Here is a 42,232-nt window from a genome sequence, read left to right on the forward strand (position 1 = left end):
CAGGTTCTTCGTTGTGAAATCATTGTCGTGAATATAGTTAATTTCTTCGATGAGTGCCTTCGGGTTGATAACCATTCCGTTACCAATGACACACGCTTTATCCGTATAGAAAATCCCTGATGGAATCATCGTCAGTTTATATTTTTTGTTATCAATCAGAATCGTATGACCCGCATTGTTACCACCTTGATAACGAGCCACCACATCAGCGCTCTCCGCCAAATAATCCGTGATTTTACCTTTACCTTCGTCTCCCCATTGCGTTCCCACTACAACTACCGTTGACATAGTTAACATTCCTCCGTGGGTGCCTTGCGCACCTTTGTATTGGTCTGTCCGTCCTCTATCCCGGCAGGCATGTTACGCAATAAACCGACTGAGAAGCGTGCTAACGGACAGTAAAAATCTCCTTCCGTTACATTCAAGGGAAGGTTTGCGCTGCTTTAACGCAGCAGTATTAGTGTACCAGTACCCTTTTTCAAAGTCAAATCAAATGGCGAACAATTAGATATAGTACAACCGTAATGTTCGGAATTGACCTAATATTTCGACAAAAAAAACCGGAGACTTCAGTCCAAGCTTGCTTGACTGCTATCACCGGTTCAAGGATACCATTTCAATGCGAATCTATATCTGGTATTTATAACACATGTTTGAGTCCAGTTACGCTAATGGTTGATGTTCGGGACAGACGGATTTGCTTCCTGATGGAAGCAGTCAGCGCCTGTCCGTTACATCGCGAAGGCGTCATTGTGCGCCCTCTCGTAATTGACGAATTTATTAAAGTTTTTCAGGAAGACCAGTTCCACCGTACCTACCGGACCATTACGCTGTTTGGCGATAATAATCTCGATAATATTTTTCTTCTCGGTCTCCTGGTTGTAGTAGTCATCCCGGTACAGGAACGCTACGATGTCGGCATCTTGCTCGATCGAACCCGATTCCCGCAAGTCACTCATCATCGGACGTTTATCCTGACGTTGCTCTACACCCCGACTCAGCTGGGACAAGGCAATAACCGGAACTTCAAGTTCCCGGCCAATTTGTTTCAGTGTACGGGAAATCTCGGATACCTCTTGTTGACGGTTCTCCCCTGCTTTACCACGTCCACTAATCAATTGAAGATAGTCGATCAGGATCATGCCAAGGCCCTTCTCTTTCTTAAGGCGTCGGCATTTGGCACGAATATCTGCTACAGTAATGCCTGGCGTATCATCAATAAAGATGTTGGCTTCCGACAAAGCTGCAATACCCATCGTCAGCTTCTGCCAGTCTTCATCACCTTTGAAGTCACCCATACGCATAACACTCGCATCCAGGTTGGCTTCCGCACAGATCATACGTTGCACCAGCTGGGCAGCTGACATCTCCAGACTGAAGATGGCTACCGTCTCCTGTGCCCGAATGGCCACATTCTGAGCGATATTCAGGGCGAAGGCCGTCTTACCTACGGAAGGACGGGCTGCTACAATGATCAAGTCACTGCGCTGGAATCCGGCAGTCATTTTGTCCAGATCGATAAATCCGGACGGGATTCCTGTCGTTGTTCCCTTATTCTGATGTAGGGTTTCCACTCGATCGAACACTTCCATCAGTACGTCCTGAATGGCTATAAAACCACTACTGGAGCGACGGTTGGAAATCTCCAGAATGCGACGCTCAGCTTCTCCGAGCATAGCTGCAACATCTTCGCCGCCTGTATATCCTTCACTCACGATCTGTGTTGCCGTACGAATCAGGCGACGCAGCATCGATTTCTCTTCGATAATCTGAGCGTAATAGTCTACGTTCGCGGCTGTGGGTACACCATGGGCCAGCTTAGCCAGATAACTAACGCCGCCGATATCCTCCAGCTCGCCTTTATCCTTCAGAAGCGAAGTCAGTGTCACGAGGTCAATCGGTTGATTTCCCTCACCAAGCTGAATCATCGCTTCGAAAATTAATTGATGGGGCTTATCATAGAAATCCTCGGTTTGCACCCGTTCCATTGCTGTAATCAGGGCTTCACCCTGCAACAGGATTGCACCCAGCACGGCCTGTTCGGCTTCCAGGTTCTGCGGGGGAATCCGGTCGAATAACATTTCGCCGCCCATCTTACTCTTCCGTTACCTGTACCTTCAAGGTTGCCTTCACTTCAGGGTGAACCTTGATAGTTACTTGTGTTACGCCGAGTGTACGAATAGGCTCGTCCAGCTCAATTTTGCGTTTGTCTACTTTCAGACCCTTTTTAGACAAAGCTTCTGCGATTTGTTTGCTGGTAATTGCACCGAACAGACGACCACCTTCGCCGGACTTGGCTTTCAGTTCAGTCACTTCTGCTTCCAGCTTCTTCGCGAGTGCTTCCGCTTCTGCTTTTTCTTCCTGTTTGATTCTTTCTTCAGCAGCCTTCTGGTTATCCAGTGTCTTCATGTTGCCATCCGTTGCTGGACGTGCGATTCCCCGTGGCAGTAGGAAGTTCTGTGCATAGCCCTCAGATACTTCTTTCACTTGCCCCTTCTTGCCTTGACCCTTCATATCTTTTATAAAAATGACTTTCATTCGAACAGCCCCTCTTCCTTTTCGATTTCAGCCAGTACGTTCGTCAGCCGTTTTTCCGCCTCTCCAAGCGTTCCTTCAAGCTGCACGGCAGCATTCGTCAAATGTCCGCCACCGCCCAGTCGTTCCATGACAACCTGAACATTCATGCGCCCCAGCGATCTCGCACTGATGCCAATCAGTCCATCTGGACGCTCGCTTATAACAAATGAAGCGACCACGTCAGTCATGTTCAGCAATGTGTCCGCCACCTGGGCGATCATCATCTGTGAAATCTTGCTGCCAGGGTCCGTGACCGCCAGCGCAATGTTTCCATATACCATTTTAGCATGCTTTATGATTTCTGCCTTAGCAATATATTCTGACAGATCCTCTTTCATCAACCGCTGGACCATAATGGTATCCGCACCGCTACGACGCAGGAAGCCTGCCGCTTCGAACGTTCTGGACCCGGTGTGCAATGCAAAGTGCTTTGTATCCATCGTAATCCCTGCAAGTAGAGCCGTAGCTTCGAGCGGAGTGAATTGCACCTTGTCATGGATGTATTGCAAGAGCTCCGTTACCAGTTCCGCAGCTGAGGACGCGTAAGGCTCCAGATAGATCAACACAGCATCATTAATGAACTCCTCACCCCGACGATGATGATCCACAACTACAACACGGGTTGCAGACTGCACCAGTTTCGGCTCCATTGTCATGGAGGCCTTATGTGTATCCACCACAACCAGCAGTGTGTGCTCTGTCATCATCTGAGTTGCTTGTTCCGGTGATACAAATGCCTTGGACAACTTCTCGTCCTTGTTCACTTGCTCCATCATGCGTTCAATCGATGGATTAATTCCATCCAGCACAATTCGTGCTTCCACATTGTACAGACTCGCCGCTTTCCATACCCCGATGGATGCACCGATTGCGTCCATATCCGGGATTTTGTGCCCCATAATGAGCACCCGATCGCTCTCCTGCATCAGATCACGCAGCGCGTGCGCAATAACGCGCGCTCTTACCCGTGTCCGTTTTTCCACTGCGTTGGACTTGCCGCCATAGAAAGACAGCCGTTGCCCCGATTTCACAGCGGCCTGGTCGCCACCGCGTCCAAGTGCCATGTCCAGACTGGACTGCGCCAGTTCTCCCATCTCGCTGATGCTATCCGAACCAAACGCCAGTCCTACACTGAGTGTCATTGGCACTTTGAGGTCAGCAGTCATCTCCCGAACTTCATCCAAAATGACAAATCGGCTCTGCTCCAGTTCCTGCAAAGACTTATGATTCAGCATCAACAGATAACGGTCAGAAGACAGCCTGCGCAGGTACACTTCGTACTGCTTGGCCCATGACGTAATCTCGCTAGTCACACGGGCAATCAGCGCTGTACGCTGCTGGTCGTCCATGCCCTGGGCAGCCTCGTCCAGATTATCCAGAACGAGAATACCCAATGCAAGGCGTTCATTTTCATATTTATCACGAAGAATGGCTAGCTCCGTAATCTCGTATACATATACATACCGCTCCTGCGGGTTATGAATAACTCCATAATGCCGATCATCCAACTGGAATTCATCATGAAACTCCTTGGATGAATGTTCCTTGGTCCCATCCTTCTTCTCTTTAGGTTGAGGAAGTTTGGGAAATAAATTAGGTAGCGGATTGCCTACTAATGTCTTCTCCTGAAACATCTCCGCGACAAAGCGGTTATGCCACTCTACCGTACGATCTTCGCTGTACAGCACAATTCCGAATGGAAGCATGCTGACCGCTTCCCCCTCCATCCGTTTGATCCGAATGGACAGGCCATTAATGTAGTCGTTAAGCTCACGGCGGAACGCGAGTTCCGCCTTAATCATGACGATTCCCAGCGCCGAGGCCAGTATCAGACTAATCAAACCAAGCGTCCAGTTATAGATGGTAACGAACATAACGAGCAACAGCAGCAGTATGAACGCCCATACGGTATAGTAGCCGTGCCAGCGTTTCTTCAGAAATTTAGGCATGACTCATCACCCTATCGTTTTGATTTCGATATTGCCTCACGAAGCGGGAACGCCAGATCGATAATTCCGATAATCCGAAGCGGACCAATGAAGAAGACCGCAACCGCAAGGAAATACGGTATAACCGGATTCCATTTCTTTGTATGTGAGAGAAAGAAGAAGAAACCGATCGCTTGAATCATGAAGCCCAGATTAATTAAAGGCGATAGATTCATGGCAATCATGGTCCAGTATGTTCCATCACTCTGTCTGGAGATGACCTCAATCAACAGTGCGAGGAAATAATACCAGATCAGTGCACGCGGCATACGCCACTCTCTCGCTGGTGGAAGCTTCGATACAGCTACACCCATAACATTCAGGATCGGACGAGCAATGACGTGTGTGATAAAGGCCATTACCATCGATGTCACAACCAGTGCAAAAGGAATCATAAGCTGCGTTTGTTTGGCCACATCCGCTGTCATCTCAGGCGTCCATGCGAACCCGTTGATCATCTGGTTGGATGTATTCGTTAACGGTTCGATGGTCAGTCTGACCACATCTTCAATATAGCTGGACAGGTCGAATTGGAAAATGACACTGCCGACCAAGAGCAACAACAAGTATTCTGCCAGCATCGCGCCACTCCCCGCCATAAGCGTGAACAGGGCTGACTTCCGTTTTTTATACGCGTGACCCATAACGATCGCAGGCAGGGTAAAGATGAGCAATAGTAACAGATAAATAGGATGGAATATGACCAAAATAACGGCCACGGGCACGAGATGCCATATAAATGACTTTAAAGATAATGAAGCATACAAAATAACTCCCGGAATCATCATAAAAAATATGGCAAGTACCGATAAAGGAGTTAACAGCGAAAGTAGCAGGAGCAGATAGACTGCGCTCCAAACAGCTGATTTAAAGCTAAATTTCAACAAATTCACCTCTTACGCATATGATCTTCTAGCGCGGAAATATCCTGGTACCAGTCTTCAAGCTGGTGACCTTCCTGTTTATGCTTTTTCAACTTCTCCACAAGCAGTGCATCCAGATCCTTGAAAGGAATACCGAGCCTGCGGCCCAATATGTAACTACTCATGATTAAACTGGCAAGACTATCCCCGATTCGAGTTGTACTGCCTTCCCATAACGCCTTGAATAATCGGGATACCTGATCAAGTACTTCGGTTTTAAGCCATTCAATCACTTTAGCGCGTTTGGCTACATCCAGTTCTTTAGGCATATTGGCGAAAGTCACTCTCCCCCGAAAAAGCTTTATTCTCGATTATAACATAAAAAGAGGGCCCGCAAAATTACCCCAAAAAGCGGAGAAGTTCTCCAAAACTGATCTCAGGTACTTATGCGGAGTCCTCCGTACATCCAATCCACATATATATTTGTATAAAACTTCGAATACACCCTTGGTAAAGGACTTCTTAAGTTTAACATGATACCGGACGGCTGTGATTATCCCTGCTGTCACAATAATGTTTAAATTCGTTAGGGCTTACTTGGCTTTAATCGATTCTTTGGCCACAATACCCTCGCAGTACTCAATAATCTGACTCCGTCTGACAATACCAATGAAACGCTCCATATCATCGACCACAGGAACAAAGTTCTGAACTTTGGCCAAGTTAATCAGGTCTTCCATATTGGCGTCAATGGATACGGGCTTAATATCCAGGCGAAGCGGAACGTCTTTGAGCAAGAATTTTGAAGCGTTTTCAAATGAAATCTTTCCCTCGGCATTCTTCATATACCACAGTAAGTCGCCTTCGGTAACCGTACCAATATATTTGCCTTCCTTATTCAAAATGGGCACCGCCGTAAACCGATGATATTCCATCCGTTCCAACGTTTGCCGCAGCGTAGAATCCGACGTCACGCACGTAACCTCTTGTTTGGGCAGCAAAAAAAATGCAATGTTCATACCCTTACGTATCCTCCTTGTGAATTTCTTCGTTCAACTTATCTCGCTCAACTTATATTATACGGATCAGAACGGATGATGTTCCAAAACAACCTCTACAAAGAAAAAAACAGCAGCCCGCAAATAAACGTACTGCTGATTATGGTCTACAACAAACCATTGGTATGGAGTTGGTTATTCAATCATTTGCCGGTCAGGGATCATTACTTCACCGGCTGGGGTCGATTGATCCATCCAGTTGTTAATCAGCTCTTTGGCATATTGGACATCTTTCTCGTCAGCCTGACCATAATAGATACCGTCTTTTTTCATCCCCTCACCCAGAATGGTGAAGCTTGAAATCTGCGGTTTCTCCTGAGTAAGCACCTGTTTGGCCAGATCAATAATGAAAGAAGCTCGCATATCCGTCTGGAAGCTGTCTCCCATGATCTGAATCAGTTCCGGGATTTTGGCAATTTGGTTCAAATTCAACATTTCATTCGCCATTGCGTTCAGGAAAATCTGCTGCCGTTTGGTACGATTAAAATCGCTATCTTCACGGTATCTTACATAATACAGTGCTTCCTGCCCGTCATAAATCGGCTTGCCACCTTCAATCGTGAATTGCACATGATTCGGATCTTTGTTTACAATGTCCTCATCAATCGGCAGTTTCACACCACCAAGCGCATCAACCACTTTTTTGATCCCGTCGAAGTTGATCGTTGCATAGTATCCTACATCGGCATCAAGAAATTTCTCCACCGTATTGATGGACATATTCTCTCCACCGAAAGCATAGGCATGCGCCAGCTTATCATAATCATCTTCGCCGTCTTTGTTCGCATCCCGTCCCACAATCTGCACATACGTGTCACGTGGAATGGATACCAGAAGCACACGGGATTCCTTGGGACGAACTACAGCATAGATGACGGTATCGGAACGTCCACGCGTCTTCTCATAGGCGCGTTTGTCCGAACCCAGTAGTAATACAGAGAAAGGTTCCTTGCGATATACCGTTGGATCAGGCGTATTGTTGCCTTCCTGCGGTACATAAGAGCGGGATAACTGATCTTCTACCGAACCGGCGAGAAACAGATCAAATGCCGCTACAGCCAGCTGTTGACGGAACAAATAACCCCCAATCAACAAAACAACAAGCGAAACGAGCGTTATATATAGGCCTTTTCTTCTTTTCTTCTTCTTATCTTTAGTTCTGCTTTTCATCCATTAATTCCTTCTTCACTATCAAAATGATAATCCATAATACCAATTAAACGCCTGGGATGACTTGTGACTCGGTGTTCTCTGAAGTTTTCTCTCTCTGGAATTAAGACACCGCTTACGCTCGTTCTATTGTAATCATTGCGGGAAGATGAAAAGTTACAATCCGGTTAAAGTGAAAAGAACAGTGACTCCTTTTTTAGTTACAAAAGGTACACTGTTCTCTTGATTTCCACACGCATCAAATCATTTCGTGGATACACTTTCCACATCAAGGATCTTCTCTTTTTGACGCAGACGTCCCGTTATAAGCGCAGCCACCAGCGTAAGCACACTGAATACGACCGCAGACCAGAAAAGTCCATTGTAACCCTGACCTGTCGTTTGATGCACTGCCTGGAGCAACACATCACGGATACCTTCATCAGGAATTTGGGACAGGCCCTCTGTCAGACTGGATACATCACTTCCGGATGATCCGCCCGACGCATATTGCTCCAGCATCTCGGGCGGCACCTGAATCCCTTTATCAGCGAACCCTGTCTGAATGTTGGATCCCAGATTAGTAAAAGAACGTGCCAGGAATCCGGCAAAAATGGTAGGCGCAATAGCCATAGCCATCTGGCGGAATAACGAACTGGTCGCTACCGCGATGCCTTTGTTGTTCTCTCCCGCCTGTTCCGTGACAAGTACGTTTACTGGCGCACCGAGCATCATGCCGAAGCCGATACCTACGAGCGTACTTGCAATAACAAATTGCCAGATATGCTCCACCCATAGTGGGAACAGCAGGAATCCAATCGCAGATAACAGGCCTGCAACGGATAATGTCCAGATCGGTCCTTTGCGGTCAACGAGGTAGCCGCCACCACCAGCCCCGATACCGGATGCCAGCGCGAGCGGAGTAAACCAGTACCCGGAAGCTGTATTGGATACGCCGAGATATTGCTCAACAAAACCTGGAATAAAGATCACCGAAGCAAGAATAGCTCCGGAGAAAAAGGCAATTAGAAGCGTCCAGCGAAAGGACGCGATGCCCAGAAGTTGCGTCGATACAACAGGTTCACGTTCAGATCCTTCCAGTCTTTTTTCCATAAAGTAAAAGAGCACCAGAATGATCACACCTGCCAAGAAGAAGCCATAGAACATCGGTGATCCCAGGCTTTGAAGCATGTTCACACCGTCCAGATTGCTGAAGCTAAACATTAAACTGAGTACACCTAACGTCAAGACAGCGATACCGCTCCAGTCCACTGCTGCACGATTCAATTCCTGCTCTTCATGAATAAATCGAATACCTGCAATGAATAGCAGAATGGCGATAGGCACGTTGATCAGGAATAACCAATGCCAGTTGCCCGTAATGTCCAGTATAAAAGCACCGACATTGGGCCCCAAAATGGCGGCAACACCATTCATGCCTCCGAGCAGACCCAAGGCTGTACCTTGACGCTCCGCCGGGAACTTGCTTAGTACGTATGAGCTGGCTATGATAAATATCCCCCCGCCGCCCAAAGCTTGAATGACACGAGCAATCAGGAAGAAGGTAAACGATGTGCTTAGCGCGACCAGCAGCGACCCGATCCCGAACAACGCCACTTCGATCAAAAACAGTTTCTTGCGACCATAACGGTCTGATAGCTTGCCTGCAATAGGAACACTCACCGCAAGCCCAAGCGTGTAGAGCGTAATTGTCCACGCCCCCCATGTTGGCGACACACCAAACGATGCATTTAAGGTGGTCAGTGAAGAGGTGATGATCCCGTTATCCAGCGCTGCCATGAATACCCCTATGGCAAACAGGATCAACGGCCATTTCATTTGTTTTTGCATCACATGTTACCTCCCGATTAGATCTTAAATTCAGTATCGTACAGTAGGTTTGGTACATATATATTAAGCCGAATCGAACAATAATGACTCATTGGTCATTTTAAAACAAAAGAAATCCATATGTCAATTTAATAATATGGTTGTCTGGTTCAATTTCCCTCTGATCCGATAAAATAAAGCTGCCCGCAGGTTCGGGAAAACCTGCGGGACAGTCCTTATGTCTAACGTACTATGGCTGCATCAGATGACGATTCAGGAATTTCTCAATCGCACGGTACAGATCAAGCTGATTCTCGACGTTCGCGAAGCCATGACCTTCATTGGTCTTTAACATATACGGTACATCGACTCCGCGTTTGCGTAATGCTTCGACGATCTGATCGGACTCGGCTTGTTTGACACGTGGATCATTAGCGCCCTGAACCACGAATAATGGGGCCTTCATCTGATCGATGTGGAATAGTGGTGAAATCGCCGTTAACAATTCTTTATCTTTCTCGGGATCCCCTACACGTTCATAGAACAGGCTGCGCTCCGACTCCCAGTAAGGTGGCAGTGAGTCCAAAAGGGTGAAGATATTGGAAGGACCCACATAGCTAATTCCTGCAGCGTAGACATCCGGTGTGAATGCCAGTCCCGCTAGAGCAGCATATCCGCCGTAGGATCCACCATAGATCGCTACGCGCTTCGGATCAACCGTTCCCTCTTCAACCAGCCAGTTCACGCCGTCTGTGAGGTCATTCTGCATGGCTTTGCCCCACTCTTTATTACCTGCATCCAGGAATTCTTTGCCGTATCCCGTGGAACCGCGGAAATTCACCTGTAGTACGGCATAGCCACGGCTTGCAAGGAATTGAATCTCAGGATTGAAGCCCCATGAATCACGAGCCCAGGGACCACCATGTGGAACAACAACCAGTGGCAAGTTGGAAGCTTCCGCTCCTTGAGGCAGTGTCAGGTAACCATGAAGAGTCAGACCATCACGTGACTTATACGTAATAGGCTTCATATCCGACATTTTGCTCTCATCAATCCAAGGTGCGGCATCAGCCAGTTTATCGAGTTTGCCTGCTTTGGAATCATAGAAATAATACGTGCCCATCGTTTTGTCGTTATAGGCTACAAACAGTACCTGGCCTTCCTCGCTTATGCTACTGATACTAACTTCCTTACCTGGCACTTTCGCTTTGATATCCTGCATTAACGTTCTGAACTCTTGATCGAAGAATTCATAATTCACTTTATCTGTCTCATATACTGCAGCGAGAATGGTCCCCTTATCTTTGGAAGGGATAAAGCTGCTTACATCCACATCTTTATTTTCATAGATTGTTTTGGTTACCTTCTTGCTGCTTGGACTGTACTCTACAATCGCCGTTTTGTCCCGCTCCAAGTTGGAGACCGCATAGATATTTTTGTTGTCATACGTGAACATCACTGGAGCAAAGGTTTCCCCGAGTTTCGTCGTCAGTAGTGGCTCGAACTTCTGATCCTCTGACTCCCGATACAGTAACGAAGACACATTACCATCACTGGACACAGCCACACGAATTTTTCCCTCATGGTCAGTTAGCCAGCCCGTAATATTGCCTGGGTTCTCTGCCGCAAGTACAGCTTCTCCCGTCTTAATGTTAATACGGTACACATCAAAGATTCGCGGATCACGCTTATTCATGCCTACCAGAATTTCATCCGGAATATTCTCAAGTGGATCTACCAAGATGGCTCTTGTGTTAGGATACAGCGTCAGATCCTTGCTGTTCTTACCATCGATATCCGTGACATATATATGGTAATTTTCATCCCCCGCCTTATCTTGTACATAGAGCAACTTGTCATTGGTTGCCCACGCAAATCCTGCGATATTGCGTTCTGTTTCGTTCGTAATGCGTACAGGTTTATCCTGACCGGTTGCGGTAACTACGATATTCATGCGGTTATTCCACGGCTCCAGGTGTGCGAGGTGTTTACCGTCCGGTGACATCTGGAACCCTGCCTGAGCAGGCTGTTTGAAAAAGTCCTCCAGCGGTGTAAGGCCCTCTGACTTCACATCCAGCCCGAGTGCGAGATACAGCGCATCTGCGAATTCACCATGAGTCACCGATTGTTTGGCATTAAATGCGCTACCTTCGATAATAAAATGCTGTTTAACCCGTGCAGCGTCATTTGCATGCACAGCTGGAATCTGATCGGCATCACTGTATACTACCTGGATTCCATTATCCTTCAGTTCGAATGCACGTGTGAACAACGATGCCATCTGTGCACGTGTAAGTGGAGCATCCGGAGCATAGCCCTTGGCTTTCCCTTGAATGAGTCCACCTTGCTTCAGGGCGTAGATCGCAGGCGCAGCTTCGTTCTCGGGCAAGACATCTGCAAAACCTGTAAGTGACGTAGGCGTATCCAATTGAAGTACACGTTGCAGAATGATCGCTGCCTCCGCACGAGTGATCGGAGTCGTTAACTCAGTGATTTCATCTATGTATCCTAGTTGCTGTAGTGTCTCTGTCGCCTTGGAAGCAATGGCTTCCGATACAGCAGCTGTAGGTTTTACGTCTTCTGCCGCCTGTACGGCTGGTTGAATCAGAGCAATAGACATAGCCATGGTAAGCGTGAGAGCGTATACCTTTTTGCTAATTGCGTTCAAAGAATTTCCCCCTTTAAAGTGAATTACAGAATAATATGGAATTATACGTAAGTCATTTTACCATGATTAACCATAAGTTAACAGCGAGAAGAATCTCCTTGATGACGTCCATGTTCACCCTGTTATTTTGAACCGGAAAACCCATAATTGAGCAGCTTACGAGTCTCGATAAAACGTCCCTCACGAGTGTCTGTTCCAAATACAACTGAAATCAGTCTTTTGCCATCACGTTCAGCTGTCCCAACAAAATGATATCCTGAATCTTCATCATACCCGGTCTTCAATCCGTCATTCCCATCGTAAGCATACGGCCCACCAATGGAGGACAACATCCAGTTCGTGTTGCTCATGTACATTCCTTTTTGATGCATTGATACTTGCATTTGGCTAGAAACTTTTAGGATCTCGGGATGGTTACTCAGCAGATATCGTGCAAGCTTGCATGCATCGATAGCCGTCATTAAGGTCTGCCCTTGTATTTCCATCGGACGGTTAGGACCAAGCAACTTTTCACTGAGGCCCGTTGAATTCGTGAATTGTGTATCTTCAGACAGTCCGATCTGAGTTGCTTTCTGATTCATCTGCTGAACAAAATTCTGCTCTGTACCACTAATATGTTCGGCAAGAGCAACCGCTGCATCGTTTGCTGAATAGACAGCTACGACCTGGAACAACTCCTGAACGGTGAATTGCTCTCCTTGTTTCAAGGTCAATTGACTGCCACCCACGGAACTGGCATATAGACTCACATTAACAAGATCGTCCCACCTTATATCTCCATTAATCACGGCTTCCATCACAAGTAGTTCTGTCATCAACTTACTGACGCCTGCCGGAGCAATCTCTTGGGAGCCGTTAAAATCCATTAAGACCTGTTCGGAGTTCATATCCATTAAGACAGCAGATTCAGCTTTAATTCCCGGTTTGCCTACCAGCATGTCCGGTTTCACACCCAAATATATAATGAGCAGCAGAGCCAGCAGCATACCTGCACGTTTCCACCATTTTTTTTTCATAAGATGATCACCTCTTACCTATATAGACGAAGTGAAGAGGCATTTTGTCTGCACTTTTTAGAAAAAAAGTTAAATTTTTTTTATTTTTTGGTTACAAAAAAAACATGAACCCCATACACCCATGCTAGAGTGTACAGAATTCATGTTTTTAAAGACACTTTTGTTCATTCTCGCAAGAGAATTCTTTACTATAATCTAGCAACCGACATCTTAAAGGACCCCAATCCTTAATCGGTGTTAAGCTGTTTCAGGTAACCTTTTCTTCCAATTTGGACACTTAGAGATAGATGCCAACTTAGAAGGATTACTCAGCTACAAGTGCTTTGTCTGCATTAACTTGCAGGTCGCTCAGGTAAACGCCTGTTCCATCACCAATCGCATAGTTCATTACACGTTTGTTAACCGGTGCTACAACTGCACGATACAGTGTAGGGAATACGGGAACTTCATCTACCATGTACTGCTGCCATTGATTGTAGATTTCTTTACGCTTGTCTACATCAAAGGCCTCAGCAGAGATACCTTGTGCCAGCAATTTGTCATTCTCTTCGCTGGAGAATCTGGAGAAGTTGTAGAGTGCATCGCGGCCATACAAGCCAGACGGATCTACGTCAATACCAACGCCCCATGCGGCTTGATATACATCAATGTTCGGATCATCTTTACCTGTGTTACCTACACGGTCATAGAAGCTGTTGAACTCAACCATTTCAAGGTTTACTTTCAAACCGATAGCTGCCCAAGATTGAACGTAGTATCGAGCCAATGGTTCAGCAGTGTCGCCACCAGTCATAGACACAAAGTTAATTTCGAGTGGTGTTCCATCCGGATTGGTACGGAATTCACCATCCAGTTTGTACCCAGCTTCATCAAGCAAAGCTTTCGCTGCTTCTGGATCATACGTTACACCCGGATTACTGGAATCATGGAATTCTGGGTGAGATGGTGGAATCAGAGTTGTTGCATTCCAGCGCAGACCGTTGTAGAAACGTTTACCTACTTGGTCATTATCTACAGCCATCCACATTGCTTTACGCAAGTTTTTGTCGCCCATTTTTGCTTCGGCATTACTTTTAACTTTTCCGTTCTCTTCATCCCACGTACCCAGTTTGAAGCCGATGTACGTATAAGCACGATCGATTGCGCCCAGGAATTCTACGTTGGACAGGTTTGCATTGTCTTTATATTGATCTGTCGGGAATGCATCCACGAGGTCTACCCCGCCAGATTTCAGTTCTTGAACAACCGTTGTCGGGTTGATAACTTTCAGAGTCACTTTGTCCAGTTTTGGAGCTCCACGCCAGTAGTCTTCGTTTTTAACATAAGTTACAGACTCACCCGGAGTGATGACATCCACTTTAAATGGACCAAAACCAATTGGTTTTTCACGTACTTCTTTGGAAGAAGACATTTTGGCTACATCCATATCTCCGAAGATATGTTTAGCCAGTGGATACGTCCATACGCCACCTGTCAGCAGGGACGGTGTGGATTCTTTATACGTAATGCTGATTTGTTTGTCGCTCAGCACTTTAATACCAGAGATTGTTTTTGCTGTTCCAGCATGATATTCGTCCATACCAACTACACTAGTGAAGTTGGAATCATAACGTGGACCATCATACGCTTTGTTACCGATTACTTCATAAGCGAATTGCAGATCTTCAGCCGTTACCGGTTTACCATCATGCCAATTTACATTGTCACGAATGGTCAGTGTGAACGTTTTGCCATCTTCAGATGTCTCATACGTTGCTGCACCATCGTTGGTATATACATAGTCTTTATCCCAAGTCAGCAAGCCTTCATCAAACCATTGAAGAACCTGTACATCCGGGTTACCGGAATAAAAATTGTAGTTCAGTGTCCCTTCAAAAGCAGTATCCGATACAAGTCCGAATGTAATCGAACCACCTTCGATCGCAGTACCTTCATTCGTTTTGACATTGTTGAAGTCATCGATGGAGTAAACGCCCTCTTCATTAGCAGGTTTTTCCTCTGTTTTTCCCTCTTCTGTGTTTGTAGCTGGAGCTGGAGTAGCTGCTTCTTTCTCCGAGCATGCTGCAAGCACCAATACAAAGACCAGCATCATTGTGAAAAATAGTCCCCGTGAAAATAATCCCTTTTTCATGAACCTTTCCTCCCTTTTTTAACCTCTTCTTTGTCTTGCATCAGTCGCACGCTTTAGGGCTTGACCGACATTATTTATACTCAACATCAATACCAAGATCAGCACCGATGCGGGTAGCCATATCCACCATCTGGATTCCAGGGTTTGCGGATTACGTGCGTAGCTTACGAGTGTTCCAAGACTAGGTGTACTTTCGGGAAAACCAAATCCCAGGAAAGACAGCCCGGATTCGAGGCCAATGTTGGCAGCGAGATTCAATGTCATCGTTACGATGATGATGGAGCTCAGATTCGGAAGAACCTGTGAGAGCATAATCTTCAAATGAGAAGAGCCCAATGTTTTTGAAGCTTTTACATAGTCCAGTTCCCGTTCCTGTAATGCTTTGGAGCGAATCAATCTGGCAATACCCATCCAGAGAAATGCCGTCATGATTAGAGAGAACGAGATGATATTGTATTTCGGTACTGCTGTAACAAACGCGATAACAATCATCAACATCGGAAGGATCATGAAGAAATCAACAACACGCATGAACAGGTTGTCAATCATTCCACCGAAATAACCGGATAAAAGGCCAATTAAGATACCTATGAAGCCAGTCATTAACGTAACGATAATCCCAATGCTCAGCGAGTTACGTGTACCGATGACAAGTTGGCCGAATACATCTCGGCCTCCATAGTCCGTTCCAAGCCAATATTGTGCAGAAGGCGGTTCATATAAGGCAAACAGATCCACGCGTACGATATCATCCTGGTTCAGAATGAGCGACGTACCATATACCAGCAACATGACCAAGCCCAAGAAAATGAGCGAGATTAGTGCCACCTTATCTCTGACAAGCTCCCGCCATACAATACTCAAGCTGGAGGGGCTTTTATCAACTTTTTGTGAAGTTACAACTACCTCGTTGGCCTTGCTCATCTTGTTTTCACCCCGAAATCTTCAAGTTCTTACTTGATCCGTATACGTGGATCTACAATTCCTAGAATTATGTCAGACAGCAATGCCCCGAGAATAGAAGCTACGCCATACAACAATACGAGTGCAGTCACAACGCTGAAATCACGCAATGAGATGGAACTCAGGAACAACTGCCCCATACCTGGATAACTGAATATGCTTTCGATAAATACCGTACCTCCGATAAGTCCTGTAATCTCATATCCGAAGAATGCGGCGATAGGTAGTAGCGAGTTCCTCAAGATATGTCTGTTATAGATCCGGGATTCCGAGGCACCCTTGGCTCTCGCTGTAATAACGAATTCCTTATGCTTGATATCGATGATTTCACTACGCAAATATTGAACGGTAGATACCGTTGTAATCAATGCCATGGATAGTGCCGGTAATAACAGATGATAGAACTTACTCATTACGTAACTGAAGGTGCCCGGTGTAAGTCCAGGCGCAACACTTCCGCCTGTCGGGAACCAACCGAAGTGGAAACCGAAGATCCATACCATCACCAATGCGAAGATGAACAATGGTGCAGCAAAGCCCAGGTAAGTGTAGCCGGTGATCAACCGATCAGACCATGTATCGTTGTAACGACCACTGATGATACCCAGTGGAATCGCGATCAGGTATGTCAGTACAAGTGTCGCCAGTGCAAGCCAGAATGTGTTTGCTACACGTTGACCAATCAGATCAGTAACTGGCATTTTGAAACGGAAGGATTGTCCAAAATCACCTTGTATGGCATTTTTGATCCAGTCCCAATACTGCACGTACCAAGGATTATTCAATCCCAGTCTCTCTCGCTGGGCTTCTAATGCTTTTGGATCAACGCTTGGATCAAGGAGTCCGGTTAGCGCATCTCCCGGCATGGCCTTGGCCATCAGAAAGACCAAAAGACTTAGTAAAAAGATCTGAGGAATCATTATGATAATTCTGCGTACTATCGTTTTCCACATATGGCCTTCAACCTTTCTGAGGTAGAGCTACTCGGTGAGTAGCGGAAATGGATTTGAGCGAGTATGCAAGCCCTTCCTCATCAAAGAAATTTCGGTATGATTGTTCATACTCGGATTTGACCTGTTGACGGAAGGCTACCATTTCCTCTCGTTTGGTTGGGTCCATATCCGGAATGGCTGCAATAAGACGTTTGGTATAGATGTGTTGCGGATTTTCAAAAATATCATTCGTTGTGCCCTGTTCCACATATCGACCTTTATACATAATTCCAATCTCATCACACATATGGCGGATAATGCCCAGATCATGACTGATGAACAGATATGTCAGATTAAGTTCTTTTTGAATTTCCTGCATGAAGTTAAGGACCTGAGCCTGTACCGATACATCCAGTGCAGATACAGGTTCATCAGCGATAATCAGTTTCGGTTTCAATGCAATAGCACGTGCAATGCCGATCCGCTGACGCTGTCCCCCTGAGAATTCATGCGGATACTTGTAGATTGACTCTGGACTAAGGCCAACCTTTTCAAGTAATTCTCTTACTTGTCTTTTCTCCTCGGTAGCCGTCAAACGCTCGTAGTTTCGAAATGGCTCAGCGATGATATCAATAACACGCTTCTTGGGATTCAGTGATGAATATGGATCTTGAAAGATCATTTGTACATCCCGCTGAAGCTGCCTGTTCTTCCGTCGCTCTGTAGCGAGATTTTTACCGTTAAACAGGATCTTTCCATCAGTGACATGATTTAGCCCAATAATGGCTCTGCCTGTTGTCGTCTTGCCCGAACCGGATTCGCCAACCAAACCATAGGTCTGTCCTTGTTCAATGGAAAAGCTAACATCATCAACAGCCTTTACACTGCCAATTTCCCGTTTGAGCAATCCACCGCGAATCGGAAAGTGTATCTTGAGTCCTTCTACTTCGAGTAATGCCATTATGTTATTCCTCCTCAGCTTGGTCAGGAAAATGAAAGTGCTGGTAACAGGTACAACGTACATAGTGACCTGGTGCAATTTCATGCATCTGTGGGTTCTCTTCATGAGCCGAATCACTAATCCATGGAATTCGGGCCTTGAATCGGCACCCTTTGCGAGGAAGATTTTTGAGTGAAGGCACGATGCCTTGGATAACATGCAATTTAGATCTTTCTTCAGATAGGGTAGGGATAGAGTTCAACAGTGAACGTGTATACGGATGCTTCGCATCATTCATCAACGTGAAGATATCTGCGATTTCAACAATTTCACCTGCATACATAACTGCCACGCGATCTGCCATCTCAGCCACAACACCCAGATCATGTGTAATCAGAATAATGCCTGCGTTAATCTCATTCTTCAGATCACGGATCAGTTCCAGAATCTGTAGTTGAATCGTAACGTCAAGCGCCGTCGTGGGTTCATCGGCTATAAGTAGTTCCGGTTTGTTGGCAATCGCGATGGCGATGACAATTCTCTGTCTCATACCACCAGATAATTCGTGGGGATACTGCTTGTATATTTGTTCGGGACGTGGAATCCCTACCTGATTCAATAAGTGAATAACCTTTTCTCTCTTCTCTCTGGAAGAAAGCTTGGACTGATGAAGTGTGAGGATCTCTTCAATCTGTTCACCAATAATCATTAGAGGATTTAGTGCGGACAATGGGTCCTGAAAAATCATGGCCATTTCTTTACCGCGTAGCTTATTCAACTTGTTTGGGGAGATGTTGGCAATGTCCTGTCCTTTATAGAGAATCTGGCCTTCAATTTTTGCTTTGTTATGCAAACCCATAAGAGAGAATGCAAAAGCGCTTTTACCTGACCCGGATTCGCCTACAATCGCCAACACTTCATTTTTCTTCACCGTTAGGTTAACGTGATCCACTGCTGCGTAATAGTCATCTTCAATTCTGAATGATGTTGTTAGATTTCTGACTTCCAATAACTCTGTATTCAAATCAATCACCCTAACCCCATAATTTCCGTAGATTGTGTTCGTGTGTAGAAGAATGCATCTTCTGTATATTACCAAGTTCTTGAAGATAACGAACAATAGCTTATACAAAATACCAAATCTTTAGGAGAATCACGTTTAAGAGACGTCTATTTAGACCAATGGTCAATTAATGTTGATAATTCCTAGCGGAATTATAATGAAAAATAATTAATGTAATCATACGTGTAATTTTAGCTAACGTCAATGCTTATTTTGAGATTTTTGGTAAAATGTTTTTTATCCTACAGATTTGGATATTAGTAATGTTATAAAGGCATTTGGCAAGGGGTTTAAGAGATCTTATCCTACTTTTAGCTGGGAGGTATATATGATCAATTGATCGTTTCAACACACACCTTACATAATAGTTACATTAGATGTATACGTATATATTGAAATTGAGTGTAGGAATCTCTAAATTAATGTGAGGTAAATGTTACATCTTTGAGTGTTAACTATTCTCGAACGATAGCTTAACTCTATTCAATTGGAGTCCTTACTGTTATAATTGATATAATTAGTACGACTAAAGTAAAAAATCTAGTTATTATAGTATAGTTTCATTTATTTGCTAATGTAAAGACCAAATTGTAATCTTTTATCATTTATTTTACAAAAGAAAGAAAAAAGCCCTGCAAAATGCAGAGCTTTTCTAATATTTATTCATATAAGTGTATATATAATACCTTTTTACTGAGTATCTGGAGGTCTTTTACCACGTTTTAACTCATTGATACTGAGACCAAAATCCATCTGTAAGTGAGGATAATCTGGGAAGTTAGCCCAGTCACCGCCCCACGTGAAACCTAACTCTTTCGCGAGTTCCACAACTTCCATCCAGTCTGCCTTGCCATTCCCGTTATCATCCCGTTCCATATCCCATACCACATCACCTTCAGGCGTTCTTAGTGCAAAATCAATCGCTAAACCATAGTTATGATATGACTCACCGCCACGTGCATTAGTAACGATATTGCCTGCACTTGAGCGTCCTTGGTTAAACAATGCATCTTGCTCATCGGAACTTCGGTAACCGTGGGTTATAACGATCTCTATTCCACGTCTGGCTGCCTTGCGTACCAATAATTCCTCATTCTCTGCCACTACAGGGTGAAGACCCGTAATTGGCACAGCATCTTGGATCGGTGTCACTGGCCACATGTTATCGATATCACCTTTTTGTTGTAACCATACATATATAATGGAAAGTATAAGAGTAGCTATAATCCAGGTTTTCAAACTTTTATTTTTTTTCTGTTTGCTTTTACGTTTTGAAGTATTCATATCCACTCCTGGTGTTTATTCTGAATGACAGCCATTCCTCTGCCTGGATCTTTTCAGTAGATTAGACTCTATTATAATTCATTTGAGCCTTAAATGCTTCCATCACCATCAGTATTGAATTCTTTCATTGGTTAGAGTGGACATGTTATTTCTATTTATACATACAAAAAAGCAGCCGGCTATAAGCCGACTGCTTCGTATGCAAGCTGAGTAAAAACTACTCAGTTGTGTATGGCAATAATGCGATTTGACGGGAGCGTTTGATTGCAATCGTCAGCATGCGTTGATATTTAGCGCTAGTACCTGTTACACGGCGTGGCAAAATTTTTCCACGTTCGCTGATAAATTTACGAAGCAAGTCCGTATCTTTATAATCGATGTGAGTAATTTTGTTAGCTGTGAAGAAGCACACTTTACGACGTTTATTACGGCCGCCACGACGTGCCGGTCTTTTATCGTTGTCTCCGCCTTCTCTTTGCTTGAAGCCCATGCTTTTCAGTCCTTTCCTATCATGTAACCCATATCTCCTAAGAGTATCAGTTCATGTTAAAATGGCAAATCATCATCCGATATATCAATCGGTTTTCCGTCATCGGAAAAAGGATCCTGATTGTTGCTACGCGAATTATTGTTATTGTTCGCGCGTCCGCCGCCTCCATAAGAAGGCTCTTCACGCATTGGTTGCCCACCGCCGCCACCGCTATTATCACGGTTAGCTGACTCCAAGAAACGGACATTATCGGCAATGACTTCGGTCACGTATACACGTTTTCCTTCGTTATTCTCGTAGTTCCGTACTTGAATGCGTCCTTCGACTGCAGCCAGGCGTCCTTTGCGCAAGTAGTTCGCACAGGTCTCGGCAAGCTGTCTCCAGGTTACGACCGGAATGAAATCGGCTTCCTTTTCTCCCCCTTGGCTTGTAAACGGTCTGTCCACTGCCAAAGTAAATTGCGTAACTGCTACTCCTGCTGGAGTGTAACGCAACTCAGGATCCCGGGTTAACCGGCCGATCAGAATGACACGGTTCAACAATGTAATCCCCTCCTTCAGAGCGTATTGGTGCGTTAATCACGAGTTGTCTTAAGCAGACTTAACGTCGTTAGTAATGAGATAACGAATTACTTCGTCAGAAATCTTCATGAGACGCTCAAGTTCAGTTACAACTGCTGGTTCAGCAGTGAAGTGTACCAGAACATAAAAACCATCACGGAATTTCTTGATCTCATACGCAAGACGGCGTTTACCCATAACGTCGTGAGCTGTAACTTCACCACCGCCGTTGGAGATGATGCCTTGGAATTTATCGACTGTAGCTTGAACAACTTCTTGCTCAATGTCAGGACGAATAATGTACATCACTTCATATTTGCGCATAATTTTCACCTCCTTATGGACTCTGGCCCTCAATCTATGTTGAGAGCAAGGAACGAGCACAAACTCGAACTATATTAATATAACAAATACTGAGCCAAGTTGCAAGCAAACGTTTCCTGTACATATTGGCACATGATCACGACAGCTATAGAGCACACTACAGAAGCAACGACGAAATACACTTTACGGAGGAGGTTATATCATGGGTGAAAGAACTGAATTTGAACCAGGAGACAAAGCCCCAAACGATGGGGAGTATACCGAGGTTGGCGAAAAAAGTTTTCACACTGAGATTAACAATCCAAAACGAGTAACGCTACAAAAGGGCGAAGCTTTTCCCGAGACAAGCAATCATAATCGCAAGTGGAAGAAGCTGACCAAAGCCCGCGTCCACTAATCAAAGTTTTTTTCAGCTCCATGTATATAAACCGGAATAAAGAACATAATACAATCAGGCGGTGCACGAGAGAGGTGTGGTTCCGTTGGACAACGAAGCCGATCATTCGCTGTTGGAGATTCATCACGTAATTTAAGAAGCAAGTGGTTGTGTGTTGTAAGGCCCTTCGTCTGAAGCACGCGTATTGCTACGTGCAGTATACCAAGTTTCTGATTGTTACGACCGATTGTTTCCTAACAAACAAATGCACCGCCGGACAGAGAGCCCTTCGGGGCTCTTTGTTTTTATCCAAGGTTAAACAAAAAAAGACCTTCCTGATGGAAGGTCTTCTTAACGATCTTTTATTAAACTCAACATGAATTGAGTAAATTGTAATTGAAGTGGCGGAAAGGGTGGGATTCGAACCCACGCACGCTGTGACACGCCTAACTGATTTCGAGTCAGCCCCCTTGGGCCTCTTGGGTACCTTTCCGCAGCAATATTGATTATAGCATGATCATTTACAGAACGCAACACCCATGCGGGGCCTGCATGTAAACGTTATTACGAGCACTACATCCTGAAATATGGTGACGTTAGGATTCTGTAGAATCTTCGGCTGAGCGCAATACCTTTTTCATGTTTTTTTCAAATTTCGCTCTTGGAATCAACACACTGTGTTTACATCCAACACACTTGATCCGAATGTCCATTCCCATTCGAATGATCTCCATTTCATTACTGCCACAGGGATGTTGCTTCTTCATCTGCACGATATCCCCAAGTTGGAAACTTTTACGCTCCACCAGTGCCATCCCCCTCATCTTTCTCCAGAGCTACTGCCTGTTCCAATGCTGCCTGATTGCTCATCTCATGATACTCCAGTGTTTTTTTCACATCGCCCTGAATCTGACGTTCCACCGAAGCACGAGAGTTAGGCATACATTCAGCCACAATTCTTACCACATACTCTGATGTAGACATCGACTGAATACCGAGCACATCCGGCACCTTCACAATATTCAGATCACGTTCCTCGATCCCAACTAAGGATTGTTTCACCAGGTGTACAGACTCATCCAGACTCATATCTGCCTTCATCGGAATATCCACTACAGCTAGCGAATTGGACATGGAGTAGTTCGTTACACTTGCAATCGCCCCGTTCGGGATAATATGCACCTCACCTTGCCAGCTGACCAGTTTGGTTGTTCTGAGTCCGATCACCTCAACCGTTCCCTTGTAGGTCCCCGTCTGAATAACATCCCCCACCGCGAATTGATCCTCTAATATAATGAAGAAACCCGTAATAACATCCTTAACCAGACCCTGTGCACCAAAACCAATGGCAAGTCCGAGCACACCGGCACTCGCCAGCAGCGGTCCAACTTGGATATTGATCTCTGATAACAGTAGCAGAATCATAATAAAATTACATGTTATGGAGGTCGCATTTTTCAACAGTTCCCCTACAGTTACGAATCTGCGCGGATTTACGCGAATCTTACCTTCCTGCTTACGTTCCATGGAACGATCTATAATTCGAAACACAACCTTAATGACAATACGGGTGATGATAAAAATAATGATAATACGGATTGAGCTGAACATAATATTAAGCCACATATCAGGATCTGCGATTTTGTTCCAGACTTTATCCGTCCAACGAAGAGCTTCATCAACAGCCGCTGCCGTACCGCCCCCACCAGCCCCTTGAGCTAACTGAAATGGCAACATCCTTCATCTCTCCTCTACATCGGTATGTTATCATAGCTGTCTTCTGTTTTGAAATAGAGGCCTCGGATCTCTACGAACTCGTTACGAATGATCTTCTGCACTCGCTCCAGATCCTCTTTTGGAAACTGGATACATAGAGCACAACCTGCTGTAATTTCTTTTGGCGTAGGGAACAAATCGATCTCTATCTCGGCAAACTCCAGCAGCATTTCAGCACGCAGTGCCTGCTGGGTTGAATCAAACGCTATCAGCATCCAATCGTTAATCCATTCGTCCATGTCCGGCTCCTTTCACCATACGTCCAACCCTTGAGAAAAAGCTTGTCCTCGTGAAGTATAAAACGCTCTACCTTTCCATATACTGTTACTACTATTCCAAGGGAAAGGATAGATCCTATGAATCCTACTTCGCGTTCCTTTTCATCACAAGACATGACCAGTTTGAAAATCCCCCATACCGATCCAGGCATTCACTCAGCCATTACCCATCGTTTAATGTTCCATCTCTATAAAGCCCATTCTCTGCAAAATGTAGTGATCGTCTGCATCGGCACAGATCGCTCAACAGGCGACTGTCTTGGTCCTCTGGTCGGATCTGCACTTTCCAAGTGGGACAGCCCTTTATTTCATCTGTATGGTACCTTGGATGAACCAGTCCATGCGATGAACCTGCAGGACACACTCCACAACATACAGAAAACACACCATAACCCTTATGTGATTGGGATTGATGCCTGTCTTGGTCAGTCATCCAGTGTAGGATGCATTCAAGTCGTGAATGGCCCACTCAAACCCGGTGCAGGGGTAAATAAAGAATTACCGCCGGTCGGCGATATCCATCTGACAGGTATCGTTAACGTCGGCGGCTTTATGGAATACTTTGTCTTACAGAACACACGGCTTAGTCTCGTCATGCGCATGTCTGAGATTATATCCAGCAGTCTGTATTCGGCCATTCGGGAATGGCACACACGTTCTACTCTGCTTGCTGTGCCAGAGTAATAGCTTCCTTTTCCTCTGGGGACAGAGTGTATGTGGACTCTCCCCCTTTAAGAGGTTTTGCATATACATAAGAACCGTCACGGTTATATATCCCCGTAAGGATCATCCCATCTTGGCTATCGTTAATCATGGCCATCGAGAAGCTCAGATCACTGCCACGCTCTCCATAAGCATTGTATCTTTTCACGCCAACTTTACCTTGAATGCGGGTCAGCTTTTGCATGACAACTTGCAGCTGATTCGTTTGCAGTTTGTGTTCATCCTCAATGCTGTCCATCTGAATTTTCAGATTAATCAACAACGATTCTAGGTCCTCCACTCCACTGCCAGCCATCATGGCTTCATATTTACGTTTAAACTTTCGTAACTTTGCCCCTTGAGCAATACTTACAATCAGCAAGATCACTGTAAGTAATGCCATTCCGCCAATAATCCATAACAGCTGTTCCAGAATCAGCTCGTTTAATTCAGCCATGTAAGTGCAACTACCCCTCTATATTTTTGATCAGATTACGTCTGTCTATAATACTATCATTCATTATTAATCAACCCGATATTCAAAAGCTTAATCATGCAGTGCTGCGTCAAATAAATACGTCATTTTAACTCTAATCTAGTCTGCCCCTGTCAATTCCAACACTGCCTTAACGAGCGAATCCACATGTTCTCTTGTAGAGTTGTATCCCACACTAGCCCTTACCGCTCCGGTAGCGGTTGTGCCAGCAGATTCGTGAGCAAGCGGTGTGCAATGAAAACCGGAGCGAACTGCAATGCCATAATTCCGGTCTAATCGGAAAGCAAGTTGTGCCGAATCATACCCTTCCACAGTAAAAGATACTAACCCGGTACGGGGCTGTCCCATCTCCGGACCTAGCATCCGAATGCCTTTAACGGAAGATAGCCCATCCATCATATGTTGGGTCAGTTCCCACTCGTGTTGGTAGATGAACGCCGGTGTCATCTCAAGCACATGTTTCACACCCGCATTCAGCCCTGCAATCCCGACAGTATTGGGTGTTCCCGCCTCATACCGATCAGGACGTACCTTGGGCTGCTCCAGAGCTTCTGACTGGCTTCCTGTTCCCCCATGAAGCAAAGGCTGCACATCCAGCTCAGGCGCAATGTACAGGCCACCTGTTCCCTGAGGACCAAGCAGTCCCTTGTGCCCTGGAAAAGCCAGCATATCGATGCCCAATTGTTGCACATTCACAGGCATAACCCCAGCGCTCTGAGCCGCATCTACTAGTAAGATCGCCCGATGTTTACGGCATAGGAGCGATACTTCTCCAATAGGAAGAATACTGCCAAGCAGATTGGAACTGTGTGTACAGACCACCAACCTGGTATTTGAACGAAACATACGTTCCATTTGCACCAAATCGATGGCTCCCGCAGTGTTTACAGGTACATAATCAATCTCTACATTTCGCGATCTGCGCATATACTCTAGTGGTCGTCTGACTGAATTATGTTCAGCCATGGTAGCAATGACATGATCGCCTTCGCTAAGCAAACCTTGAATAGCCAGATTCAGAGCTTCTGTCGTATTTGATCCAAATGCAACATCATTCGCATTCTTGATGCCAAACATATCAGATATGGATCTTCTGGCCTCGAAGAGTACACGACTTGCCTGAACAGCCATCCGGTGACTTCCTCTGCCGGGATTGGCCCCTGCAATCTCCAATGCACTCAACATAGCTTCACCGACAGCAGGTGGTTTGGGCCAAGATGTTGCTGCATGATCCAGATAGATAATTCCCTCCACCTCATAACCACCTCTGTCCCATAAATTAGTTATTCACCTGCACGTATTGCATAGATCACCCTGTAAACAAAGAATGACATATCGTTTCTCCATGGTACAGAGGCGATATGTCATGACATGAGTAAGCCCCGCATGTTGTTAATGAATCATCGATCCGACTATTATTGCAACAATTCCAATAGCCGCTCTAGATCCTTTTGACTGTAGTAGTTGAGCTCAATTTTACCTTTATCTTTATTGTGCTTGATTTTCACTGTTGTTTTGAAACGTTCACGCAGAGATTCTTCCACCGTATCGATGAATGGATCTTTCTTTTTCAACTTCGATTTAGCTTTAGCCTCACCTGTTTTGGAGCGATCCAGTTGTTGAACAGCTTCCTCCAACTCACGTACACTCCATTGCTGATCAATGGTTTGTTTGGCAAGTTGCTTCACCACGACTTCATCTTTCACACCCACGATCGCACGAGCATGTCCCATAGATAATGTTCCACGTGAAACATGGTCTTTTACTTCTTCGGGCAATGATAACAGACGCAAGAAGTTAGCAATGTGAGAACGTGATTTACCTACTTTTACAGATAACTCTTCCTGAGTCAACGCGAATTGGTCCATTAACCCCTGATAAGCAACTGCAACTTCCATGGCATTCAGATTCTCCCGTTGCAGATTCTCGATCAACGCAATCTCCATTACCTGCTGGTCACTGAAGTTGCGGACTACAGCGGGTACTGTCGCATTCCCACAATATTGCGATGCTCTGAACCTTCGTTCTCCGGCAATAATCTCGTAACCTCTTAAAACAGGACGAACAATAATAGGTTGTATGACACCATGCTGCCGAATGGACTCAGCCAGTTCATGTATTGCACCTTCATCAAATACCTTACGTGGTTGATAAGGGTTAGCCCGCAGTTGACTAATCGGGATTTCTACGACTTTATCATCGTCATTAATTGAAAGCGAAGGAATGAGGGCATCAAGACCTTTTCCAAGCCGCTTACTCATAAGAAATCACTTCCTTTGCGAGCTCTAAATACACTTCCGCCCCTCTTGACCGAGGGTCATACGTGATAATGGATTGACCATGAGATGGTGCTTCGCTAAGCCGTACGTTACGCGGAATAATCGTTTGATATACTTTTTGTTGAAAATACTTTTTCACTTCTTCAATAACCTGGATCCCCAGATTGGTCCGTGCATCAAACATCGTCAGCAATACCCCTTCAATCTGCAGGGATGTATTCAGATGTTTCTGTACCAGACGAACTGTATTAAGCAATTGGCTTAATCCTTCAAGTGCATAATACTCACACTGAATCGGAATGATCACCGAATCGGAAGCGGTCAACGAATTGATCGTCAACATACCAAGGGATGGTGGGCAATCGATCAGTATGTAATCATAGTTTTTTTTCACCATGGCGAGTGATTTTTTCAGGCGGACTTCCCGTGATATCGTGGACACCAATTCGATCTCTGCTCCGGCAAGCTGAATCGTTGCAGGTATGATATGAAGGCCTTCAATCTGAGTCTCCACAATCGCTTCTTGAGGAGGAACCTCATTAATAATGACATCATATATACAATTAGCCACATCTGCTTTATTGATTCCGACTCCGCTGGTTGTATTCCCCTGAGGGTCAATATCGACAAGCAATACTCTTTTCCCGAGTGAAGCCAGTCCTGCACCCAAGTTAACAGATGTCGTCGTTTTCCCCACACCGCCCTTTTGATTTGCTACGGCCATAATCTTAGACAATTACTTCACCTCAAATAAAATAGGAGTCTTTTCTGTAGGTTGTGAGATATATTGTTAACAAAAAGCAGGTGGCTATCGTCCACACAAACAACAACTACCGTTCCATCCGTATACCGCTCTTTAAAATTTCAGACCTAACTTGCTTTATAGACATAAAAAGCGGCTCATTGCCGTCATAAGCTTCAATTATTTGCGTTTTGGAATATGGATAACGATCTCATAATGATCCTCATGGTCTGCTTCTTTTGTTTTGATATCCAGACCAGAGCCAGTTACCATATCAATGGATTGGCGAATCGTATTAAGTGCGAGTCTTACATCCTTGGTAAAGGAAACGCGTTTTGACTTTTTGATCTTGGAAGATTCCTTGTAGAACGCAACACGCGCCTCAGTCTGTTTCACATTCAATTCTTTTTCGATAATCTCACCGAGCAACTTCATCTGCAGTTCTTCCGTATCGAGAGAAAGTAATGCTCTTGCATGCCGTTCAGAAATTTTGCGTTCCATCAAAGCGGCCTTAATGCCTTCCGGGAGCTGTAACAACCGAATTTTGTTGGCGATGGTTGACTGGCTTTTGCCAAGTCGTTGTGCAAGACTCTCCTGTGTCAGTTGATGCAAGTCGATCAGCTTCTGATAAGCAACGGCTTCTTCAATTGAAGTCAATCCTTCACGCTGCAAGTTCTCAATCAGTGCAATAGATGCGGCCTGAGAATCGTTGAATTCACGTACAATAGCCGGAATCGTATCCAAACCCAATTTTCGAACTGCACGCCAGCGACGTTCCCCGGCAATAATCTCATATGATCCATTTCGCACGCGAACGACAATAGGCTGAATTACACCATGTGTTTTGATCGTCTGCAACAACTCATCAATTTTATCATCATCAAAAATAGTACGGGGTTGATATGGGCTGCTCACAATTTCATTAACCGGAATCTGTTTGATCTCATCTCCGTTATTGCGCTCCGCCAAACCAAACAACTTCGAAAATTGTTCTTTCATTCCGCAGATTACCACCTAGTTTCGTAATAGCTCCCACAGTCTTTGCAGGTGCTTCTTATTCAATAAGCGACCCTTCACATGCATCGTTCTTGGAATAAGTTTTGCCTTTCATAACGCTTCCTGTCATGCAACATTGAACGCATATCCATCTATCTATACATAAACTCTATGATCACTGTAACCCAGGATCGGATACTTCTATTCTATCATCTTTTCTATCATAATCCTATGCTTACCTATTCTTTAAACTCTGCTAATTTTCCTGCTTTTTCTTTGTGAATATTGGGAATATGACGACTTGTACACATTCAATTTCTTAAAATGTTCATGAGCTACTATGCGTTAAATTTATCATTACTCAAGATTTAAGGGATATGTAGTATGGAGTATCTGTAATGTTGATCCATTTCTTCATTTTAGGAAACAAAAAAAAAGAAGATGTTTCACGTGAAACATCTTCTTTATCCGTGTCTGAAATTTCATTTAGTTTTTACTGACTTCAAAACCATTACGCCTATACCAGTGGAGTCTTCATTGGAGTTCCTGGTTTGCGCGGATACTTATAAGGTGTCTTATCGAATTTCTGGATCAGGATGATATGACGCTCTGATTCTTCAACCGGTAGCTGGAAAGGATGAACGGCTTTTACCCGTCCTTTCAACTGATTGAAGCTGAACTCCGCTTCCTTCATTTCATCACGCGGGTCTCCGCCCTTCATCGCAGCGAACATTCCACCTTTGCGAACAAACGGAAGACAAAATTCATTAAGCACAGCCAGCTTGGCTACTGCACGCGCCGTAACGAGATCGTAACTGTCACGATACCCTTCTTTGCGTCCAATCTCTTCAGCACGGCCGTGTACCAACTCCACATCAGTCAGACCAAGGATATCTACTACATGTTGCAGAAACCCAATACGTTTATTCAGCGAATCAATGATCGTTAACTTGATGTGCGGGAAACAGATTTTCAGGGGTAACCCAGGAAAACCTGCTCCCGAACCAATGTCAGCAAGCTTATTCACTTTGGTCATGTCTGTATAAAAAGCCAGCGATACCGAATCATAGAAATGCTTTGTATACACTTGCTCACGATCCGTAATCCCAGTCAGATTCATCTTTTCATTCCAGGATACCAGTTCCTTATAATACAGTTCGAACTGCTCCAACTGGAGTTCTCCCAGTTCCAATCCATGTTTTTTCAAGCGCAGCTGAAGCTGCCGTTGGATATCGTCCATTATTGTCCCCTTGCTGCGGTTACACGGTTATAATGCTCCAGGTAGACCAGCAGAATGGAGATGTCGGCAGGAGTAACTCCAGCAATACGAGAAGCCTGACCAATTGAGATTGGACGAATCGTAGCGAGCTTCTGCTTCGCTTCCATAGCAAGACCATGAATCTCATCATATACGATTGTGTCCGGAATTTTCTTTTTCTCCATCTTTTGCAAACGTTCCACGTGGATCAATTGTTTCTCAATATAACCCGCATATTTAATTTGGATTTCAACTTGTTCCTTCATATCTGCTGTCAGTTCTACCTCAGATGGTGAGAGCTGCTCAATCAGGTCATACCCGAGCTCTGGACGACGCAGCAAGGTAAGCAACGTACTTCCATCCTGAATAGGTGTAGATCCGTACTCTTCCAGCTTCGCGTTCACTTCAACCGGACGAGCTTTGGCCACTTTCAGACGCGCAACTTCCTGCTCGACTTTCGCCTTTTTATCCAGGAATTTGGCATACCGTTCTTCAGGGATCAGTCCAATATCATGTCCGATTTCCGTCAAACGCATATCTGCATTATCATGACGAAGCAACAGACGATACTCGGCACGTGAAGTCAACAGACGATAAGGTTCATTCGTACCCTTTGTTACCAGATCATCAATCAGCACGCCAATATAACCTTGCGAACGATCAAGCACAATTGGCTCTTTGTCTTGTACTTTACGTGCAGCATTAATGCCAGCCATAACGCCTTGTCCAGCCGCTTCTTCATAACCCGAAGTACCATTAATCTGTCCCGCTGTAAACAGACCTGGCAGACGTTTAGTTTCAAGTGATGGCCACAATTGTGTAGGCACCATCGCATCGTATTCAATCGCATAACCGTTACGCATCATTTCCACTTTTTCCATACCCGGAATGGAGCGCAGAACCGCAAGCTGAACGTCTTCTGGAAGACTCGTGGACAGCCCCTGCACATAATACTCGGATGTGTTTTTGCCTTCCGGCTCCAGGAAAATCTGGTGTTTCGGTTTGTCGCTAAACCGGACAATTTTATCCTCAATGGATGGACAATAACGAGGCCCAGTCCCTTCGATTACACCTGAAAACATCGGTGCACGATGCAGATTATCAGTAATAATCTGATGTGTTTCCACAGATGTATACGTCAACCAGCAAGGCAGTTGCTCATTATCGGAAGATTCTGTTTCATAGGAAAAGAACTTCGGCTCATCATCGCCAGGCTGAATTTCAGTTTTGCTAAAATCAATCGTATCCTTGTGTACACGTGGTGGTGTACCTGTTTTGAAACGGACCAGATCGAAGCCCAGTTCACGCAGGTGCTCTGACAATTTAAGAGATGGTTGTTGATTGTTCGGTCCACTCTCATACATCAACTCACCCATAATCACTTTACCGCGCAAGTATGTGCCCGTGGTCAGAACGACCGCTTTGGCCCGATACTCAGTTCCGGTCTGAGTCACGACTCCAACGCATTTTCCGTCTTCAACGATCAGTCGATCAACCATACCCTGACGCATCGTCAGATTACGTTCATTCTCCATCGTTTCCTTCATTTTATGCTGGTAGGAGAATTTATCTGCTTGAGCACGAAGCGCGTGAACAGCAGGCCCTTTACCCGTGTTGAGCATCCGCATCTGAATAAAGGTTTTATCGATATTCCGTCCCATTTCTCCACCAAGTGCATCAATCTCACGAACGACATGTCCTTTGGCCGGTCCCCCAATCGATGGGTTACAAGGCATAAAGGCCACCATATCCAGATTGATCGTAATCATCAGTGTTTTGGACCCCATACGGGCTGCAGCCAGCGCGGATTCCACACCAGCATGTCCTGCACCAACGACGATCACATCATAACTGCCGCCATCAAAAGCCATTCCTGTTTACCTCCTTATTCCGCTGCATTTGGTGTAAGCCACACAGTCGGATCATTTACTACAATAATGAAAACGAACTACTTCTAACCGTTCATCGGAACTTGCATTCCTATCTATATGAAACCAACACGTAATGGCAACAACATCATTCCATCCTTTGACAACGGGCAGAAATTGTACCTCTCCATCATACACTACGATTCAAGTCAATCCGCAGTATATTATTTTTACTTTCCTAGACAGAATTGGGAGAAAATCTGATCAATTAATGCATCATGTGCCGTATCGCCAACAATTTCACCCAAATGCTCCCACGCCAAACGAACATCAATCTGGATCATATCGATCGGAATGAACTGCTCTGCCGCTTCATATGCATCCACTAGGGACTGCTTCGCTTTTTTGAGCAAAGCAATATGACGCACATTACTGACATAGGTCAGGTCGGCGGACTCCAGTTTACCACTGAAGAATAACGTAGAGATGGCGTCTTCCAGTCGATCCACACCCAGATCATCTTTCACCGACATCGGTACAAGCCGTTCTTCCGGAATGTAACGAAGCAGTACGTCACGTTCTACCTGTGGCGTTAAGTCCATTTTATTCATAATGATTATCGATTGTCTACCGCGGATTTGTTCCAATAATTCAATCTCGTCGGGATGAAGTGGCTCCGCAGCATTCACAACCATCAAGATCAGATCGGCTTCACTTACCGCAGAACGAGAGCGTTCTACCCCGATCTTCTCTACAACGTCCATCGTTTCCCGGATACCTGCCGTATCCAGCAACTTAAGAGGGATATTATTAATCGTAATGAATTCCTCGATCACATCGCGAGTTGTTCCTGGAATGTCCGTGACGATGGCTCGATTGTCTTGCGCAAGTGTATTCATCAATGAAGATTTACCTACGTTAGGTCGTCCAACAATAGCCGTAGTGATACCTTCTCGCAGTATCTTGCCTTGCTCTGCTGTAGTCAGCAATTTATCAATTTCAGTCATAACCTGACTGGACTTTTCCTTAATAAAATCAGACGTTAATGACTCTACATCATGCTCGGGGTAATCAATATTTACTTCAATGTGAGCCAGGGTTTCCACCAATGTATATCGTAGATCACGCAGTTTGGAGGACAGCTTGCCTTCAACTTGTTTCAATGCAACCGAGAAAGCACGGTCCGATTTGGAACGAATAAGATCCATAACGCCTTCAGCCTGGGACAGGTCAATCCGCCCATTGAGGAAAGCACGCTTCGTGAACTCACCGGGTTCAGCCAGACGAATATCGAGCTGCAACAGCAGGTCCATGACTCTTTTGACTGATACCACACCGCCATGCGCACTGATCTCTACAACATCCTCTGTTGTGAATGAACGTGGTGCGCGCATTACCGTAACCAGTACTTCCTCAATCTTCTCCCCGTTAACGGGATCTATGATATGACCATAATGAACTGTATGAGATGCCGCCTGAGTTAAAGGGGTTTTGCTGCGGAAAATCTTTTCTGTCTCCGACACTGCATCCGGGCCGCTGACCCGAATCACGGCAATACCCGCCTCTCCGACAGCCGTTGATATCGCTGTGATCGTATCACTGATCATGGTTATCTCTCCTTGCTCTATTTTAAAATTGCCGCCCCAGGAGGGCGCCATATCCATTTTCAAATCAATTAATGATATAACATATGACACGCTGCTTATCGTATTAAGTTCAGTGTTTACCTATGCTACGCACCTTATCAAATTGCTTCTGTACGAAAAAAGCAATGGCTTCTGCACCGGGCAGGAAGCCATTGCGTCTTCAATTTCGTGTTATTTCGTCGTAATAACCACACGCCGATTGGGCTCTTCGCCCTTACTTAACGTCTTAATCTGCGGATGATTTTGCAGTTTAGCATGAATGACTTTTCGTTCGAGCGGAGGCATCGGCTCCAGTACAACTTCCTTACCGGTACGGATTGCTTGTCCGGCCAACCGTTCAGCCAGTTCCTCTAACGTCTTCCGCCGACGTTGACGGAAATTCTCGGCGTCGAGCACAATTCGAACGAAGCTTTCCGAGTATCGGTTCGCTACAATGTTCGTTAGATACTGAAGCGCATCCAGCGTCTGTCCACGTCTGCCAATAATCATGCCCAGGTCCTCACCCGCAATATTGAAGATATGTCCGTCCCGCTGTTTTTTGATATGCACTTCAACATCCAGTCCCATACCTGCTGCCACCTCTTTCAAGAAAGCAGCCGCTTCTTCATAGGGATTTTTAGCTGCGACACCCTCAAGTAATGCATCTACTTCAGGTACGTGTGCGGCTGGCTTGATCGGCTGTGGAACAACTTCGGGTACAGGCAATAATTTCACTTCAACTTTGGCCGCCTTCACCCCGATCAAACCCAGGAATCCTTTTGACGGCTGCTCTAACACTTGTATCTCGACCTTGTCCCGACTCACGCCAAGCTCGGTCAATCCTTGGTTTACAGCATCTTCAACGGTTTTTCCTGACGTAATGACTTTGGTCATTTCGATTTTTTGGCCCCTTTCGACCCTTTTCCAGATACGGTCGCTTTGCCACCGTTTTTGCGTTTAGCTCCATTTTTGGAAGAGCTATTCTGCTTCACGTTGACCTCAGCCACGATTTTATCATTATTCCGGTAAAGGAAATAGTTTTGCACGATCGTGTAGATGTTACTGTAGAACCAGTACAGCGGAAGTGCCGACGGGAACTGATAAGACATCACGAAGATCAAAATTGGGTATACCCACAGCATAAACTGCATCGGACCAACTTGCTGTGCAGGGTTCATACGCATCATCATCCATGTTTGAATGAATGTTGTGATGGCAGCCAGCACTGGCAAAATAAACAGGTGATCCGGTTCCCCGAGCTGGAGCCACAAGAAATCATGTGTTCTCAGACTGGAGTTTCCGTAAATTGAGTTATAAAGTGCGATGTAAATCGGCATCTGAATCAGAAGTGGCAGACAACCCGCCATCGGATTAACTTTGTTCTCCTGAAACAACTTCATTGTTTCTTGCTGAACTTTCTCAGGTGTATCTTTAAACTTGGCTTGAATCTCCTTCAGCTGCGGCTGAATTGCCTGCATGGCTTTGGAGCTACGGACCTGCTTCATTGTTAATGGTAAAATCAATGTCCGTACAATAAGCACCATCACGAGGACGGCCAGTCCATATTCACCTTTGAACCAGTTGGCGAATGTATCCAGCGCCAGTGAGAACCAGTATACAACATTGCTTTGCCAGAAAGAACCACTATTCTTCAGATCTTCCGTAGTAACCCCGGCTCCTTGTGGAGTACATCCGGCGAGTACAGTGACCATTGCAATGACTGCAATGAGGAGAATCCACTTCCCCTTTGATGTCTTCAATCGCGACACTTCATAACCCCTCTCTTAACCATTCCATTCCACCGTAAATCATACCATAATTAGGAGGACAAATAAACCGAAGCTTACCGCTTGCCCGACTTCAAAAGAGAGCCTTTGCGCATCGCATGTAGCAGGCTTTTTTCCATCTCTTTATAGGGCATGTCCAGTGCACCTTTTCTGACGATGAAAATCAGATCCATCTGCGTGACAATCTCATGCTCATGATGACGAACAATTTCCTTAATCATGCGTCTCATCCGGTTGCGTACGACAGCGTTTCCGATTTTCTTGCTGCATGATACACCCACCCGGAATTGTTCCGTATCTTTACGGCGGCAGCCATACACCACGAATTGATGATTGGCAAACGATTTTCCATACCGGTATACGCGGCTAAAGTCCGCCCGGTTTCGTAGACGCAGTCTTTTATACACGGCGCTTCTCCTTGCTGTTCTCCATCATTGATATTGACGGAGGCCTCATTACTGATTTAGTATAGGCTTTCTTGAATAACAGTAAACTGTCTTGACGACAACTTCATTTGGGATGATTGTTGATCGGTCATTTAAACCGAGTACACAATCATCCTGGATGATTGCAGATCCAGCTATTTCAACTAAACCAACATTCATCCTTATATAAGGTAAGTTTTCGAAAATGGAAAACTCACTCAACATACATAGATGTGTATTCAGGACTTTTCCGCAGACCATTCAGACCTGATCTGTACCAGCATCCAGTCTGAAATAACCCAAATTAAGAAAAAAAAGACCACCTCGGTGGTCTTCAATGCATTAAGCACTCAGGTTTTTACGGCCTTTAAGGCGACGTGCGGCCAGAATTTTACGGCCGTTGCTCGTGCTCATTCTTTTCCGGAAACCATGAACTTTTTTACGTTTGCTAACGTTCGGTTTGAATGTAGGTCTCAATGTATTGCACCTCCTCACAAGGAAATACTTATGTGATGAATCACTTTCATCTTCACAGAAAACACCTTTATATATTTAACCATGACCACCTGGAAAAGTCAACTGCAAAGCTCAAGGCTTCTCCCTCTTTTATATACGCTCTCCATCCCACCTGAAATGATGACCACAGTCCGAACACTTTATTATCATTACCAAGCCTCGAAGAGAGCTCCAAAAGTTATCCCCAGACCCTGATCAGATCACGGTATTACAGCTTTTATAGTTATCCACACCCTCCAATACCTGCTATCTCCTTCATTACACCCTGTTTAAAGTTATTCACATGTGGATAATGATTATAGGCTTCCAATATAGTTAAATTCCAATCAGATTGTATCCGCTTCAATTAAGGTTTACAAGCTTTTGAGAAAGGTGTAGGATAAAAATCACATCTTGTATACAAGTAGTCCTTTGAAAAAAACATTAGCAGTTATAATGCATACTACAGACGATGGATTGAGCTGAAATGTCCAGTCCACAAAATAGTTATGCTATGATCAGTAATGAACTGATTACTTATTAATAGGAGCGTTAGCCATATGCTATTTCCTTCTTCCTGGCTTCAAGGGGCTTCCCGTGGTGAAGCCATTGCCTGCGAATTAAGGCTGCGGATCATCAGCGGTACCCTTCGACCTGGAGAGATTTTGTCAGAAAATCGAATTGCGGCTGATTTTGACAGCAGTCGTTCACCTGTCCGTGAAGCGCTACGTACATTGTCCAATGAAGGTCTTATTCGGCTTGAACGTATGGGTGTCGTTGTCCTCGGACTACGAATCAAGGATGTCGAAGAATTGTATGATGTCCGTTTCCTGATTGAAAGTTTTGTGCAGCAGCGACTCGCAGGTGATGTTCCTGAGTCGTTAATCACCCAGTTGCGTAACGTGATCGACAAAATGCAACTCGCTGGCCAACATCAGGACGCCGTCGAATTTGCCTATCAGGATCTCGTTTTCCATGAAACCATCATTGAAGCTGCCCAGCACTCACGGATCTCACACCTATGGAAGAGTATTCGATATGTTGTGATGACCGTTATGCTACTCACGACGCGCAGAGTATTTGTTCAAGGCGTGCAGAAAGTAAGCGCTGTAATTGAGAAACACCGTTTGCTAGTAGAAGCACTCGAATCCGGTGACAAAATGCTCATTCAGGCTGGTGTTCGAACATATTTCCAAGATTCAGGCAAAACCCTGCACGAAAGCTTTGACTCCTGATTGGTGCAAGGCGTTTGCAATCATATCCGTCGTGAATGATTGCGGCTTAACTTGTCGACAAGTATACAAAATGCGATTATGTTTCAAATTTGGGCATGATAAAGCTACATTTTCACTTTTACCTTTTCTGTATTACCTGCACGAATGTAATTGTTGTCGCTGATTTCACTTGAAAGCGTTCTATATCAGAAATAAAGGAGCACACTAAATCATGAGCACTCTTTTTGGACTATCCCATAATGCAACATTATTGGTCTGGACATTAATTGCGATCGTTTTTCTGATCGTCTTGATCTCCAAATATAAATGGAACCCCTTTATCACCCTTTTGTTGTCCGCATTAATGCTCGGTTTGCTTACAGGCATGAAACCTGCCGATGTGATCTCTTCCATTACCGGGGGACTAGGCGGCACACTTGGAACCATCGCAATTGTTATTGCCCTCGGTACGATGCTCGGTAAAATGATGGCCGAATCTGGTGGTGCCGAGCGCATTGCAACTACATTGGTCGATCGGTTCGGTGTAAAACGTGTGCACTGGGCCATGATGATTGTTGGATTTATCGTCGGTATTCCTGTTTTCTTCGAAGTCGGCGTTATTCTGATGATCCCCATCATTTTCACCGTTGCACGTAAAACCAACATGTCATTGCTGCAGATAGGTATTCCCATTTTGGCGGGTCTGTCGACTGTACACGGTTTGGTTCCACCGCACCCGGCGCCAATGATTGCAATTGAAGCCTTCAACGCGAATCTGGGTAAAACCATTTTGTACTCTCTTATTGTTGGTATTCCTACAGCGATTATTGCAGGTCCTTTGTTTGGTAAATTTATTGGCAAAAGAATACACACCGAACCGCCAGCTGAACTGGCTGAACAATTCGCAACAAAAACAAACAGCAACATGCCTGGATTTGGTATTACCCTGTTTACCATATTGCTGCCGGTTATTCTGATGCTAATCGGTTCCATAGCGAGCATCATTGACCCAAATGCCACGAGCGGCTTCACCGTTTTCAGTGAATTTATTGGCCATGAGATCATTGCCCTGCTGATCTCTGTCGTATTTGCCCTCTTTTCACTTGGCTTCGCACGTGGATTCACCAAACATGATATTTCTCGCTTCACCAGTGAATGTCTGGCGCCTACGGCGACCATCATTCTCATTATTGGCGGAGGTGGTGCCTTCAAACAGGTATTGATCAATAGTGGTGTAGGTAACGCCATTGCTGAAGTCGCTACCCATGCCAACATTAACGTGATTCTGTTTGCCTGGCTTGTCGCGGCGCTCATTCGTGTAGCTACCGGTTCAGCAACCGTAGCCATGACAACAGCTGCCGGCATCGTCGCTCCAGTCCTTGCACTCACACCAGGGGCCAATATTGAGCTGGTTGTACTCGCCACAGGCGCAGGGTCACTCATCTTGTCTCATGTGAACGATGCAGGATTCTGGATGATCAAAGAATTCTTTAATATGAGCGTCGCCCAAACATTGAAAACGTGGACCGTTATGGAAACACTATTATCCGTGGTGGGACTGATCTTTATTTTGCTGCTAAGTACAGTCGTATAAATGGAGTCTCTATAGTAGATAAAATTTAAAATCTCATCGCTTTCTGGAGAAAGAAGGATTAAATACATGAACAACTACATGATCGGAATCGATATCGGTACCACCAGTACCAAGTCCGTGTTGTTTACAGAGCAAGGCTCCGTCGTAAGTACCTCAACACAGGAATATCCTTTGTATACACCTGCACCCGATGTTGCCGAGCAGGACCCCGAAGAGATTGTACAGGCGGCCCTACGCTCTGTGCGAGGGGTCATGGATCAGAGCGGTATTGCTGCCAAGCAGATCCTCTTTGTATCCTGCAGCTCGGCTATGCATAGCGTCATTGCCATGGACCAGGACGGCAAACCCTTAACCCGTTGCATCACCTGGGCGGATAATCGAAGTGCAGCATGGTCTGCTCAGCTCCAAGAGAATGGATTGGGACATCGCATCTATCTGCGCACAGGTACTCCCATCCATCCGATGTCACCTTTGACCAAACTGATGTGGCTGCGCCATGATGAACCTGAACTTTTCGAGCGCACAGCCAAATTTATTTCTATTAAAGAATATCTGTTCTTCCGTCTATTCGGACAATATGTGGTCGATCATTCCATCGCTTCCTGCACAGGCTTGCTCAATCTGGAACAGCTGGACTGGGATGCGGAGGCCCTAGAGGTTGCAGGCATTACACCAGAACATCTATCGAAGCTCGTACCTACAACACATATATTAGAAGGAATGAATACCGAATCGGCTGAAAAAATGGCTCTCTCCCCCTCCACGCCCTTCGTTATTGGCGCAAGTGATGGGGTTTTATCCAATCTTGGCGTAAACGCCATTGAGCCAGGTGTTGTTGCAGCAACCATCGGAACCAGCGGTGCCATTCGCACTGTCGTTGACCGTCCGGTTACCGACCCCAAAGGTCGAACATTCTGTTACGCGCTCACAGAGAATCTTTGGGTCATTGGGGGACCTGTGAATAACGGTGGCATGTTATTCCGTTGGGTGCGGGATGAATTCGCTGCGTCTGAAGTGGAGACAGCAAAACGACTCGGCATCAATTCCTATGATGTGCTGACCAAGATTGCCGAACGTGTCCGGCCTGGCTCGGAAGGACTTCTATTTCATCCGTACCTTTCGGGCGAACGTGCCCCTTTATGGAATCCGGATGCCCGCGGTTCCTTTTTCGGCTTAACACTCCATCATCAGAAAGAGCATATGATTCGTGCTGTCCTGGAAGGGGTTATTTTCAATCTATACACGGTACTGCTCGCCATGGAAGAACAGATTGGGCAACCTACCTCCATTCAAGCCACAGGTGGGTTTGCACGTTCTCCTCTCTGGCGCCAGATGATGTCCGATATCTTCAATCAGGAAGTCGTTGTGCCCGAGAGCTTCGAAAGTTCCTGTCTGGGTGCCGTCGTGCTTGGTCTGTACGCTACTGGAAGAATTGACTCGCTTCATGCCGTTTCTTCCATGGTGGGCACAACCCATCGACATACCCCTGTCAAAGAGAATGCTGCACTCTACCAGGAACTGCTGCCCATCTTTATTCGGATCTCTCGCAAACTGGAAGAGGAATATGCTGATATCGCTGAATTCCAGCGCAAGATGTCCATGGATCGTCCCTAACATCATCAATCCATACGTAGTCTCTGCACCAACAAAAGAGGTTGTCCTCCAAAACCAGAAATCGGTTTTAGGGGACAACCTCTTTTGTTCTATACACATAATCTATCCATTGGATTCATATCATACATTCATATGCTTCTACCTCAATATTGAGCATCAGCTCACCTTTTGATTCCTGATAATTCACATTCCAGATGTCTTAAAATGAAATCCTCTTGTCCATTATTCCTCTACTTCGACGAATCGCAGATCGCCATCTTTTCAGAAGCCACATCCATTCTCTTGTTTAACAGAACACATAAGTTGATTACGTGCTCCGCCTCCCACCCTGATTCTGAATTCGTGAATTTCCCCTTAGTCTTTTGGCAAGAAAAACAAGAGGGGAAGAGGTAACTCTATTTCCGATCTCGATCATGCTCCATTTTCAATTCACGGTTATCCACAGACAGGTTATTCACAAACGAAGAATACTTTTACACACAATATGGCATCATTTGACGGATAACCTGTGTATAAAACATTTTTGGTTTTTAGGTCTTTCTGTCGAAAGTTAAACAGTTTATAAACAATATATTGTGTTGTGACTAAAAATTATACACAAGTTATTGAATTTGTGGATAAAATCACGCGATACGTTGAAATGCGGGGTTTCTTTTGCTATGATTGTATTACTTTTGGATGTGAATATGTGATCTGACCCATAATATTATCAACAGCCTGTGGATAAAGTTGTGAACAATTTTCCGTTGTTCATACTTTTTTTGTTTTCGACCTGCGGGGGTTTGGGGATAAATTCAACAATATATCTCGTATTTCGACACTGCATCATGGCTTAAGCCACACTTGGAACATGTAAAAGGAGTGACAGTCT

40 protein-coding genes and 1 tRNA gene (1 of these 41 only partly in view) are annotated in these 42,232 nt (G+C 45.1%); 5 read left to right on the forward strand and 36 right to left on the reverse strand.

The window, feature by feature from the left end; genetic code table 11:
* The 20 genes from AC4G47_RS30235 to rpsF all read right to left on the reverse strand — a co-directional run.
* Positions 1-288: the start of an adenylosuccinate synthase gene (locus tag AC4G47_RS30235; protein ID WP_458124764.1), read on the reverse strand. 999 nt of this gene lie to the left of the window's left edge; only the first 288 of its 1,287 coding nucleotides appear in the window; the start codon lies at positions 286-288; the stop codon falls past the left edge of the window.
* Positions 289-731: 443 nt separating this feature from the next.
* Complete coding sequence (gene dnaB, locus AC4G47_RS30240; protein ID WP_036611922.1) at positions 732-2,093, reverse strand: replicative DNA helicase; 1,362 nt, start codon at positions 2,091-2,093, stop codon at positions 732-734.
* Between the two features lies 1 nt (position 2,094).
* Positions 2,095-2,538: a 50S ribosomal protein L9 gene (gene rplI / locus AC4G47_RS30245; protein WP_458124765.1), complete on the reverse strand. Its 444-nt coding sequence runs from the start codon at positions 2,536-2,538 to the stop codon at positions 2,095-2,097.
* Complete coding sequence (locus tag AC4G47_RS30250) at positions 2,535-4,526, reverse strand: DHH family phosphoesterase (protein WP_169482662.1); 1,992 nt, start codon at positions 4,524-4,526, stop codon at positions 2,535-2,537. Before AC4G47_RS30250 ends, rplI begins: the two co-directional genes overlap by 4 nt.
* A gap of 11 nt (positions 4,527-4,537) precedes the next feature.
* Positions 4,538-5,449, reverse strand: coding sequence for a DUF2232 domain-containing protein (locus tag AC4G47_RS30255; RefSeq protein WP_458124766.1), 912 nt, complete (start codon positions 5,447-5,449; stop codon positions 4,538-4,540).
* A 5-nt stretch (positions 5,450-5,454) separates the two neighbouring features.
* The gene (locus AC4G47_RS30260) at positions 5,455-5,757 is read right to left on the reverse strand and encodes a MazG-like family protein (protein ID WP_017691445.1); all 303 of its coding nucleotides are present in this window, start codon (positions 5,755-5,757) and stop codon (positions 5,455-5,457) included.
* A 264-nt stretch (positions 5,758-6,021) separates the two neighbouring features.
* The gene (locus AC4G47_RS30265) at positions 6,022-6,447 is read right to left on the reverse strand and encodes a CBS domain-containing protein (RefSeq protein WP_062836539.1); all 426 of its coding nucleotides are present in this window, start codon (positions 6,445-6,447) and stop codon (positions 6,022-6,024) included.
* A 174-nt stretch (positions 6,448-6,621) separates the two neighbouring features.
* Positions 6,622-7,656: an LCP family protein gene (locus AC4G47_RS30270; protein WP_458124767.1), complete on the reverse strand. Its 1,035-nt coding sequence runs from the start codon at positions 7,654-7,656 to the stop codon at positions 6,622-6,624.
* A gap of 243 nt (positions 7,657-7,899) precedes the next feature.
* On the reverse strand, positions 7,900-9,486 hold the full coding sequence (locus AC4G47_RS30275) for an MFS transporter (protein ID WP_458124768.1): 1,587 nt from the start codon (positions 9,484-9,486) through the stop codon (positions 7,900-7,902).
* Positions 9,487-9,715: 229 nt separating this feature from the next.
* A complete protein-coding gene (locus AC4G47_RS30280; RefSeq protein ID WP_491104238.1) occupies positions 9,716-12,133 on the reverse strand; it encodes a S9 family peptidase in 2,418 nt (805 codons plus the stop codon).
* A gap of 122 nt (positions 12,134-12,255) precedes the next feature.
* A complete protein-coding gene (locus tag AC4G47_RS30285) occupies positions 12,256-13,149 on the reverse strand; it encodes a D-alanyl-D-alanine carboxypeptidase family protein (protein WP_491104239.1) in 894 nt (297 codons plus the stop codon).
* Between the two features lie 304 nt (positions 13,150-13,453).
* Entirely contained in the window at positions 13,454-15,280 is a 1,827-nt protein-coding gene (locus tag AC4G47_RS30290) for an oligopeptide ABC transporter substrate-binding protein (RefSeq protein WP_491104240.1), read from the reverse strand.
* A gap of 18 nt (positions 15,281-15,298) precedes the next feature.
* Positions 15,299-16,204 carry an ABC transporter permease gene (locus AC4G47_RS30295; RefSeq protein ID WP_491104241.1) on the reverse strand — a complete coding sequence of 302 codons (906 nt, stop codon included), beginning with the start codon at positions 16,202-16,204 and terminating at the stop codon, positions 15,299-15,301.
* Positions 16,205-16,233: 29 nt separating this feature from the next.
* Positions 16,234-17,196: an oligopeptide ABC transporter permease gene (gene opp4B, locus AC4G47_RS30300; protein ID WP_036611942.1), complete on the reverse strand. Its 963-nt coding sequence runs from the start codon at positions 17,194-17,196 to the stop codon at positions 16,234-16,236.
* A gap of 7 nt (positions 17,197-17,203) precedes the next feature.
* Positions 17,204-18,136, reverse strand: coding sequence for an ABC transporter ATP-binding protein (locus AC4G47_RS30305; RefSeq protein WP_491104243.1), 933 nt, complete (start codon positions 18,134-18,136; stop codon positions 17,204-17,206).
* Between the two features lie 4 nt (positions 18,137-18,140).
* Positions 18,141-19,139 (reverse strand): ABC transporter ATP-binding protein, encoded by a 999-nt coding sequence (locus AC4G47_RS30310; protein WP_458124774.1) that lies wholly within the window; start codon positions 19,137-19,139, stop codon positions 18,141-18,143.
* Between the two features lie 729 nt (positions 19,140-19,868).
* The gene (locus tag AC4G47_RS30315; RefSeq protein ID WP_491104245.1) at positions 19,869-20,462 is read right to left on the reverse strand and encodes a M15 family metallopeptidase; all 594 of its coding nucleotides are present in this window, start codon (positions 20,460-20,462) and stop codon (positions 19,869-19,871) included.
* Positions 20,463-20,679: 217 nt separating this feature from the next.
* On the reverse strand, positions 20,680-20,952 hold the full coding sequence (gene rpsR, locus AC4G47_RS30320; RefSeq protein WP_017691433.1) for a 30S ribosomal protein S18: 273 nt from the start codon (positions 20,950-20,952) through the stop codon (positions 20,680-20,682).
* 56 nt (positions 20,953-21,008) lie between these two features.
* Positions 21,009-21,494, reverse strand: coding sequence for a single-stranded DNA-binding protein (gene ssb / locus AC4G47_RS30325; protein ID WP_017691432.1), 486 nt, complete (start codon positions 21,492-21,494; stop codon positions 21,009-21,011).
* Between the two features lie 48 nt (positions 21,495-21,542).
* On the reverse strand, positions 21,543-21,836 hold the full coding sequence (gene rpsF / locus AC4G47_RS30330; RefSeq protein WP_036611944.1) for a 30S ribosomal protein S6: 294 nt from the start codon (positions 21,834-21,836) through the stop codon (positions 21,543-21,545).
* Positions 21,837-22,038: 202 nt separating this feature from the next.
* On the opposite strand from rpsF, the gene AC4G47_RS30335 reads away from it, so the two are divergent.
* Complete coding sequence (locus AC4G47_RS30335; RefSeq protein WP_376038182.1) at positions 22,039-22,233, forward strand: YjzC family protein; 195 nt, start codon at positions 22,039-22,041, stop codon at positions 22,231-22,233.
* Between the two features lie 381 nt (positions 22,234-22,614).
* Here the strand turns inward: AC4G47_RS30335 and AC4G47_RS30340 are convergent.
* The 4 genes from AC4G47_RS30340 to AC4G47_RS30355 form a co-directional block, all read right to left on the reverse strand.
* Positions 22,615-22,705 (reverse strand) — tRNA-Ser (locus AC4G47_RS30340).
* Positions 22,706-22,808: 103 nt separating this feature from the next.
* Positions 22,809-23,018 carry a DUF951 domain-containing protein gene (locus AC4G47_RS30345; RefSeq protein WP_036611950.1) on the reverse strand — a complete coding sequence of 70 codons (210 nt, stop codon included), beginning with the start codon at positions 23,016-23,018 and terminating at the stop codon, positions 22,809-22,811.
* The gene (locus tag AC4G47_RS30350; protein WP_491104249.1) at positions 23,008-23,949 is read right to left on the reverse strand and encodes a mechanosensitive ion channel family protein; all 942 of its coding nucleotides are present in this window, start codon (positions 23,947-23,949) and stop codon (positions 23,008-23,010) included. The genes AC4G47_RS30345 and AC4G47_RS30350 overlap by 11 nt, the downstream gene beginning before the upstream one ends.
* 14 nt (positions 23,950-23,963) lie before the next feature.
* Positions 23,964-24,227: a putative Se/S carrier protein gene (locus AC4G47_RS30355; protein WP_017691427.1), complete on the reverse strand. Its 264-nt coding sequence runs from the start codon at positions 24,225-24,227 to the stop codon at positions 23,964-23,966.
* Positions 24,228-24,344: 117 nt separating this feature from the next.
* Between AC4G47_RS30355 and yyaC the strand changes: the two genes are divergently transcribed.
* Positions 24,345-24,950 (forward strand): spore protease YyaC, encoded by a 606-nt coding sequence (yyaC, locus tag AC4G47_RS30360; protein ID WP_036611957.1) that lies wholly within the window; start codon positions 24,345-24,347, stop codon positions 24,948-24,950.
* Here the strand turns inward: yyaC and AC4G47_RS30365 are convergent.
* The 12 genes from AC4G47_RS30365 to rpmH form a co-directional block, all read right to left on the reverse strand.
* Positions 24,925-25,425 (reverse strand): DUF4446 family protein, encoded by a 501-nt coding sequence (locus tag AC4G47_RS30365; protein ID WP_307540945.1) that lies wholly within the window; start codon positions 25,423-25,425, stop codon positions 24,925-24,927. The genes yyaC and AC4G47_RS30365 overlap by 26 nt on opposite strands.
* A 138-nt stretch (positions 25,426-25,563) precedes the next feature.
* Positions 25,564-26,718: an aminotransferase class V-fold PLP-dependent enzyme gene (locus tag AC4G47_RS30370; RefSeq protein WP_491104251.1), complete on the reverse strand. Its 1,155-nt coding sequence runs from the start codon at positions 26,716-26,718 to the stop codon at positions 25,564-25,566.
* 161 nt (positions 26,719-26,879) lie between these two features.
* Entirely contained in the window at positions 26,880-27,725 is an 846-nt protein-coding gene (locus AC4G47_RS30375; RefSeq protein WP_491104252.1) for a ParB/RepB/Spo0J family partition protein, read from the reverse strand.
* Entirely contained in the window at positions 27,718-28,479 is a 762-nt protein-coding gene (locus AC4G47_RS30380) for a ParA family protein (protein ID WP_024629525.1), read from the reverse strand. Before AC4G47_RS30380 ends, AC4G47_RS30375 begins: the two co-directional genes overlap by 8 nt.
* 186 nt (positions 28,480-28,665) lie before the next feature.
* Positions 28,666-29,484, reverse strand: a complete 819-nt coding sequence (gene noc, locus AC4G47_RS30385) for a nucleoid occlusion protein (RefSeq protein ID WP_062836524.1) — start codon at positions 29,482-29,484, stop codon at positions 28,666-28,668.
* 514 nt (positions 29,485-29,998) lie between these two features.
* Positions 29,999-30,721, reverse strand: coding sequence for a 16S rRNA (guanine(527)-N(7))-methyltransferase RsmG (gene rsmG, locus AC4G47_RS30390; protein ID WP_458124779.1), 723 nt, complete (start codon positions 30,719-30,721; stop codon positions 29,999-30,001).
* The gene (gene mnmG, locus AC4G47_RS30395) at positions 30,721-32,610 is read right to left on the reverse strand and encodes a tRNA uridine-5-carboxymethylaminomethyl(34) synthesis enzyme MnmG (RefSeq protein ID WP_458124780.1); all 1,890 of its coding nucleotides are present in this window, start codon (positions 32,608-32,610) and stop codon (positions 30,721-30,723) included. Before mnmG ends, rsmG begins: the two co-directional genes overlap by 1 nt.
* Positions 32,611-32,837: 227 nt before the next feature.
* Positions 32,838-34,214 carry a tRNA uridine-5-carboxymethylaminomethyl(34) synthesis GTPase MnmE gene (mnmE, locus tag AC4G47_RS30400; protein ID WP_124118699.1) on the reverse strand — a complete coding sequence of 459 codons (1,377 nt, stop codon included), beginning with the start codon at positions 34,212-34,214 and terminating at the stop codon, positions 32,838-32,840.
* Positions 34,215-34,424: 210 nt separating this feature from the next.
* Positions 34,425-35,126 carry an RNA-binding cell elongation regulator Jag/EloR gene (gene jag / locus AC4G47_RS30405; RefSeq protein ID WP_458124782.1) on the reverse strand — a complete coding sequence of 234 codons (702 nt, stop codon included), beginning with the start codon at positions 35,124-35,126 and terminating at the stop codon, positions 34,425-34,427.
* On the reverse strand, positions 35,123-36,001 hold the full coding sequence (locus tag AC4G47_RS30410) for a YidC/Oxa1 family membrane protein insertase (RefSeq protein WP_491104255.1): 879 nt from the start codon (positions 35,999-36,001) through the stop codon (positions 35,123-35,125). The genes jag and AC4G47_RS30410 overlap by 4 nt, the downstream gene beginning before the upstream one ends.
* A gap of 74 nt (positions 36,002-36,075) precedes the next feature.
* Complete coding sequence (rnpA, locus tag AC4G47_RS30415; protein ID WP_017691415.1) at positions 36,076-36,426, reverse strand: ribonuclease P protein component; 351 nt, start codon at positions 36,424-36,426, stop codon at positions 36,076-36,078.
* Positions 36,427-36,786: 360 nt separating this feature from the next.
* Positions 36,787-36,921, reverse strand: a complete 135-nt coding sequence (gene rpmH, locus AC4G47_RS30420) for a 50S ribosomal protein L34 (RefSeq protein WP_017691413.1) — start codon at positions 36,919-36,921, stop codon at positions 36,787-36,789.
* A gap of 578 nt (positions 36,922-37,499) precedes the next feature.
* On the opposite strand from rpmH, the gene AC4G47_RS30425 reads away from it, so the two are divergent.
* From AC4G47_RS30425 to gntK, 3 genes are all read left to right on the forward strand, one after another.
* Positions 37,500-38,174, forward strand: a complete 675-nt coding sequence (locus tag AC4G47_RS30425) for a GntR family transcriptional regulator (protein WP_458124784.1) — start codon at positions 37,500-37,502, stop codon at positions 38,172-38,174.
* Between the two features lie 211 nt (positions 38,175-38,385).
* Positions 38,386-39,747: a GntT/GntP/DsdX family permease gene (locus tag AC4G47_RS30430; RefSeq protein WP_458124785.1), complete on the forward strand. Its 1,362-nt coding sequence runs from the start codon at positions 38,386-38,388 to the stop codon at positions 39,745-39,747.
* A 66-nt stretch (positions 39,748-39,813) separates the two neighbouring features.
* Entirely contained in the window at positions 39,814-41,361 is a 1,548-nt protein-coding gene (gene gntK / locus AC4G47_RS30435) for a gluconokinase (protein ID WP_491104256.1), read from the forward strand.
* Positions 41,362-42,232: the final 871 nt, after the last annotated feature.

Source organism: Paenibacillus sp. Negev47 (assembly GCF_058313655.1).

What these genes read in the sequence shown, in the direction of transcription:
- dnaB (WP_036611922.1), bottom strand. Translation starts at nt 2,093, where the DNA reads ATGGGCGGCGAAATGTTATTCGACCGGATTCCCCCGCAGAACCTGGAA.
- rplI (WP_458124765.1), bottom strand. Translation starts at nt 2,538, where the DNA reads ATGAAAGTCATTTTTATAAAAGATATGAAGGGTCAAGGCAAGAAGGGG.
- AC4G47_RS30250 (WP_169482662.1), bottom strand. Translation starts at nt 4,526, where the DNA reads ATGCCTAAATTTCTGAAGAAACGCTGGCACGGCTACTATACCGTATGG.
- AC4G47_RS30260 (WP_017691445.1), bottom strand. Translation starts at nt 5,757, where the DNA reads ATGCCTAAAGAACTGGATGTAGCCAAACGCGCTAAAGTGATTGAATGG.
- AC4G47_RS30265 (WP_062836539.1), bottom strand. Translation starts at nt 6,447, where the DNA reads ATGAACATTGCATTTTTTTTGCTGCCCAAACAAGAGGTTACGTGCGTG.
- AC4G47_RS30270 (WP_458124767.1), bottom strand. Translation starts at nt 7,656, where the DNA reads ATGAAAAGCAGAACTAAAGATAAGAAGAAGAAAAGAAGAAAAGGCCTA.
- AC4G47_RS30275 (WP_458124768.1), bottom strand. Translation starts at nt 9,486, where the DNA reads ATGCAAAAACAAATGAAATGGCCGTTGATCCTGTTTGCCATAGGGGTA.
- AC4G47_RS30285 (WP_491104239.1), bottom strand. Translation starts at nt 13,149, where the DNA reads ATGAAAAAAAAATGGTGGAAACGTGCAGGTATGCTGCTGGCTCTGCTG.
- AC4G47_RS30290 (WP_491104240.1), bottom strand. Translation starts at nt 15,280, where the DNA reads ATGAAAAAGGGATTATTTTCACGGGGACTATTTTTCACAATGATGCTG.
- AC4G47_RS30295 (WP_491104241.1), bottom strand. Translation starts at nt 16,204, where the DNA reads ATGAGCAAGGCCAACGAGGTAGTTGTAACTTCACAAAAAGTTGATAAA.
- opp4B (WP_036611942.1), bottom strand. Translation starts at nt 17,196, where the DNA reads ATGTGGAAAACGATAGTACGCAGAATTATCATAATGATTCCTCAGATC.
- AC4G47_RS30305 (WP_491104243.1), bottom strand. Translation starts at nt 18,136, where the DNA reads ATGGCATTACTCGAAGTAGAAGGACTCAAGATACACTTTCCGATTCGC.
- AC4G47_RS30315 (WP_491104245.1), bottom strand. Translation starts at nt 20,462, where the DNA reads ATGAATACTTCAAAACGTAAAAGCAAACAGAAAAAAAATAAAAGTTTG.
- rpsR (WP_017691433.1), bottom strand. Translation starts at nt 20,952, where the DNA reads ATGGGCTTCAAGCAAAGAGAAGGCGGAGACAACGATAAAAGACCGGCA.
- rpsF (WP_036611944.1), bottom strand. Translation starts at nt 21,836, where the DNA reads ATGCGCAAATATGAAGTGATGTACATTATTCGTCCTGACATTGAGCAA.
- AC4G47_RS30335 (WP_376038182.1), top strand. Translation starts at nt 22,039, where the DNA reads ATGGGTGAAAGAACTGAATTTGAACCAGGAGACAAAGCCCCAAACGAT.
- AC4G47_RS30350 (WP_491104249.1), bottom strand. Translation starts at nt 23,949, where the DNA reads ATGTTGCCATTTCAGTTAGCTCAAGGGGCTGGTGGGGGCGGTACGGCA.
- AC4G47_RS30355 (WP_017691427.1), bottom strand. Translation starts at nt 24,227, where the DNA reads ATGGACGAATGGATTAACGATTGGATGCTGATAGCGTTTGATTCAACC.
- yyaC (WP_036611957.1), top strand. Translation starts at nt 24,345, where the DNA reads ATGAATCCTACTTCGCGTTCCTTTTCATCACAAGACATGACCAGTTTG.
- AC4G47_RS30365 (WP_307540945.1), bottom strand. Translation starts at nt 25,425, where the DNA reads ATGGCTGAATTAAACGAGCTGATTCTGGAACAGCTGTTATGGATTATT.
- AC4G47_RS30375 (WP_491104252.1), bottom strand. Translation starts at nt 27,725, where the DNA reads ATGAGTAAGCGGCTTGGAAAAGGTCTTGATGCCCTCATTCCTTCGCTT.
- noc (WP_062836524.1), bottom strand. Translation starts at nt 29,484, where the DNA reads ATGAAAGAACAATTTTCGAAGTTGTTTGGTTTGGCGGAGCGCAATAAC.
- rsmG (WP_458124779.1), bottom strand. Translation starts at nt 30,721, where the DNA reads ATGGACGATATCCAACGGCAGCTTCAGCTGCGCTTGAAAAAACATGGA.
- mnmG (WP_458124780.1), bottom strand. Translation starts at nt 32,610, where the DNA reads ATGGCTTTTGATGGCGGCAGTTATGATGTGATCGTCGTTGGTGCAGGA.
- mnmE (WP_124118699.1), bottom strand. Translation starts at nt 34,214, where the DNA reads ATGATCAGTGATACGATCACAGCGATATCAACGGCTGTCGGAGAGGCG.
- jag (WP_458124782.1), bottom strand. Translation starts at nt 35,126, where the DNA reads ATGACCAAAGTCATTACGTCAGGAAAAACCGTTGAAGATGCTGTAAAC.
- AC4G47_RS30425 (WP_458124784.1), top strand. Translation starts at nt 37,500, where the DNA reads ATGCTATTTCCTTCTTCCTGGCTTCAAGGGGCTTCCCGTGGTGAAGCC.
- AC4G47_RS30430 (WP_458124785.1), top strand. Translation starts at nt 38,386, where the DNA reads ATGAGCACTCTTTTTGGACTATCCCATAATGCAACATTATTGGTCTGG.
- gntK (WP_491104256.1), top strand. Translation starts at nt 39,814, where the DNA reads ATGAACAACTACATGATCGGAATCGATATCGGTACCACCAGTACCAAG.